At 66.2% G+C, this 54822-nt stretch carries 58 protein-coding genes and 1 tRNA gene (1 of these 59 cut by a window edge); 39 read left to right on the top strand and 20 right to left on the bottom strand.

Translation table 11 applies throughout. The annotated features are described in order from the left end of the window. The 6 genes from ACNKW1_RS14035 to ACNKW1_RS14010 all read left to right on the top strand — a co-directional run. Positions 1-71: the end of a cell division ATP-binding protein FtsE gene (locus ACNKW1_RS14035; protein WP_418365217.1), read on the top strand. Its footprint begins 625 nt before the window's first position; only the last 71 of its 696 coding nucleotides appear in the window; its start codon lies beyond the left edge, outside the window; the stop codon is at positions 69-71. Then, positions 68-964, top strand: a complete 897-nt coding sequence (gene ftsX / locus ACNKW1_RS14030; RefSeq protein ID WP_418365216.1) for a permease-like cell division protein FtsX — start codon at positions 68-70, stop codon at positions 962-964. The genes ACNKW1_RS14035 and ftsX overlap by 4 nt, the downstream gene beginning before the upstream one ends. Before the next feature lie 233 nt (positions 965-1197). Continuing rightward, complete coding sequence (gene ahpC / locus ACNKW1_RS14025; RefSeq protein WP_418365215.1) at positions 1198-1761, top strand: alkyl hydroperoxide reductase subunit C; 564 nt, start codon at positions 1198-1200, stop codon at positions 1759-1761. Positions 1762-1892: 131 nt separating this feature from the next. Next, positions 1893-3452 carry an alkyl hydroperoxide reductase subunit F gene (gene ahpF, locus ACNKW1_RS14020; protein ID WP_418365214.1) on the top strand — a complete coding sequence of 520 codons (1560 nt, stop codon included), beginning with the start codon at positions 1893-1895 and terminating at the stop codon, positions 3450-3452. Positions 3453-3564: 112 nt separating this feature from the next. After that, complete coding sequence (locus ACNKW1_RS14015) at positions 3565-5466, top strand: ABC transporter ATP-binding protein (RefSeq protein ID WP_418365213.1); 1902 nt, start codon at positions 3565-3567, stop codon at positions 5464-5466. A gap of 27 nt (positions 5467-5493) precedes the next feature. Beyond that, positions 5494-7260 carry a diguanylate cyclase domain-containing protein gene (locus tag ACNKW1_RS14010; protein WP_418365212.1) on the top strand — a complete coding sequence of 589 codons (1767 nt, stop codon included), beginning with the start codon at positions 5494-5496 and terminating at the stop codon, positions 7258-7260. Between the two features lie 51 nt (positions 7261-7311). Here the strand turns inward: ACNKW1_RS14010 and ACNKW1_RS14005 are convergent, their stop codons facing one another. The 5 genes from ACNKW1_RS14005 to ACNKW1_RS13985 form a co-directional block, all read right to left on the bottom strand. Further along, on the bottom strand, positions 7312-7929 hold the full coding sequence (locus tag ACNKW1_RS14005) for a hypothetical protein (RefSeq protein ID WP_418365211.1): 618 nt from the start codon (positions 7927-7929) through the stop codon (positions 7312-7314). Between the two features lie 125 nt (positions 7930-8054). After that, complete coding sequence (locus tag ACNKW1_RS14000) at positions 8055-9254, bottom strand: CaiB/BaiF CoA transferase family protein (protein WP_418365210.1); 1200 nt, start codon at positions 9252-9254, stop codon at positions 8055-8057. A 251-nt stretch (positions 9255-9505) separates the two neighbouring features. Beyond that, positions 9506-10522 (bottom strand): nucleoid-associated protein, encoded by a 1017-nt coding sequence (locus ACNKW1_RS13995; protein WP_418365209.1) that lies wholly within the window; start codon positions 10520-10522, stop codon positions 9506-9508. Between the two features lie 61 nt (positions 10523-10583). Continuing rightward, on the bottom strand, positions 10584-11018 hold the full coding sequence (locus ACNKW1_RS13990) for a DUF2141 domain-containing protein (RefSeq protein ID WP_418365208.1): 435 nt from the start codon (positions 11016-11018) through the stop codon (positions 10584-10586). Then, positions 11015-12439: a dihydrolipoyl dehydrogenase gene (locus ACNKW1_RS13985; RefSeq protein ID WP_418365207.1), complete on the bottom strand. Its 1425-nt coding sequence runs from the start codon at positions 12437-12439 to the stop codon at positions 11015-11017. The genes ACNKW1_RS13990 and ACNKW1_RS13985 overlap by 4 nt, the downstream gene beginning before the upstream one ends. A 285-nt stretch (positions 12440-12724) precedes the next feature. Here ACNKW1_RS13985 and ACNKW1_RS13980 point away from each other — a divergent pair, with 285 nt between their 5' ends. After that, positions 12725-13666 carry a diguanylate cyclase gene (locus tag ACNKW1_RS13980; protein ID WP_418365206.1) on the top strand — a complete coding sequence of 314 codons (942 nt, stop codon included), beginning with the start codon at positions 12725-12727 and terminating at the stop codon, positions 13664-13666. Between the two features lie 515 nt (positions 13667-14181). Here ACNKW1_RS13980 and ACNKW1_RS13975 read toward each other — a convergent pair. After that, positions 14182-14258 (bottom strand) — tRNA-Met (locus ACNKW1_RS13975). 238 nt (positions 14259-14496) lie between these two features. Here ACNKW1_RS13975 and ACNKW1_RS13970 point away from each other — a divergent pair. From ACNKW1_RS13970 to ACNKW1_RS13925, 10 genes are all read left to right on the top strand, one after another. Further along, positions 14497-14796 (top strand): hypothetical protein, encoded by a 300-nt coding sequence (locus ACNKW1_RS13970; RefSeq protein WP_418365205.1) that lies wholly within the window; start codon positions 14497-14499, stop codon positions 14794-14796. A gap of 58 nt (positions 14797-14854) precedes the next feature. Beyond that, on the top strand, positions 14855-16207 hold the full coding sequence (gene miaB, locus ACNKW1_RS13965) for a tRNA (N6-isopentenyl adenosine(37)-C2)-methylthiotransferase MiaB (protein WP_418365204.1): 1353 nt from the start codon (positions 14855-14857) through the stop codon (positions 16205-16207). Continuing rightward, positions 16208-17236: a PhoH family protein gene (locus tag ACNKW1_RS13960; protein WP_418365203.1), complete on the top strand. Its 1029-nt coding sequence runs from the start codon at positions 16208-16210 to the stop codon at positions 17234-17236. It abuts the gene before it with no gap. Next, a complete protein-coding gene (ybeY, locus tag ACNKW1_RS13955; protein WP_418365202.1) occupies positions 17226-18005 on the top strand; it encodes an rRNA maturation RNase YbeY in 780 nt (259 codons plus the stop codon). The genes ACNKW1_RS13960 and ybeY overlap by 11 nt, the downstream gene beginning before the upstream one ends. Positions 18006-18027: 22 nt before the next feature. Beyond that, a complete protein-coding gene (locus tag ACNKW1_RS13950) occupies positions 18028-18867 on the top strand; it encodes an HlyC/CorC family transporter (protein WP_418365201.1) in 840 nt (279 codons plus the stop codon). Continuing rightward, on the top strand, positions 18867-20420 hold the full coding sequence (gene lnt / locus ACNKW1_RS13945) for an apolipoprotein N-acyltransferase (protein ID WP_418365200.1): 1554 nt from the start codon (positions 18867-18869) through the stop codon (positions 20418-20420). The genes ACNKW1_RS13950 and lnt overlap by 1 nt, the downstream gene beginning before the upstream one ends. A gap of 76 nt (positions 20421-20496) precedes the next feature. Next, positions 20497-21423 carry a glycine--tRNA ligase subunit alpha gene (glyQ, locus tag ACNKW1_RS13940; RefSeq protein WP_418365199.1) on the top strand — a complete coding sequence of 309 codons (927 nt, stop codon included), beginning with the start codon at positions 20497-20499 and terminating at the stop codon, positions 21421-21423. Beyond that, a complete protein-coding gene (glyS, locus tag ACNKW1_RS13935) occupies positions 21423-23510 on the top strand; it encodes a glycine--tRNA ligase subunit beta (protein WP_418365198.1) in 2088 nt (695 codons plus the stop codon). The genes glyQ and glyS overlap by 1 nt, the downstream gene beginning before the upstream one ends. Before the next feature lie 54 nt (positions 23511-23564). Beyond that, a complete protein-coding gene (gene gmhB / locus ACNKW1_RS13930) occupies positions 23565-24098 on the top strand; it encodes a D-glycero-beta-D-manno-heptose 1,7-bisphosphate 7-phosphatase (RefSeq protein WP_418365197.1) in 534 nt (177 codons plus the stop codon). 17 nt (positions 24099-24115) lie between these two features. Then, the gene (locus tag ACNKW1_RS13925; protein WP_418365196.1) at positions 24116-24916 is read left to right on the top strand and encodes a lysophospholipid acyltransferase family protein; all 801 of its coding nucleotides are present in this window, start codon (positions 24116-24118) and stop codon (positions 24914-24916) included. A 182-nt stretch (positions 24917-25098) separates the two neighbouring features. On the opposite strand, the gene ACNKW1_RS13920 is transcribed toward ACNKW1_RS13925, so the two are convergent. The 12 genes from ACNKW1_RS13920 to ACNKW1_RS13865 form a co-directional block, all read right to left on the bottom strand. Further along, positions 25099-25668: a phasin family protein gene (locus tag ACNKW1_RS13920; protein ID WP_418365195.1), complete on the bottom strand. Its 570-nt coding sequence runs from the start codon at positions 25666-25668 to the stop codon at positions 25099-25101. Between the two features lie 360 nt (positions 25669-26028). Continuing rightward, entirely contained in the window at positions 26029-26805 is a 777-nt protein-coding gene (locus tag ACNKW1_RS13915; protein WP_418365194.1) for an enoyl-CoA hydratase, read from the bottom strand. 34 nt (positions 26806-26839) lie between these two features. Further along, positions 26840-27367 (bottom strand): lipopolysaccharide transport periplasmic protein LptA, encoded by a 528-nt coding sequence (lptA, locus tag ACNKW1_RS13910; protein ID WP_418365193.1) that lies wholly within the window; start codon positions 27365-27367, stop codon positions 26840-26842. After that, entirely contained in the window at positions 27364-27945 is a 582-nt protein-coding gene (lptC, locus tag ACNKW1_RS13905; RefSeq protein WP_418365192.1) for an LPS export ABC transporter periplasmic protein LptC, read from the bottom strand. Before lptC ends, lptA begins: the two co-directional genes overlap by 4 nt. 3 nt (positions 27946-27948) lie before the next feature. Beyond that, positions 27949-28938 carry a KpsF/GutQ family sugar-phosphate isomerase gene (locus ACNKW1_RS13900; RefSeq protein ID WP_418365191.1) on the bottom strand — a complete coding sequence of 330 codons (990 nt, stop codon included), beginning with the start codon at positions 28936-28938 and terminating at the stop codon, positions 27949-27951. 256 nt (positions 28939-29194) lie between these two features. Further along, positions 29195-29827: a prepilin-type N-terminal cleavage/methylation domain-containing protein gene (locus ACNKW1_RS13895; protein ID WP_418365190.1), complete on the bottom strand. Its 633-nt coding sequence runs from the start codon at positions 29825-29827 to the stop codon at positions 29195-29197. 40 nt (positions 29828-29867) lie between these two features. Then, a complete protein-coding gene (locus ACNKW1_RS13890) occupies positions 29868-30557 on the bottom strand; it encodes a type II secretion system protein (protein ID WP_418365189.1) in 690 nt (229 codons plus the stop codon). 38 nt (positions 30558-30595) lie between these two features. Continuing rightward, entirely contained in the window at positions 30596-31825 is a 1230-nt protein-coding gene (locus tag ACNKW1_RS13885) for a hypothetical protein (RefSeq protein ID WP_418365188.1), read from the bottom strand. Beyond that, positions 31822-33285, bottom strand: coding sequence for a hypothetical protein (locus ACNKW1_RS13880; protein ID WP_418365187.1), 1464 nt, complete (start codon positions 33283-33285; stop codon positions 31822-31824). The genes ACNKW1_RS13885 and ACNKW1_RS13880 overlap by 4 nt, the downstream gene beginning before the upstream one ends. 4 nt (positions 33286-33289) lie before the next feature. Then, positions 33290-34489, bottom strand: coding sequence for a type II secretion system F family protein (locus ACNKW1_RS13875; protein WP_418365186.1), 1200 nt, complete (start codon positions 34487-34489; stop codon positions 33290-33292). Continuing rightward, the gene (locus ACNKW1_RS13870; protein ID WP_418365185.1) at positions 34486-36189 is read right to left on the bottom strand and encodes a GspE/PulE family protein; all 1704 of its coding nucleotides are present in this window, start codon (positions 36187-36189) and stop codon (positions 34486-34488) included. Before ACNKW1_RS13870 ends, ACNKW1_RS13875 begins: the two co-directional genes overlap by 4 nt. Then, complete coding sequence (locus tag ACNKW1_RS13865) at positions 36186-37634, bottom strand: secretin N-terminal domain-containing protein (RefSeq protein WP_418365239.1); 1449 nt, start codon at positions 37632-37634, stop codon at positions 36186-36188. Before ACNKW1_RS13865 ends, ACNKW1_RS13870 begins: the two co-directional genes overlap by 4 nt. Before the next feature lie 456 nt (positions 37635-38090). On the opposite strand from ACNKW1_RS13865, the gene ACNKW1_RS13860 reads away from it, so the two are divergent. The 10 genes from ACNKW1_RS13860 to murA are packed head-to-tail and all read left to right on the top strand — an operon-like array spanning position 38091 to position 45251. Next, the gene (locus ACNKW1_RS13860; RefSeq protein WP_418365184.1) at positions 38091-38912 is read left to right on the top strand and encodes an ABC transporter ATP-binding protein; all 822 of its coding nucleotides are present in this window, start codon (positions 38091-38093) and stop codon (positions 38910-38912) included. After that, on the top strand, positions 38909-39697 hold the full coding sequence (gene mlaE, locus ACNKW1_RS13855; protein WP_418365183.1) for a lipid asymmetry maintenance ABC transporter permease subunit MlaE: 789 nt from the start codon (positions 38909-38911) through the stop codon (positions 39695-39697). Before ACNKW1_RS13860 ends, mlaE begins: the two co-directional genes overlap by 4 nt. A gap of 2 nt (positions 39698-39699) precedes the next feature. After that, complete coding sequence (gene mlaD / locus ACNKW1_RS13850) at positions 39700-40167, top strand: outer membrane lipid asymmetry maintenance protein MlaD (RefSeq protein WP_418365238.1); 468 nt, start codon at positions 39700-39702, stop codon at positions 40165-40167. A 31-nt stretch (positions 40168-40198) separates the two neighbouring features. After that, the gene (locus tag ACNKW1_RS13845) at positions 40199-41041 is read left to right on the top strand and encodes a VacJ family lipoprotein (protein WP_418365182.1); all 843 of its coding nucleotides are present in this window, start codon (positions 40199-40201) and stop codon (positions 41039-41041) included. Positions 41042-41056: 15 nt separating this feature from the next. Then, complete coding sequence (locus ACNKW1_RS13840) at positions 41057-41722, top strand: MlaC/ttg2D family ABC transporter substrate-binding protein (protein ID WP_418365181.1); 666 nt, start codon at positions 41057-41059, stop codon at positions 41720-41722. Beyond that, a complete protein-coding gene (locus tag ACNKW1_RS13835) occupies positions 41719-42012 on the top strand; it encodes an STAS domain-containing protein (protein ID WP_418365180.1) in 294 nt (97 codons plus the stop codon). The genes ACNKW1_RS13840 and ACNKW1_RS13835 overlap by 4 nt, the downstream gene beginning before the upstream one ends. Continuing rightward, a complete protein-coding gene (locus ACNKW1_RS13830) occupies positions 42009-42905 on the top strand; it encodes an ABC transporter ATP-binding protein (RefSeq protein WP_418365179.1) in 897 nt (298 codons plus the stop codon). Before ACNKW1_RS13835 ends, ACNKW1_RS13830 begins: the two co-directional genes overlap by 4 nt. Positions 42906-42927: 22 nt before the next feature. Then, positions 42928-43725 (top strand): ABC transporter permease, encoded by a 798-nt coding sequence (locus ACNKW1_RS13825; RefSeq protein WP_418365178.1) that lies wholly within the window; start codon positions 42928-42930, stop codon positions 43723-43725. Positions 43726-43735: 10 nt separating this feature from the next. Beyond that, the gene (locus ACNKW1_RS13820) at positions 43736-43993 is read left to right on the top strand and encodes a BolA family protein (protein ID WP_418365177.1); all 258 of its coding nucleotides are present in this window, start codon (positions 43736-43738) and stop codon (positions 43991-43993) included. A gap of 7 nt (positions 43994-44000) precedes the next feature. After that, complete coding sequence (gene murA / locus ACNKW1_RS13815; RefSeq protein ID WP_418365176.1) at positions 44001-45251, top strand: UDP-N-acetylglucosamine 1-carboxyvinyltransferase; 1251 nt, start codon at positions 44001-44003, stop codon at positions 45249-45251. Between the two features lie 145 nt (positions 45252-45396). On the opposite strand, the gene rnk is transcribed toward murA, so the two are convergent. Next, positions 45397-45804 (bottom strand): nucleoside diphosphate kinase regulator, encoded by a 408-nt coding sequence (rnk, locus tag ACNKW1_RS13810; protein WP_418365175.1) that lies wholly within the window; start codon positions 45802-45804, stop codon positions 45397-45399. A gap of 151 nt (positions 45805-45955) precedes the next feature. Here rnk and hisG point away from each other — a divergent pair, with 151 nt between their 5' ends. Both hisG and hisD read left to right on the top strand, forming a co-directional pair. Then, positions 45956-46600 (top strand): ATP phosphoribosyltransferase, encoded by a 645-nt coding sequence (gene hisG / locus ACNKW1_RS13805; RefSeq protein ID WP_418365174.1) that lies wholly within the window; start codon positions 45956-45958, stop codon positions 46598-46600. A 10-nt stretch (positions 46601-46610) separates the two neighbouring features. Further along, positions 46611-47918: a histidinol dehydrogenase gene (gene hisD, locus ACNKW1_RS13800; RefSeq protein WP_418365173.1), complete on the top strand. Its 1308-nt coding sequence runs from the start codon at positions 46611-46613 to the stop codon at positions 47916-47918. Between the two features lie 55 nt (positions 47919-47973). Here the strand turns inward: hisD and hisC are convergent, their stop codons facing one another. Then, complete coding sequence (gene hisC / locus ACNKW1_RS13795; protein WP_418365172.1) at positions 47974-49047, bottom strand: histidinol-phosphate transaminase; 1074 nt, start codon at positions 49045-49047, stop codon at positions 47974-47976. Positions 49048-49215: 168 nt separating this feature from the next. Here hisC and hisB point away from each other — a divergent pair, with 168 nt between their 5' ends. The 10 genes from hisB (at position 49216) to tatC (ending at position 54793) form a co-directional block, all read left to right on the top strand. Beyond that, on the top strand, positions 49216-49803 hold the full coding sequence (gene hisB / locus ACNKW1_RS13790) for an imidazoleglycerol-phosphate dehydratase HisB (RefSeq protein WP_418365171.1): 588 nt from the start codon (positions 49216-49218) through the stop codon (positions 49801-49803). 61 nt (positions 49804-49864) lie between these two features. Next, positions 49865-50503, top strand: a complete 639-nt coding sequence (gene hisH, locus ACNKW1_RS13785) for an imidazole glycerol phosphate synthase subunit HisH (protein WP_418365170.1) — start codon at positions 49865-49867, stop codon at positions 50501-50503. A 44-nt stretch (positions 50504-50547) separates the two neighbouring features. Further along, positions 50548-51297, top strand: a complete 750-nt coding sequence (hisA, locus tag ACNKW1_RS13780; protein WP_418365169.1) for a 1-(5-phosphoribosyl)-5-[(5-phosphoribosylamino)methylideneamino]imidazole-4-carboxamide isomerase — start codon at positions 50548-50550, stop codon at positions 51295-51297. 19 nt (positions 51298-51316) lie between these two features. Beyond that, positions 51317-52078: an imidazole glycerol phosphate synthase subunit HisF gene (hisF, locus tag ACNKW1_RS13775; protein ID WP_418365237.1), complete on the top strand. Its 762-nt coding sequence runs from the start codon at positions 51317-51319 to the stop codon at positions 52076-52078. Beyond that, on the top strand, positions 52075-52470 hold the full coding sequence (gene hisI, locus ACNKW1_RS13770; protein ID WP_418365168.1) for a phosphoribosyl-AMP cyclohydrolase: 396 nt from the start codon (positions 52075-52077) through the stop codon (positions 52468-52470). The genes hisF and hisI overlap by 4 nt, the downstream gene beginning before the upstream one ends. Then, entirely contained in the window at positions 52467-52805 is a 339-nt protein-coding gene (locus ACNKW1_RS13765) for a phosphoribosyl-ATP diphosphatase (RefSeq protein ID WP_418365167.1), read from the top strand. The genes hisI and ACNKW1_RS13765 overlap by 4 nt, the downstream gene beginning before the upstream one ends. Next, on the top strand, positions 52802-53149 hold the full coding sequence (locus tag ACNKW1_RS13760) for a histidine triad nucleotide-binding protein (protein WP_418365166.1): 348 nt from the start codon (positions 52802-52804) through the stop codon (positions 53147-53149). The genes ACNKW1_RS13765 and ACNKW1_RS13760 overlap by 4 nt, the downstream gene beginning before the upstream one ends. A 10-nt stretch (positions 53150-53159) precedes the next feature. Beyond that, complete coding sequence (gene tatA, locus ACNKW1_RS13755; RefSeq protein WP_418365165.1) at positions 53160-53390, top strand: Sec-independent protein translocase subunit TatA; 231 nt, start codon at positions 53160-53162, stop codon at positions 53388-53390. 93 nt (positions 53391-53483) lie between these two features. Then, positions 53484-53975: a Sec-independent protein translocase protein TatB gene (tatB, locus tag ACNKW1_RS13750; RefSeq protein ID WP_418365164.1), complete on the top strand. Its 492-nt coding sequence runs from the start codon at positions 53484-53486 to the stop codon at positions 53973-53975. Then, positions 53972-54793: a twin-arginine translocase subunit TatC gene (gene tatC / locus ACNKW1_RS13745; RefSeq protein ID WP_418365163.1), complete on the top strand. Its 822-nt coding sequence runs from the start codon at positions 53972-53974 to the stop codon at positions 54791-54793. Before tatB ends, tatC begins: the two co-directional genes overlap by 4 nt. The last annotated feature ends 29 nt before the right edge of the window (positions 54794-54822 follow it).

Genomic DNA, 54822 nt, shown 5'->3' with positions numbered 1-54822 from the left:
TGCTCGCCAAGGGGCAACTGGTCGAGGATACGCGCCCGACCGGGCGTCCCGCGATGGAGGCGTACGCATGACGAGCTGGCTGTATCTGCATCTGCGCGCGATCGGCCATGCCCTGAGCAGGCTTGCCGCCCAACCACTGGGCACACTGCTGTCCGCGCTGGTGGTGGGCATTGCGCTCTCGCTGCCCGGCGGCGGGTATCTGCTGCTGGACAACGTCGCCTCGCTCGTGCGTGGCGTATCGGGCAGTCCGGAGATCAGCGTCTTTCTGGAGGTGGGTGCGAGCGAGGCGGAGGTGGCGGCGATCGAACGCCGGATCAAGGCTGAGTCCGAGGTGGCGAGCTATCGTTACGTGGCGCGCGAAGAGGGGCTGCGCCAGTTGGAGGCGGCAGGATTGGGCGACGTGCTGGGCGGCCTGCAGGCCAACCCGCTCCCCGACGCGTTCGTGATCTCGCCGCGGGGCGAGGCGCCCGAATTGTTCGATCGCCTTGCGCAGGACATGCAGGCCTGGCCCAGGGTTGCGCATGTGCAGCTCGACTCTGCCTGGGTGCAGCGCCTGCACGCGCTGATTGGCCTTGGGCGCTCGGCGGTGCTGATGCTCGCTGGCCTGCTTGGCTTCGCGCTCGTCATCGTCACCTTCAACACCATCCGCCTGCAGATCCTCACGCAGCGCCAGGAGATCGCGGTGAGCCGCCTGCTCGGCGCGACCGACCCCTTCATCCGCCGCCCCTTCTACTGGTTCGGCGGTTTGCAGGGGGCGCTTGGCGGGCTTGTGGCGCTGGGCACGATCTGGGCTGGTGTAACGGGGCTCGCGCAGCCGGTGGCGCGGCTTGCGGAAACCTACGGGGCGATATTCCTGCTCAGCGGGCCAGACTGGCGGGTTTCGGTCGCCATCGTGGTGTTCGCTGCTTTCCTCGGCTGGCTCGGCGCCGTGATTTCGGTGCGCAGGCATCTTGCCGGCGCTTGATTTCTTTTAATCCGTCCAAATGTAGGCTGAGTTGCCGGGTGCTGCAGATTGGTTTCGGATGGCCTGGCGCGAAGATGGGGGTGCGGCGGCTTGGACATCGCGCTGGATGATCATAGTGAATTTCAATCGAAGGCATCTCCATAATCAATTAGAGCAATGTGTGGAACAGGTCTAAAATTCATTCCATCGAGTTTTCACACACCGCTTCACCGCAACTCACCGGAGGATTACAGATGTCGCTGATCAACACCCAGGTCCAACCGTTCAAAGCCCAAGCCTACAAGAACGGCAAGTTCATCGAAGTGACCGACGCCGACCTGAAGGGCAAGTGGTCCGTGCTGATCTTCATGCCGGCTGCCTTCACCTTCAACTGCCCGACCGAGATCGAGGACGCGGCCGATCACTACGCCGAGTTCCAGAAGGTTGGCGCCGAGGTGTACATCGTCACCACCGATACGCACTTCTCGCACAAGGTGTGGCACGAGACCTCCGCCGCCGTCGGCAAGGCCCAGTTCGCCCTGGTCGGCGACCCGACGCATCAGCTGACCCGCGCCTTCGATGTGCATATTGATGAGGAAGGCCTGGCGCTGCGCGGCACCTTCGTGATCAACCCCGAAGGCGTGATCAAGACGATGGAAGTGCACGACAACGCCATCGCCCGTGACGTGACCGAGACCGTTCGCAAGCTCAAGGCTGCCCAGTACGTGGCCGCCCACCCGAACGAAGTCTGCCCCGCCAAGTGGAAGGAAGGCGAGCAGACCCTGGCTCCGTCGATCGACCTGGTCGGCAAGATCTAAGACGATCGCTGCAGTTCCCCCGGGCCGATCCGGCCTGGGTTGCAAGCCCACGCAGCCGGCTACACGCCGGCTGCGTCATATCCGCAGCGCTGAAAACACCAGCGTTCAAAAAATAATCAAGGAAGCCTGTCATGCTCGACGCCAATATCAAGACTCAACTGAAAGCCTACCTGGAGCGGGTGACGCAGCCGATCGAGATCGTGGCGTCGCTGGACGACAGCCCGAAGTCCAAGGAAATGCTCGAGCTGCTGCACGATGTCGTGGAGCAGTCGACGCATATCACGCTCGTCGAGCGCCGCGACGACGACGAGCGCAAGCCCTCGTTCTCGGTCGGCCCGCGCGGCGGCGAAGCCCGCGTGCGCTTTGCCGGCCTGCCGATGGGCCATGAGTTCACCTCCCTGATCCTTGCGCTGCTGCAGGCCGGTGGCTACCCGCCCAAGGTGGAGGCCGATGTGATCGAGCAGATCAAGGCCCTCGACGTCGAGCTCAACTTCGAGACCTATATCTCGCTGTCCTGCCACAACTGCCCGGACGTGGTGCAGGCGCTCAACCTGATGGCGGTGCTGAACCCGAAGATCCGCCACACCATGATCGACGGCGCGCTGTTCCAGAAGGAAGTCGAGGCGCGCCAGATCATGGCGGTGCCCACGGTGTTCCTCAACGGTGAAGAGTTCGACCAGGGCCGTCTTGAGCTCGGCCAGATCCTCGCCAAGGTCGACACCGGCGCCGCGGCGCGCGACGCGAAGAAACTGTCCGAGAAGTCGGCATTCGACGTGCTCGTCGTGGGCGGCGGCCCGGCCGGCGCGGCGGCGGCGATCTACGCCGCACGCAAGGGCATCCGCACTGGCGTGGTGGCCGAACGCTTCGGTGGCCAGGTCATGGACACGATGGCGATCGAGAACTTCATCTCGGTGAAGTACACCGAAGGCCCGAAGCTGGTCGCCAGCCTGGAAGAGCACGTCAAGGAATACGAGGTCGACGTGATGAACCTGCAACGTGTCGCCGCCGTGCTGCCGGGCGAGAACCTGCACGAAGTGAAGATGGAGAACGGTGCCAGCCTCAAGGCCAAGACCGTGATCGTCGCCACCGGCGCGCGCTGGCGCGAAATGAACGTGCCGGGTGAGAGAGAGTTCCGCGGCAAGGGTGTGGCCTACTGCCCGCACTGCGATGGCCCGCTGTTCAAGGGCAAGCGCGTGGCGGTGATCGGCGGTGGCAACTCCGGTGTCGAGGCTGCGATCGACCTCGCGGGCATCGTGGCCCATGTCACGCTGCTCGAGTTCGCCGAGGACTTGCGGGCCGACGCCGTGCTGCAAAAGAAGCTCTACAGCCTGCCCAACGTCACCGTGATCAAGTCGGCGCAGACCACCGAAGTGACCGGCAGCGAGAAGGTTGACGGGTTGAACTACAAGGACCGTGTTTCGGGTACGGAGCACCGCGTCGAGCTCGAGGGTATCTTCGTGCAGATCGGCCTGCTGCCCAATACCGACTTCCTCAAGGGCACGGTCGAGCTGTCGCGCTTCGGCGAGGTGGTTGTTGACGCCAAGGGACAGACCTCGGTGCCGGGCATTTATGCCGCGGGCGACTGCACCACGGTGCCGTACAAGCAGATCATCATCGCCATGGGCGAAGGGGCCAAGGCCTCGCTGTCGGCCTTCGACCACCTGATCCGCAGCACCTCGCCGGCGGCCTGATCCACACCGCAAAGCATGCACGGCCCCGCCTCGCGCGGGGCCTTTTGCATTGGCGCAGGCACTCGCGGCACACTCCACTTGTCACAGCCTGCACTGCTCCCGGAGAACACCCTTGCCTTTCAGCTGGTTCGAGCGTCGCGTCGACCCCTATCCCGAAGCCGCTCCCGGCCCCGCGCCGCGCGGCTTCTTCGCCTTCCTGTGGGCAGGCACCGAGGGGATGCGGCCCTTCATCCTCGGCATGATGCTGCTGACCGCGACCATCGGCGCCTTCGAGGCCCTGCTGTTCGCGATGCTCGGTCGTGTGGTCGACTGGCTGGCCGAGGTCGAGCCGGCGCACTTGTGGGCGGACGAGGGCGGTACGCTGTTGCTGCTCGCCGCCATCATCCTCGGCAGTATCGTGCTCGTGGCGGTGCAGACCATGCTCAAGCACCAGAGCCTGGCGGGCAACTTCCCGATGCGCCTGCGCTGGAACTTTCACCGCCTGATGCTAGGCCAGAGCATGAGCTTCTACCAGGACGAGTTCGCAGGCCGCGTGTCGGCCAAGGTCATGCAGACCGCGCTCGCAGTGCGCGACACCTGCCTGATCCTCACCGACATCCTGGTCTTCGTGAGCATCTACTTCGTCACCATGGTGCTGGTGGTCGGGAGCTTTGACGCCTGGTTGCTGGCGCCTTTTCTCGGCTGGCTCGTGCTCTACGGCTTCGCGCTGCGCTGGTTCGTGCCGCGACTGTCGAAGGTTTCGCGTGCGCAGGCCGATGCGCGGGCGCTGATGACCGGACGCATCACCGATGCCTACACCAACATCGCGACGGTGAAGCTGTTCTCGCACGCGGGGCGCGAAGCGGCCTATGCGCGCGGCGCGATGCAGGAGTTCATGCACACCGTGCACGCACAGATGCGTCTGGTCAGCGGCATCGAGATCATCAACCATAGCCTTTCTATGCTGCTGATCCTTGCCACGAGCGGGGTTGCGCTTTGGTTGTGGAGCCAGGGCCAGGTGGGCATCGGTGCGGTCGCGGCGGCCAGCGCGATGGCGCTGCGCCTCAATGGCATGTCGCACTGGGTGATGTGGGAGATGGCTGCGCTGTTCGAGAATGTGGGCACTGTACAGGACGGCATCAACACCTTGTCGCGCCCGCATGCAGTCGTCGATTGCGCGGAGGCGAAGCCCTTGGAAGTGCGCCGCGGCGAAATCCGCTTCGAGCAGCTGGGTTTCGCCTACGGTGCAACCGGCCCGCAGGCCAGGAAGGTGATTGACGATTTCACGCTCACCATTCGCCCGGGCGAGAAGATCGGCGTGGTCGGGCGCTCGGGCGCGGGCAAGTCGACGCTGGTGAACCTGCTGCTGCGCTTCTACGACCTCGAACAGGGTCGCATCCTGATCGATGGCCAGGACATCGCCGGGGTTACCCAGAACAGCTTGCGTGCGCAGATCGGCATGGTGACGCAGGATACCTCGCTGTTGCACCGCTCGGTGCGCGACAACATTCTCTACGGCCGCCCTGATGCGACCGATGAGGACATGATCGCTGCGGCGCAACGTGCCGAAGCGCACGACTTCATCCTGGGCCTCTCCGATCCGCATGGCCGGAGCGGCTATGATGCCCATGTCGGCGAGCGCGGCGTCAAGCTCTCCGGTGGCCAGCGGCAGCGTATCGCGATCGCGCGCGTGATGCTGAAGGATGCCCCCATCCTGCTGCTCGACGAGGCCACCAGTGCGCTCGACTCCGAGGTCGAGGCCGCCATCCAGCAGAGCCTCTACCGCCTGATGGAAGGCAAGACGGTAGTCGCGATTGCGCACCGGCTATCGACGATCGCGGCCATGGATCGCCTGGTGGTGATGGACAAGGGGCGCATCGTCGAGGAGGGTGACCACCGCAGCCTGCTCGCCCGGGGGGGACTCTATGCACGCCTGTGGGCGCACCAGAGTGGGGGGTTTCTGGGTGAGGAGGTGGAAGAGGCCGAGGAGAGGGGTGGGGCGGCTGCGCGCGCGCAGGCGCTGTTGCGCGCCTGATGCTGCAACTGCCGTTAGAATCTCGCCATGAATGCTCCGGCACGCGTCATGGACCCCGTCCAGGCGAGCGGCGATGGCCACTTGCCGGGCAGCATATGGCTCGTCTATCTGTGTGGTGCCGTGTTGTTCGGAGCGCTTTTTGCGCTTGAGCGGCGGCTGATCGACGACACCGTCTTCGCGATCGCGCGTGAGCGTGGGGCGGCACTGTTCTCGCTGGTCCAGACGACGCGCGAATGGAATGCGCAACACGGTGGCGTCTATGTGCCGGTCGGCGACAAGGCTCAGCCCAATCCCTATCTCGATCACCCGGGACGTGACCTCGAGACGGTGGACGGCAAGCGCCTGACCATGATCAACCCTGCCTTCATGACGCGCCAGATCGCGGAGCTCGCGTCGCGCGGCGATGGCATTCGCTTGCATATCACAAGCCTGACCCCCATTCGCCCGGGAAACCAGCCCGACCTGTGGGAGAAGAACGCACTGCAGCGTTTCGAAGCCGGGGAGCCGGAGGTCCTGGAACTGGTGCGTGAGCAGGCCGATGCGCCGGTGCATCGCTACATGGCACCGCTGCGCGTGCAGGAGCCCTGCATGCAGTGCCATGCCGCGCAGGGCTATGAGGTTGGCGACATCCGCGGCGGTATTTCGGTGAGCATGCCCGCCGGGGTGCTGGTCGCCCGCCGCGACGAGTTGTTGCAACGCGCGGCCGCGCTCTACCTGGTCGCCTTCCTGCTCACTGCCGGACTGATCCATGGTCTGTTGCGGGCCAACGTTCGCCACCTGCGCTTCGTGCGCGGCATCAATGCCGAACAGGAAAAGCTGATTGTCGCGCGCACGGGCGAACTCGCCGAAGCCAACCGCTGCCTCGCCGCCGAGGTGGAGATGCACCAGCGCAGCGAGCGCAGCCTGGCCGCAAGCAAGGCACGTTACCGGGCGATCTTCGACAGCACGGCGGAAGGCATCATGGTGACCGACCCCGCGGGCCGCGTTGTCCAGGTCAATCCTGCTTTTTCGGAGATCACCGGCTACGGTGCCGACGAAGTGATCGGCCGCAATCCCGTGATGCTCGGCTCCGGTCGCCACGATGCAGGATTTTTCGAGCGCATGTTTGCAGCGCTGGGGCGCGACGGCGTGTGGCAGGGCGAGATCTGGAATCGGCGCAAGGATGGCGATCTCTACGTGCAGTGGATGTCGGTGACGCGCATCCTCGGGCCCGACGGGCTTGAAGGCTATGTGGCCACGATGACCGACATCACCTCGCGCAAGAAGGCCGAGGAGAAGCTGCGCTTCCGTGCCGACCACGATGCCCTGACCGGACTGCCCAACCGCAGTCTGTTCAGCGACCGCTTGCAGACGGCGATGGCCAAGGCGCATCGGCATGGCGACCGCTTTGCACTGATGCTGGTGGATCTCGACCGCTTCAAGGGTGTCAATGACCGTTTCGGTCACCTGGCGGGCGATGCGCTGCTGGTCGAGGTGGCGCGCCGCCTGCGCGACTGCGTACGTGGCTCGGACACGGTCGCCCGATTGGGGGGCGACGAGTTCGCAGTGGTGCTCGACGAGGTCGACGGCTTCGATGATGCGAGGGAAGTCGCGGAGCGCATCTGTGTCGACATGGCGCGCCCCTTCGAGCTACCCGAAGGGACGGCAGAGATCGGCGCATCGGTTGGGATCGCGCTCGGGCCGGATGGCTCGGCGGACGCGGAGGAGTTGATCCGCCGTGCCGATGCTGCGCTGTATAGCGTCAAGCGCGGCACGCGGGGCACCTTCCGCTTCTTCGAAGCAGAGCCGGCGTAGTTCAGCGGGGAACGGGGCGGCCCGGCAGGCAGGCGTGCCGGGCCCGCCACATCAGGCCAGGAAGTGGAACACCTCGGGGTCGTTCCAGTGCTCGAGCAGCACCCGCTCCACGCGTGCCTGCCAGAGTTCGCCGAAGCGTCTTGCCTGGGCCGCATCGGGCGCACCGCGCATGCATACCTGCATCAGCGCAGCCATGTCGGGGTGCGGCGGCACTTTCGAGAGTTCTGCTGCGGCGTCCAGCGTTGCACCGTTGTCGCTGCGCGTGAAGCGCAGGGCCAGCGGTTGCGCATGCGCGCCGAAGGCTTGCAGGTTGCGGCGCACGAAGCGTCCGCCGATTCCCTTGAAACCCCCGTCCTGTGCGCTGCCGGTAAGCAGGCCGACTACCGCTGCGATGACGCCCGTCACCCCTTCGTCGAGTGGATGCTGGAAGCTCACCCGGACCGTCCCGCGCACGGGGACCTCGTCCGGAAACAGACGGGTCATCGCGTGGTGGGCGAGCGCATAGGCGGACGCTACGGTGGGGCAGGAGTGGCCCGCGAGGCGTACTGCGTCGGCATATCCATACTCGAGCACGCCGCCCTCGGCAGCACCGAGAAAGTCGGCCAGTGGATCGCGCACGACGATGCGAGGGACGCGGTCGAAAAAGGCGGGGAAGCGTTCGCTGGACATGGCGGCTCCGAGGGTGGGGAAGCGGCGATTGTCCGCCTCCGCCTGCGATGTGCCTTGATGTGGCTCAGCCGCCTATCGGCAGTTTGGGGTAGAAGCCGATACGCGCTTGCGGGATTGGGTCCCGTTCAGATCGCGCCAGCCTGGTGCAGGGCTCCGATCTGGGCGGGCGTATACCCCAGCGCCTCCAGCACCGCGTCGGTGTGCTGGCCGAGCGCCGGGCCGATCCACTCGGTTCCCCCCGGCGTTGTCGATAGCTTGGGGATCACGCCTGGCATGCGGCAGTCGCGCCCGTCGGGCAGCTTCACGGTCTGCAGCATGTCGCGCGCAAGGAATTGCGGATCGGTGAACATGTCCGCGACCGAGTAGATGCGCGAGGCCGGCACCTCTGCGGTGGCGAGCGTGTCGAGCGCCTCGGCCTCGTCCCGCCCTGCGACCCAGGTGTCGATCGCGGCGTAGAGTTCATCACGGCGGGCATCGCGCCCTGCGTTGTCAGCCAGCGTCGGGTCCGCGGCGAGGTCGTCGCGTCCCATCGCCTTCATCAGCCTGCGGAAGATTGCGTCGCCATTGGCGCCGATGGTGATGTGACGGCCATCCTTCGTGGTGTGGGTATTGGAGGGGGTGATGCCGGGCATGATGTTGCCGGTGCGTTCGCGCACGAAGCCGACCACGTCGAACTCCGGCACCAGCGATTCCATCATCGCGAACACGGCCTCGTACAGCGCTACGTCCACCACCTGACCCTGACCGCCGTTCACCTCCCGGTGGCGCAACGCCATCATTGCGCCGAGCGCCCCCCACAGTGCGGCGATCGAATCGCCGATCGAGATCCCGGTCTTGACCGGCGGGCGGTCGGGAAAGCCGGTCACATAGCGCAACCCGCCCATCGACTCACCGATGGCGCCGAAGCCGGGCTGTTGCGCCATCGGCCCGGTCTGGCCGAAGCCCGACAGGCGCAGCATGACCAGCCCGGGGTTCAGGGACGACAGGGTTTCCCAGCCCAGACCGAGCTTCTCGAGCACGCCGGGGCGGAAGTTTTCCACCACGATGTCGGCCTCGGTTGCCAGCCTGCGCACCACCTCCACCCCGTCGGGATGTTTCAGGTTTACCGTCACCGACTTCTTGTTGCGTGCCTGCAGGTACCACCACAGCGAGGTGCCCTCGTAGCGCTTGCGCCATGTTCGCAGTGGATCGCCACCGTCAGGGGACTCGATCTTGATCACCTCGGCGCCAAACTCGGCGAGGATACGGGCGGCGAAGGGGCCTGCGATCAGGGTGCCGAGCTCAAGAACCTTCAGGCCGGCGAGCGGTTTTGCGGGTGTGGTCATGGCGGGGCGGCGAATACGGTGGGCCACATTATGTCAGGCTCAGCTGGCAGCACGCTGCGTCCGTTGAGCGCGGGCTGCTCGCCAACCTCGGCGTCATCGCAGCCGGCGCGCTGGTGGCGTGGAGTGGGCGAGCGTGGCCGGACTGGGTGGTCGGTGGCGTGATCGGCGTGCTGGTGCTGGCAGGCGTGGTGCGCATCCTGCGCTTGAAGCAAGCCCACTCGCCATTCGTGCGCTGGCGTGCCGCAACTGCCTCAGTCCGAGGCTGCCTCGTCCAGCATGCGCTTGAGGTAATCCGGCACCCCCGACAGGACCAGGGTGTCGGTCGCGGAGTCATAATGCACCGCGCCGGAGTGCAGGCCGCTGCGCTCGAATTCCAGCTTCCAGTTTTCGCCGCTGGCACTGAAGCGCACCAATGGGCGGATGGCACGGCGGTTGGGGACAAAGCCGGGGGCGATCTTCGTCTCCGCCGCGCGCAGCAGCGCGTCGAGGCGCTCCGGACGCTCGGGGAAGACCTCGCGTGCGAGCTCTTCGAAGACGACCGGAGCGCCGGCTTCGCCCAAGGTGTCGAGGTAGTCGTGGGCGCGTTCGAGCACGGCGTCGCGGGTGGCCGGGGCGAGCTGTTCGGTGTCAACGAAACGGTCGAGCGTGGCGACCAGCTTCTTGGTCTCCTGCAGCGCCACCATCACGTCGCTGCAGCCGAGCACGCGCTTGAACCACGCACCGCCCTTGCCGCGTCCGCGCAGGAAACCGAGATAGCGCTCGTCGCCCCGCCGCCAGCCCGACAGGTCGATGCGACCGGCGGCGTGTAGCGCGGAGAAGTCGAGATGGGTGCAGTCGAGCAGGTCGAGCGTACCAACGACGCGCACGCCCTCGGCCGTGCCGAGCAGCGCCACCCATAGCGCGTCGGTGTCGCCTTCGCGCACGCGCATCACGATCAGGTGGCCCCCGTCCTCGAGTTCTTCCTCGTCGGCGATCGCCTGCACGCGCTCGGCAAGCTGGCGTGACAGGGTGGTGAAGTCGAGCGTCTCGTCGATCACGTGCGCGTGCAGCCAGCGTGCGAGCGGGAAGGCTTCCTCGTCTTCCTCGAAGCGGCCGAAGCCCTTGGCGCTGCGGCTGTCGTATTGCGTGCGCAGTCGCTCGGCAAGCCGCAGCGCCGCAGCGTCTGGCGCACAGGGCATATCGCGCAGCACCAGCCGCGAGGGCGCGCCGGGCTCGCACACCAGTGCGTGGACGATCAGGTGGGTGAGGAGGTGCTCGATGGTGCGCATGTGGTGGGCTTGCGGTGGGGAGTGGGGCGGGATTCTGCCATGCGCACTGCCGGGATGCGCTTCAGTAACGCAGCTCGATCGTGATCGTGTGCGCCTTTTCTCCGGCTTCGAAGGCGCTGTCCGCAAAGGCGGGCGGACCAACGACCTGCGGGTTGTTCGACAGACCGTAGCCCTCGGTCGGGAACATGCCGAAGCGACGGTTCATCTCGCCGTTACCGTCCTCGTCGTGGTAAGCCATGATCGCGTAGCGGCCGGGGGCGAGATCGTCGAAGCGCACCACGACATTGCCGGGCGTGGCCGGCACCTGCTGCAGGGCCAGCGCCTGGGCTTCCTTGCGGAAGGTCTTGTCGTCGGCGTAGAGGCCGACCCGGATTGCGCCGCGCGCGTGCTGGACGCCGGTGAGCCGGACTTCGAGCGGGGCGGCGGCCTGTGCGGTGTTGCTGCCGAGGGCGGCGGCAAGCGCCAAAACGGCAAGGCGGGTAGGGCTGTGCTTCATGCTTCGGTTTCCTGTGCAAGTCCGATGGGGAGGGGACTGTCATCCCCAAGGCTGCGGACGATGTCCTGTAGCGCTGTTTGCAGCATCTCTTCCACCACCGGGTGATAGAAGGGCTGTTCGAGCAGGCTGCGCGCGGTTTCGCCACGCTGGATCGCCCACGCGAGCAGGTGGGCGATGTGCTCGCCGCCGGCCATCATCATGGATGCACCCAACAGGCGGCCGTCCTTGCGGTCGGCGTACACGTGCAGCAGGCTGGACTGGGCCTCAAGGATGCGGGCGCGTCCGTTGGCTGCGCCGGTCGCTTTGCCGACCACGATCTGTCCCGGGTCGAGCTGGTCGAAGCGTGCGCCCACGCTGGCGATGTCCGGATCGGTGAAGGCGATGCCGAGCGCGACCTTGCGCGCGAAGCGCACCGGGATGCCGCGTGCGGCGTTGAAGCCGGCGATTGCACCCTCGTCGGCGGCCTCGTGCATCAGCGGGCGGTCCGCGTTGGCGTCGCCGGCGATGAAGACCGGCAGATCGCCGACCTGCAGGGTCGTGGGGTCGAACCTGGGCATGCCGCGTTCATCGAGCGGGAAACCGGCCTCGGCCATCCCGAGCCCGTCGACGTTCGGGCGGCGGCCGAGCGCGGCCAGCAGCAATTCGACGTCGGCCTCGCGGTCGCCCGCCCGCATGCGCACGCCCCGCCCAACCGGGGTGACCGTCGTCTGGGCACCCAGCCACATCTCCATCTCCTCGCCGAAGTGGGCGATCGCACGCTCGCCCACTTCCGGGTCGGCGATGCCGGCGATCGTCGGTGCGAGGTCTGCCGCGACCACGCCCACGCCGAGCCGGGACAGCGCGAGGCCCATCTCCAGGCCGATCGCGCCCAGGCCAAGAATGCCTACCGAGTGCGGCAGGGTCTCGAGCTCGAAGAGTTCATCGGTGCTCACGGTGTGTTCCCGTACCGGGTCGAGCCAGGCCGGCATCACCGGCCGTGACCCGGTGGCGATGACGACTGCCCGCGCGCGGATGCGTCGCACGCCAGCTGGGCCTTCGACTTCGATCAGCGTTGGTTCGATGAAGCGCGCGCTGCCCTCGATCAGATGCTTGCCCGCTGCCTCCCGCGCCTTGCCGGACGCGCTCGCGGTGAACTGGTCGCGCTTGCTGCGCACATGGGCCCACGTGCGGCTCAGATCGATCTCCAGCTTCTCTGCTCCACGGATGCCGGCCTCGGCGAACTGGCTGCGTGCAGCCCATTGCGCACCGGCGTGCAACGCCACCTTGGAGGGCATGCAGCCTACGCGCGCGCAGGTCGTCCCCAGTGGGCCGCGGTCGATCAGGAGGAAGTCGCGGCCGGCGCGGCGCACCTCGCGCAGGGCATACAGTCCTGCGCTGCCGGCGCCGATGATCGCGATGTCGGTGTGAATCTCCTCATTCATGGGTGAACTCCGTGTCGGTTGTCCGGAAAACATAAACGAGTGCTTATATTCTGGCTAATTGATCGTTCGACGTTGATGCATAGATTTCAACTATAAACCGGACACAACTTCATTCCTGGTGCTTCCGGGAAGAATCATGTCTGTGGGGATAAAAGGATAAAAACATAATAAATTGTGTATGTGTGACAAAAATTACGGTTTTTGCGTCTTGAGTCGCGCAAGCTATTGGTCAGATGGTTCCGTGCTCAGGCGGGCCGTCCCTCACAAGCTGTCGATCCGGCCCAAATGAATGCCAGTCACGATCCCCTGAAGCAGGAAGCGCCTGCTGAAGACCCCGAAGCGGGGTACTTCGAGCGCGAAACCGTGGAGCAACTTCTCCGCGACCGGGACTCCCTGTGGCACACCCTGTTTGCGCAGTCACGTGACGGAGTGGTCGTGCTCGACCAGAACGGTCGGGTCTATGAGGCGAACCCGCGCTTCGCGGAGACGCTCGGCTACACGATGGAAGAGATCTATCAGCTCCACGTGTGGGACTGGGCCTACGAGTACACGGCGGATGACCTGCTCGAGATGATTCACTGCATCGATGCGGATGGACACCACTTCGAAACCCGTCAGATGCGCAAGGACGGTAGCGTCGTCGAGATCGAGCTCAGTAACAGCCGCACGATCTTTCGCGGGCAGAAGCTCATCTTCTGCATCTGCCGTGACATCACCGAGCGCAAGGAGGTCGAGCGGCGCATCCGCATCCTGGCCACCACCGACACCCTGACCGGCGCGGCCAATCGGGCCGAGTTCTCTCGCAGGCTCAACGATGCGATCGCACGCGCCCATGCCACTGGCACGCCGCTGGGGCTGGTGATGTTCGATCTCGACCTGTTCAAGCAGATCAACGACACCCACGGCCATGACGCTGGCGACGCCGTGTTGCGCGGCGTGATCGAAGTGGTGCGCGAGCAGGTGCGCGAGGAAGATGTGGTCGGGCGCTGGGGGGGCGAGGAGTTCCTGTTGCTGCTCTCCGGTGCTGACCTGAGCGAAACCCTTCGCGCCGCGGAGCGCCTGCGTGCGGGCATCGAGGCCAGACACTTCGACGCGGCGGGCTCTGTCACCGCCAGTTTCGGGGCCGTCGTGCTTGCCGCCGACGAGGGCTTCGATGCGCTGATCAAGCGTGCCGATATGGCGCTCTATCGGGCCAAGCTCGCAGGGCGGAACTGCGTCGAATCGTAGGCCGCTGACTGAGGCAACCCACCGTCGGCGTCGTCCGCTCCTGATTGCGCCTGCTTTGCGACCCTCGCACTGGGTTGTCCCCAGTCCGTGGGGAAAGAGCTGTTGGCAGAGCTGTGGATAAGTGTGGCGAAGCCTTGTTTGCCATAAGCTTGCATGGGTTGCTCAAAAGGGAGGCAAGTGGGTGCGGCGTAGGCCGGATGCCGTTTTCTGGTGTCCAGTAACACATGCCAACGGCTCGGTTTCATCCTCTGTGCCGGCGGCAAATGCGTTGAGCTTCCGGTTCGCAGGGGGCGGATAGACGGCTTTCGACCGCATCTTGATCGAAGGCGTCAGGAGGGCGGGTGGGTTTGAGAGTGCGCGGTCGCTGCGGGTCAGGACCTTGAAGCTCACATAGTCGTGTCGCTGCCGGACGGCGAGCGCGCCCTAGGGTGCAGGACGTGTCGGAGCAGGCATCCCGTGCCACTTGCAGAAGCAAAAAGCCGCTGATCCTTTCGAATCAGCGGCTTTGTGTTTGGTGGTGGTGATGGGCGGAATCGAACCGCCGACCTATGGGTTATGAATCCATCGCTCTAACCGTCTGAGCTACATCACCAACAGAGCGCGCGAATATAGCGGGTCGGGCCGGGATGCGTCAACAGTCGGCCGGCCGAAAGCCGAAAGGCGAGGGCTTGGGCGAGCGGCTACGGGTGGTGCGCGGTCTGCCTCGGAAGTCTTGATTTATAAGGCTTTTGCATTGACATCAGGCGGGCGATCGGGGATGATCGCCGCCTGTTCCTACCATTCCGGATCTGTCCGGTCTGCCCTTGCGCCCGCATTTTGTTTCCGTTCTCATGGTCAGCGTGCTTGGCATGGCGTCCTCGCTGGCGGTTGCGGCGCTGCCGCGGCCGATTCCCGATGATGCCGTGAAGGCGACGGCCGGGTTCTCGCAACCCGGCGTGGTTCGGGTGAAGGACTTGGCGCTGCGCCTGAGTCCCGGTGCGCAGATCCGTGACACCCACAACCGCATCGTGCTGCCATCCCACATTCGTGGAAGCCATACGGTGCGCATGCTGCTCGACAGCAATGGCGAGGTGCACCGGGTGTGGATCCTCACCCCGAAAGAAGCGGCCATGCCCGAGCCCAAGCGCTGATGGCTGCCGCGATACTCGCCCGAACGGCCGCAAGGCTCAGCCTGGTGTTTTCCTGAACATGAAGAAACTCTACATCCGCACCTTCGGGTGCCAGATGAACGAGTACGACTCCGAGAAGATGGCGGACGTGCTCGGTGCCCACGAAGAACTGGTCAAGACCGACGACCCGGAAGAGGCCGACGTGATCCTCTTCAACACCTGTTCGGTGCGCGAGAAGGCGCAGGAGCGGGTGTTTCACGATCTCGGGCGTGCGCGCCTGCTCAAGCAGGCCAAGCCCGGGCTGATCATCGGCGTCGGCGGCTGCGTGGCCAGTCAGGAGGGCGAGGCCATCGTCAAGCGCGCGCCCTATGTGGACGTCGTGTTCGGCCCGCAGACCCTGCACCGCCTGCCCGGCCTGATCGAGGCGCGCAAGCAGACCGGGCGCTCGCAAGTGGATATCTCCTTCCCCGAGATCGAGAAGTTCGACGCCATGCCGCCGGCGCGCGTCGAGGGCGCGAGCGCCTTCGTGTCGATCATGGAGGGCTGCTCGAAGTACTGCACCTTCTGCGTCGTGCCCTACACCCGCGGCGACGAGGTGTCGCGCCCGCTCGAGGACGTGCTCGCCGAGGTCGCCGGCCTGGCGGCGCAGGGCGTCAAGGAAGTGACGCTGCTGGGCCAGAACGTCAACGCCTGGCGCGGCGAATTGGTGCGCGAGGACGGAGAGCAGGGGGACTTCGCCTTCCTGCTGGAGTGCGTGGCCGAGATCCCCGGCATCGAACGCATCCGCTACACCACCTCGCACCCGCGCGAGATGACGCAGCGCCTGATCGACTGCTACGCGAAGATCCCCAAGCTCGTCTCGCAGTTGCACCTGCCGGTGCAGTCGGGTTCGGACCGCGTGCTGGCGGCGATGAAGCGCGGCTACTCGGTGCTCGAGTTCAAGTCGGTGGTGCGAAAGCTGCGCGCGGCGCGCGCGGATCTGTCGCTGACCTCGGACTTCATTGTCGGCTTTCCCGGCGAGACCGAGGACGACTTCGAGAAGACCATGAAGCTGATCGAGGACATCGGCTTCGACGGCTCCTTCAGCTTCGTATACAGCTCGCGTCCTGGCACGCCGGCGGCCGACCTCGAAGACCCTGTGCCGCAGGACACCAAGCTCGCCTGGCTCGCCCGCCTGCAAAAGCGCATCGACGCGCAGTACCAGGCCAACAGCGAGGCCATGGTCGGCTCGGTGCAGCGCATTCTGGTCGAGGGCGCGGCGAAGAAGAACGCCGAGGTCGAGATGATGGGGCGCACCGACAACAACCGCGTGGTCAACTTCCCTTCCGACTCGCCCGTGCGCGACCGCCTGATCGGGCAGTTCGTGGATGTGCGCATCACTGCCGCGCTGCCCCACAGCCTGCGCGGCGAAATCCTCACCCGGGAATCCTGAATGGCGAAGACCCTTGAAGTCTTCTTCGAACCGGTCGACAACGCCCGGCTCGCAAACCTTTGCGGCGTGCTCGACGAGAATCTGCGCCAGATCGAGAACGCCTTCGACATCACCGTGAGCCGGCGTGGCGAGCACTTCACGCTCACCGGTCATCCGGCGCAGGTGCTGCGCGGCGAGATGGCGCTCAAGCACTTCTACGAGCGCGCCGAGAGTGACCTCTCGCTCGACGACGTGCAGCTTGGCCTGATCGAGATCGCCAACAAGGGCGAATCGCAGCAGTCCGCACCGGTGCTGATGACGCGGCGTACCGAGCTGCACGGTCGTACGCCCCGCCAGGTGGAGTACCTGCGCAATATCCAGGAATTCGACATCACCTTCGGCATCGGCCCGGCCGGCACCGGCAAGACCTACCTTGCGGTGGCGAGTGCGGTGGACGCCTTCGAGCGCGACCTGGTCGAGCGCATCATCCTCACCCGCCCGGCGGTCGAGGCGGGCGAGCGTCTTGGCTTCCTGCCCGGCGACCTCGCGCAGAAGGTCGACCCCTATCTCCGCCCGCTGTACGACGCGCTCTACGACCTGATGGGCTTCGACCGCGTCGGCAAGCTCTTCGAGCGCAGCCTGATCGAGATTGCGCCGCTCGCCTTCATGCGCGGGCGCACGCTCAACAACGCCTTCATCATCCTCGATGAGGCGCAGAACACGACGCCCGAGCAGATGAAGATGTTCCTCACCCGCATCGGCTTCGGTGCCAAGGCTGTGGTCACCGGCGACTTGACCCAGGTCGACCTGGCACGCGGCCAGCGCAGTGGTTTGAGGGAAGCGCGCGAGGTGCTCTCCGAGGTGCGCGGCATCGCCATCACCGAATTCCGCAAGGGAGACGTGGTCCGTCATCCGCTTGTCGCACGCATCGTGGAAGCTTACGACCGCGAAGCTGCGCGCATCGAGCGCGAGAAGGCCGCCGCGCGCGCGAGGGCGACGCAGGCAATAGAAGAGACAGAGGAAGAGGAAGACTCCCGAAATGGCGAATGACACAGTCGTGAGCACGCCCCGAATCACCGCGATCGCCGCTGATGGCAAGGCGAGCCGGGTGAAGGCCGAGCGCCTCGAGATCGACTTCGGAAACGGCCGCCGGCTGCTGCTGGCCTTCCCCGAGTCCGCCCGGGGCGATCTCGAGATCGAGGCCGATTGTGAGGACGAGAGCGCGGTGCCGATGCTTTCGCTGCAGCCGGGTGCCTGCAATCTGCTCACCCTGCGCGTAGACGTCCATCACGACATGCGCTTTGTCGATCCGCTGGAGTTGCCCGAAGGCGGACACGAGCCGGTGCTCAAGCTCTCGGTGCAGAAGGCGCTGGAAGGCGAGGACAAGGCCAACGCGCCCAAGAAGAATCACATCCGCCGCTGGGTCCGGGCCGCGGCGCGCCGGGACGCGGAGGTCACCGTGCGTCTGGTGGGCGAGGCCGAAGGGCGTGAGCTCAATCGCGACTACCGGGGCAAGGACTACGCCACCAACGTCCTGACTTTCGTTTATGCAGAAAACGAGGCGCTGCCCGGCGCGCCCGATGCCGGGGGCGATGTGCTCGCCGGTGACCTGGTGCTGTGCGTGCCGGTCGTGGTGCGCGAGGCGGCCGCCCAGGGCAAGACCCTGGAGGCGCACTTTGCGCATCTGGTCGTGCATGGCATGCTGCACCTGCAGGGCTACGATCACGAAACCGAAGCGGAAGCCGCCGAGATGGAGTCGCTCGAGACCGCCATCCTGCGCGAGCTGGGCTACGCCGACCCATACGCCTTGAGCGCCTGAAGCGGAGACTTCGACACCCAAAATGGACAGTTCCCCTAAACCTTCCTTACTTGAGCGACTTTCGGCCTTTCTCTCGCGCGAACCGGAAGATCGCGAAGAACTCCTCGCGCAACTGCACTCGGCCTTCGATCGCAACCTGATCGACGCCGATGCGCTCTCCATCATCGAAGGCGCCCTGCAGATGTCCGACATGCAGGTGCGCGACGTGATGATCCCGCGCGCGCAGATGGACTGCGTGCACCTGGACGATCCGATCGATGCGATCGTCAATTTCGCCATCGACACCGCGCACTCGCGCTTCCCCGCGATCGGGGACGGCAAGGACGACGTCGCCGGCATCCTGCTCGCAAAGGATCTGCTGCGCTACTTCGCCGGGCGCGAGTTCGATCTGCGCGACATGCTCCGCCCCGCGGTGTTCGTGCCCGAATCCAAGCGCCTCAACGTGCTGCTGCGCGAGTTCCGCGTATCGCGCAACCACATGGCGATCGTGGTTGATGAATACGGCGGCGTGGCCGGGCTGGTCACCATCGAGGACGTGCTCGAGCAGATCGTCGGCGACATCGAGGACGAATACGACTTCGACGAGGCTGGCGACAGCATCCGTCTCGATCAGAACGGACGCTACCGCGTCAAGGCGACGACCGAGATCGAGGACTTCAACGAGGCTTTCGCGACCCACTTCAGCGACGAGGAGTACGACACCGTCGGTGGTCTCGTCATCCGCCATTTCGGGCGCCTGCCCAAGCGTGGCGAGGCACTGGAGGTGGAAGGGCTGAAGATTCAGGTTCTGCGCGCCGACAGTCGCCGGGTGCATACCCTGGTGGTGGAGCGTCTGCCCCAGCCCGAGCCCGTGGAAGAGTGATGCGGCGTCGCGCCTTGCTCGCGCTGCTTGCGGGCGGCGCGTCGGTGTGCGGCTACGCGCCCTTCGAGTGGTATCCGCTCGCGCTGATTTCGCTGGGGGTGCTCGCCTGGCTGCTCGTCGGTGTGACCCGCCTGCGTGACGGTTTTGCGCTCGGGTTCGTCTGGGGGTTTGGCGCTTTTGCCGGCGGGGTGTCCTGGCTGTACGTGGCTCTCGAGCGTTATGGTGGCATGCCTGCACCGCTGGCCGTGCTTGCCATCGCCCTGTTCTGTGGCTACCTCGCACTTTTCCCGGGACTTGCCGGCGCTGGCTTTGCGGGCCTGCATCGTCGACGCCCGCCGCGTTCCGCGCAAAGGGTCGGAGCCGCGCCCCCACGACGAGCGCCTTCTGCGGCGCCCGTGCGTTCAGCCGCCCTCTTTGCCGCGCTCTGGCTGCTCGCCGAGTGGCTGCGCGGCGTGGTGTTTACCGGTTTTCCCTGGCTGGGCGTCGGTTACTCGCAGACGCCACCCAGTCCGCTCGCCGGCTATCTGCCGCTGATCGGCGCCTACGGCGTCGGCGGGCTTGCCGCGTTCGTCGCTGCTCTGGTGGTCTTCCTGCCCATGGGGCGTGGTGCCCCCGTGCGGCGCTGGGCGCCGGTGGCGGTGGTGGGCGTCGTGCTCGCAGTCGGCATGGGGCTGGCTGGCCGGGGATGGACCGTGCCGAGCGGTGCGCCGGTCACCGTGGCGCTGGTGCAGACGAATTTCGAGCAGAGCCTGAAGTGGGATCCGGAGCGCTTTGCCGACGTGCTCCAGGCAAACCTGGACCTGGTGCGCGAAGCTTTTGCTGGGCCGCAGCCGCCTGCGCTCGTGGTGCTACCCGAGACCACCGTGCCGACACTGCTCGATCGCCTGCCTGAAGGCTACCTGGAATGGCTGGCACAATCGGCACGTGAAGGTGGCGGAGACCTCGTGATGGGCGTGTTCCGCCGCGATGAGGCCGGGCACATCTACAACGCGGCGATCAGCCTCGGCACCGCGCCTGTGCAGTACTACGCCAAGCAGCACCTGGTGCCCTTCGGCGAGTATTCGCCGCCGCTCTTCGGCTGGTTCTACCGGCTGGCGCAGATTCCGATGTCCGACCAGACGCGCGGCGCCCCCGACCAGCCGCCGATGCGCTTCGGCGCGCAACGCGTGGCGCTCAACATCTGCTACGAGGATCTCTTCGGCGCAGAACTCGCACGCGCGCTGCCGGAGGCCACCTTGATGCTCAATATTTCCAATCTCGCCTGGTACGGCGACTCGCTCGCTCAGCCCCAGCACCTGCAGGTCGCCCGTGTGCGTGCGCTCGAGACCGGGCGCCCGATGCTGCGCTCGACCAACACCGGCATGACCGCGCTGGTGCAGCCGGATGGCAGCGTCGCCGCGCTGCTACCCGCGTTCGAGCGTGGCGTGCTGCGCGTTGAGGCGCAGGGCTACGCGGGGCTTACGCCGTATGCGCGCGGGGGCGACTGGCTCGCGATTGGCGTGGCCCTGCTGATCGTGACTGCGGCGGTGATGGGTCGCCGTGCGCACGTCTGACGCCCCCTTGCAGCCCGAAGCCCGTTAAAATCATCGCCTTTGCGTGCGCTGCGCAGCCCGGAGGCTGCCCGAGACCATGACCACCGAATCCAGACTCGTGAAACCGACCTTCCAGCAAGTCATCCTCACACTCCAGCACTTCTGGGGCGAGCGCGGCTGCGTACTGCTGCAGCCCTACGACCTCGAGGTGGGCGCCGGCACCAGCCACACCCACACCTTCCTGCGTGCGATCGGCCCCGAGCCCTGGAACGCCGCCTACGTGCAGCCCTCGCGCCGCCCCAAGGACGGCCGCTACGGCGAGAACCCCAACCGCCTGCAGCACTACTACCAGTTCCAGGTAGTGCTCAAGCCCTCGCCGCTGAACATCCAGGAGCTCTACCTCGACAGCCTGCGTGCGCTCGGCATCGACCCGATGGTGCACGACATCCGCTTCGTCGAGGACGACTGGGAGAATCCCACCCTAGGCGCCTGGGGCCTGGGCTGGGAAGTGTGGCTGGACGGTATGGAGGTCACCCAGTTCACTTATTTCCAGCAGGTCGGCGGTCTCGATTGCAAGCCGGTGCTGGGCGAGATCACCTACGGCATCGAGCGCCTGGCGATGTACCTGCAGGGCGTGGAAAACGTCTATGACCTGGTGTGGTCGGTTGGCCCCGACGGGCGCGCGGTCACCTACGGCGATGTCTATCACCAGAACGAGGTCGAGCAATCGACCTACAACTTCGAGCACAGCAACGTCGACTTCCTGTTCTCGCTGTTCGCCAACTACGAGTCCGAGGCCAAGCGCGTGATGGAGGTCGGCCTGCCGCTGCCGGCCTACGAGATGGTGCTGAAGGCCGCGCACACCTTCAATCTGCTCGACGCCCGCGGCGCCATCTCGGTGACCGAGCGTGCCGCCTACATCGGCCGCATCCGCAACCTGTCGCGCGCCGTCGCCCAGGCTTATTTCGAATCCCGCGAAGCCCTCGGCTTCCCGATGCTGAACACCACCAAGGAGGCCGCGTGATGACCAGCGCGACCCTGCTCGTTGAACTGCTCACCGAAGAACTGCCGCCCAAGGCCCTGCCGCGCCTGGGCGAGACTTTCGCCACGAAGATCGCCGAGGGCCTCAAGGCCAGGGGGCTGGCGCCCACTGACGCGGCTTTTCGCACTTTCGCCAGCCCGCGCCGGCTGGCGGTGACGGTGGCGCAGGTGGCCTCCGAAGCCGCAGCCAAGGAAGTCACCGAGAAGCTGATGCCGGTGTCCGTGGCGCTCGACGCCGAGGGCAAGCCGACCTCGGCGCTGCTGAAGAAGATGGAAGCGAAGGGCATTGCCGCCGACGCCTTCGTCGGCTTCGAACGTCGTATGGACGGCAAGGCCGAGGCCCTGTTCCACACCGCCATGGTGCCGGGTGCGAAGCTCGCCGACGTCCTCGCGGGCATCGTGCAGGACGCGATCAAGGCGCTGCCCATCCCCAAGGTCATGCGCTGGGGCGACGGCGATGCCACCTTCGTGCGTCCGGTGCACAAGCTCACCCTGCTGCACGGTGCTGACGTGGTGCCGGGCCGCGTGCTCGACCTGGACTCGGGCCGCACGACGCGCGGCCACCGCTTCATGAGCCGCGGCGACATCGACATTGCGACTGCGGACGCCTACGAGCCCACGCTGCTCGCCGAGGGCAAGGTCATCCCCAGCTTCGCCGAGCGCCGCGCCGACATCGAGCGCCAGCTGCTCGCCGAGGCCGCGAAGCAGGGCGCACTGCTCGACGAATACGCCGACCTGCTCGATGAGGTCGCCGCGCTGGTCGAGCACCCGACGGTGTACGTGGGCGAGTTCGAGGCCGAATTCCTCGCCGTGCCCCAGGAGTGCCTGATCCTGACCATGCGCGCCAACCAGAAGTACTTCCCGCTTTTCGATGGTGCCGGCAAGCTGCTCAACCGCTTCCTGATCGTCTCCAACATGCGGGTGGCCGATCCGAGCAACATCGTCGCCGGCAACGCCCGCGTGGTCCGCCCGCGCCTGTCGGACGCGCGCTTCTTCTTCGAGCAGGACAAGAAGCTGAAGCTGGAAGCCCGCCTGCCGCGCCTGGCGCCGGTGGTCTATCACAACAAGCTCGGCAGCCAGCTCGAGCGCGTCGAGCGCGTCGAGGCGCTGGCAGGCGCGATCGCCGCCCAACTGCACGGCGACGTCGCCGCGGCGAAGCGCGCCGCGCGCCTGGCCAAGGCCGACCTCGTCACCGACATGGTGGGCGAGTTCCCCGAGCTGCAGGGCATCATGGGCCGCTACTACGCGCTCGCCGACGGCGAAGGGCAGGTCGTCGCCGATGCCATCCAGGCCCACTACCAGCCGCGCTTCGCCGGCGACGCGCTGCCCGCGGGCAACGTCGCCGCCGCCGTGGCGCTGGCCGACAAGCTCGACGCTCTGGTCGGCTTCTTCGGCATCGGCATGGTGCCGACCGGTGACAAGGACCCGTTCGCGCTGCGCCGCGCCGCGCTCGGCGTGCTGCGCATCCTCATCGAGGCGCCGCTTCCGCTCGAGTTGCCGAAGCTCATCGACACCGCTGCAGGCGGTTTCAAGCCCGGCTTGCTGACCACCGAAGGCTTCTCCGCACAGCTTCAGGACTTCATGTTCGAGCGCTTGAAGAACCTGCTCCGCGAGACGGGCCGCGACGGCGCCGTGATCGACGCCGTGCTGGCGCTGAAGCCCGCGCGCATCGATCTGGTGCCGGCCAAGCTCGCCGCGGTGGAAGCCTTCCGCGCGTTGCCCGAGGCCGAGGCCCTGGCCGCCGCCAACAAGCGCATCGTCAACATCCTGAAGAAGGCCGAGGGCACGCCGGGCGAGCCGGACTTCGCGCTGCTGCAGGAGGAAGCCGAGAAGGCGCTCTTCCGTCAGGTGGTCGAGGTCGCGCCGCTGGTGCGCTCGCACGTCGCCAACGAGGACTACACCGACGCGCTGTGTGCGCTCGCTGGGCTGCGCGCGGCGGTGGACCAGTTCTTCGAGGACGTCATGGTGATGGCCGAAGAGCCGTTGACGCGCCAGAACCGCTTCGCGCTGCTGGCGCAGCTTGCCGGCCTGATGAACCAGGTGGCGGACATCTCGCGCCTGTCGGCCTGATCACCCCGCGGCCGCATGGGGCGTGGGGGTCGCTGCGACGCAAGGAGCAAGACGATGAAGCTCATCATTCTGGATCGCGACGGGGTCATCAACCTCGATTCCGATCAGTTCATCAAGTCGCCGGATGAGTGGAAGCCGATCCCTGGCGCGCTGGAAGCGATCGCTCGCCTGAACCAGTGGGGCTGGCGGGTGGTGGTGGCGTCGAACCAGTCGGGCGTCGGGCGCGGGCTGTTCGGCATGGATACGCTCAACGCGATCAACGAGAAGATGGTCAAGAGTCTCGCGCAGGTCGGCGGTCGTCTCGATGCGATCTTCTTCTGCCCGCATCCGGCCGACTCCACCTGCGACTGCCGCAAGCCGAAGCCTGGCATGCTGGAGCAGATCGGCGCACGCTTCAACGTGGAATTGACTGGCGTGCCGGTCGTGGGGGACAGCCTGCGCGACCTGCAGGCTGCGGTAGCGGTGGGCGCAAAGCCCTATCTGGTGCTCACCGGCAAGGGCGAGAAGACGCGCGAGAACCCGGAACTGCCGCCCGGCACCGAGGTGTTCCCCGACCTGGCCACTCTTGCGGCCGAACTGACATCCTGAACCCTTCGAGTACTGAAGTGCATCTGATCCGCTCCATCCTCTTCGCCATCGCGCTCGCCGTCGTCACGGTGCCTTATGTGGTCTTCCCGACCTTGTTCTTCTGGCTGCCGCCGATGACGCGCCACCGGCTGATCACCAGCTGGGTGCCGATCATGATGTGGGTGATCCGCCACGTGCTCGGCATTCGCTACCGCGTGCTCGGTCGTGAGAACATCCCTGCGGGGCCGGCCGTGGTGCTGTCCAAGCATCAGTCGGCGTGGGAGACGATCGCCTTGCAGGTGATCTTTCCGCCGCTGTGCTACGTGCTCAAGCGCGAACTGCTGCGCGTCCCCTTCTTCGGCTGGGCGCTCGCCATGATCCCGGGCATCGCGATCGACCGCTCCGCGGGCAAGGATGCGCTCGCGCAGGTGGTCGAGCAGGGGCGCGAGCGCCTCAAGGAAGGTCTGTGGGTGGTGGTTTTTCCGGAGGGGACCCGGGTTGCGCCCGGAACGACCCGGCGCTACAAGCCGGGCGGTGCGATCCTGGCCAGGCGTGCGGGGGTTCCGGTGGTGCCGGTGGCGCACAATGCGGGTGAGTTCTGGCAGCGCAATGCCTTCATCAAGCGCCCGGGGGAGATCATCGTCAGCATCGGTCCTGCGATTGACACCAAAGGCGCAAAGGCGGGTGACGTCAGCGAGCGGGCCGAGGCCTGGATCGAGGCCGAGATGCATCGGCTGTTTCCGCACCACTATGGGAACGCCGAGGTGGCAGCCAGTCCGGCAGGTACGCCCGAAGAAGATGCGGGCGGCGCCGAGCGAAAGAGCGCGCAGGACGTCTGAGGCAGCAGCTGCAGAGCGGTAATCGGACCAGGTTGCGGCGGCCGGAGTGCTGGAGGGGGCGGTGTTTCCGCCGCCTTTCGATGTCCGCCGGATTCAGTTCTCACGCGGCCACGTTCCAGCGTACGTGGACGCAGAAAGGCCCCGCAATGCGGGGCCTTTCTGTTCAGCGGTACCGAAGAGGCTTAGGCAGCCTTCTTGGGGGCGGCCGTCTTGGCGGTGGTGCTCACGGCCTTGACGGTGGCGTTGGTCGCGGCAGCCACGTTGGCTTCAGCGATCTCGGCGACCTGCTTGGCGGCCTTGCTCATGCTGTCGTAGGCGCTGTTGGCGGCGGCGATGGCCGACTTGACGGCGGCGACGGCAACGTCCGAACCGGCGGGTGCCGACTTGGCAGCCTTGTCGAGTGCGGTGGCGACGCCCTTGTTCACTTCGGCCATCTGGCCTTCGAAGACCTTGGAGACTTCTTCCTGGGTCTGCGAGGTGATTTCGTACACGCTACGGGTGTAGGCGACGGCCTTCTCGACGACCGGCTGGGCCAGCGAGATCTGGAGGTTGGTCAGCTCCTGCACGTCCTTGGCAGCCAGCAGGGCCTTGGTGTTGGCCACGCCGTCTTCCAGCAGCGAACGGGCGGTGTTCAGGTTCAGGGCAGCCAGGCGCTCGACGGTGGCGAAGGCGGTGTTGGCCAGGGTCAGCATGGTTTCGATGCTGGTCTTGTTGGCGGCGACGAACTGCTCGGGGGTGACGTAGTTGCTCATGTGAATCTCCTTGAGTATGGGTGTTTGCATCCGCATCGCTTGCTCATGCCGCGATGGTGCGTTGCAGCATGGGTCGGATTATACGGACCCCGGGGAGTGTGTCAAGCGCGTTTTTGTGCATCGCACAATGGCAGATTGATTATGAAACCCAATCGCCTGCGCGTTTCCGGAGCTAGTTTTAGACCTTGCTGCTGCGCTGCATCGACAAGCTTGTCCCGATTCTGGAGATCTGGTGTTTCGACATTGTGACCGCACCGCAACATCCGCGTGGGGCGGTCCGTGCGCCCTACGGCCAGACGCCCCGCGGACGCTGCCCGGGCGGGCGTCGCGGGGCGCTGGTGTTGCGGCAGGGGATGGAAATCAGTCGTGGCGGAAGTCCGGCTTGCGCTTCTCGACAAAGGCGGCCATGCCTTCCTTCTGGTCGTTGAGCGCGAAGGCGGAGTGGAACACGCGGCGCTCGAACAGCAGGCCTTCGTTGAGGCTGCTCTCGAAGGCGCGATTCACGGATTCCTTGATCATCATGATCACCGGCAACGAGTAGCCTGCGATGGTTTCGGCCGCGCCGAGCGCTTCGTCGAGCAGTTTGTCGGCCGGGACCACGCGGGAAACCAGCCCGGCACGCTCGGCCTCGGAGGCGTCCATGAAGCGCGCGGTCAGGCACATGTCCATGGCCTTTGCCTTGCCCACTGCGCGGGGCAGGCGCTGGGTGCCGCCAGCGCCGGGCAGGATGCCGAGCTTGATCTCGGGCTGACCGAACTTCGCGCTGTCGGCCGCGATGATGATGTCGCACATCATCGCCAGTTCGCAGCCGCCGCCGAGCGCGAAGCCTGCGACCGCGGCGATGACCGGCTTGCGGCAGGTCTTTACGCGTTCCCAGTTGCGGGTGATGTAGTCGCCCTTGTAGGCGTCCATGTACGAGAAACTCGCCATCGCGCCGATATCGGCGCCGGCTGCGAAGGCCTTCTCCGACCCGGTGATGACGATCGCGCCGATGTTCTCGTCCGCTTCGAAGTCATCCAGCGCGGCGCCGATCTCGTCGACAACCTGGTCGTTGAGGGCGTTCAGCGCCTTCGGGCGGTTGAGGGTGATGAGGCCAACGCGGCCGCGCTTCTCGGCAATGATCATCTCGAAGCTCATGGGGTCTCCTTACGTTCAACAGGGGTGGCAGCGCTCACTGCGCGCCGTCGGATTTCGGCTGGATCACGGCACGCACGCGGGCTGGTGCGGTGCCGGGCTTGCTGCCGGGGGCATTGGTGGCGAGATAGTTCTCGGTGATGGCGTCGTATTCGATGTAGTGGCCGGTGACCTGGTCGCCGCCGCTGGTGACCTTGGCGCGGTTGAACAGCTTCGCCTTCTCGCTGCGGCTGTCGTATTCGATGCGCTCGGCCTCGCCTTCCACGTAGTCGCTCGTGCCCTCGCGGCGCTGGCGGAAGGTGGCGAGCCCCTTGCTGGCGGTCGCCACGCCATTCTGGAAGCCGGCCGCATCCTGGGTGACGACCAGCCGGTCGCCCCGGATCTCGAGCGAACCCTGGGTAAGGATGACGTTTCCTTCGAAGACATGGACCTTGTTGCGGTCATCTACCGTCAGGTTGTCCGCCTCGATGTTGACCGGCTGCTCGCGGTCGGCCTTTTCGGCGAAGACGGGGGGCGCAAGACCTGCGAACAGTGCGCAGGCAGCAGTGATGATCCAGTGCTTCATGATGGCGATCCTTGGCGGCGGCGCGGCAAATGAGTCCTGACCTCGCCGATGAGTTCGAGCGTGCCGAACAGGTCGTCGGCGTGCATGCCTTGTGCGGTGGTTCGCCCGTCGCCGCGCGTGAGCAGCACGGGTGAGTGCGTCAGGGCGCGGTGCGCGTCGGGCCACACGGTGAGGGTTTCGGATTCTAGCGTGAGCGGCGGAGCGTCGTTGGTGGCTGGACGACGTACGCGCACCTCGCCCGTGAGGTCGACCTGATCCCCGCCGGGCGAAACGTTTGCGCTGTTGGCGGTGACGAAGGTTTCGCTGTCCTCGCCCAGCATATGCAGGCGTGGCAGGTGGAGGCGGGTGGTGTCGTCGACAGGGAAGTGTTCGAGCCGATCGGCGACGAGTTCGTAGCGCTGGCGGCCGTCGTCGCCGAAGCTGGTCACGCGGGTGAATTCGGCGGCGAAGTCCGGACCGGTCTGCTCGGCCCAGACGACCGGTTCGTCCGTGCGGGTGGCGCGCTCGAGCCAGATCGAGCCGCCCGCAAGCGCCGCGAGTGCAATGACGGGATAAAGGCGCCAGGCGTCGACGAGCATGATTCAGATGACCTTGGCCTGCATCAGGTCGTGCGTCGTAAGCGCGCCTGCGAGCCCTCCGTGCGGGTCGAGCACCAGCAGCTGGCTGATGCGGTGGCGCTCCATGAGTTCGGCGGCCTCGACTGCAAGCGCGGCAGGGCCGATGCTGCGTGGATTGCGTGTCATCACGTCCGCAAGGTTTGCGCTGCGCACGTCGATGCCCTTCTCCAGTGCGCGGCGCAGATCGCCGTCGGTGAAGATGCCTTCGGGACGCCCCTGGGGGCCGACGATTGCAGTCATCCCCATGCCGCCCGCGGTCATTGCCAGCAGGGCCTGAGCGAGTGGCACATCGGCACCGACCTGTGGCACCGCGCTGGCCGGGCGCATCACGTCTGAGACGTGGGTGAGCAGACGTCGCCCGAGTGCTCCGCCCGGGTGCGAACGTGCAAAATCCTCAGCTGCGAAGCCACGTGCATCGAGCAGCGCCACGGCCAGCGCGTCGCCAAGCGCCAGCGCAGCGGTGGTGCTCGCGGTAGGAGCGAGGTTGAGCGGGCAGGCCTCTTCCGCCACGGCGGCCTCGAGGTGCGCGTCGGCCTCGCGCGCAAGCGGCGAATCGGCCTTTCCGGTCATCGCGATCAGGCGCGCGCCCTGGCGCTTGACCAGCGGCACGATGGTGAGCACTTCCTCGCTAGACCCCGAGTTCGACAGCGCAATGACGACATCCTGTGCGGTGATCATGCCGAGATCGCCGTGCGCCGCTTCGGCCGCGTGCACGAAGTAGGCCGGCGTGCCGGTGCTGGCGAGCGTGGCCGCGATCTTGCGTGCGATGTGGCCTGATTTACCGATGCCGGTGACGATCACGCGCCCGTGGCGCTTGAGGATGATGTCCACCGCGCGTTCGAATTCGACGCCGATGCGTTCGGCGAGGGCGGCCACGGCCTCGGCCTCGATGCGCAGCACGCGGCGTGCCATTGCGACCGCGCGACTTTCGCTGGAAGCGGGAATTGGGTCCATGGAGTGGATGCGATCAGGTTCGCTGCAAGGCGTGGTCAAATGCGTTGCCGGACGCGGAGTCCCGGCGGCAGGCACGGTGAGGGTCGGCAAGATTGTATACCAAACCCCCGTTGCTGCCCCCAGACGCCAACACAGACGCCAACAGAGACGGTAACGGTGAGAGACGGCAGCCCGGTATGGCAGACACCGGGCCTTGTCTGCCGGGCTGCTCTGCGCCCCTGTCTTGCTCCCGCTCCCCAGGGATGGAGAGCTGGGCTCAGAGGCTTGCGCACACGGTGTACAGGCTTGCATCGACGAGGGGGTTCGCGCTGGAGACCGGGATGATCCCGCTCGTACCCTGCGTCCCGGTGCGAAGCGATCCCGTGCTGGGCTCGCCGTCGTCGAGTGCAATGTCGAGTGCGCGTGCCATGGAGCCGGGAATTGCGCCGGAGCACACTGCTAGGGTGCCGGGCAGTCCGAGTATGCCGCCGCGCTGCACGCCCAGGCGCCCGCCGAGTGCGTTGCGCGGCAGATACCCCGGGGATGAGAGATCGGTGCTGCCGGTGGTGATTCCGGCCAGGCGCAGGTGCTGCCAGAAGCGCACGGATTCCAGATCGGTGCTTGCGTCCCAGTCCCCATCCACGGAGCCGTTGCCATTGCCGGCGCGGGTGCACGCCGGTGTGCTGCCGCACAGGTGGAGCACGGCGCCGGGGTCGTCTCCCGGCAGGGCGCGGTATGTGTCCTGGTAGGCATGGGCCAGCGCGGGGACGGTGCGCAGATCCTGGGCGAGATTCTTCACCCGCGCGCTGTCGATCAAGGCCTGTCCTTTCAGTACGCCACCCAGCAGCAGGCCGATGACGAGGAGCACGATGGAAAGTTCGACCAGGGTGAAGCCATGTTGGGTGCGCATGATGGGTGTCTCCTCTGCGAGTGGGTCATGGGGCGGCGGCTCAAAGACGACCGGCTTGGGCGAGGCGTGCGATCAGCAGCGGGCGACCGATCCACACCAGCTGGTCGTCGAAGTCGGGGGTCGGTTCACCGGCCTGATAGGACGGGGCACCAGGCGAGAAGCTCGCATTGCGCCCGTCGGCGCGCCGGTTCGGCCCAGTCGAGTGCACCAGGGCGATCGCCTGCGAATCGAGTGTGGTGATGCGGCTGCCGTCGTGGGCATGGATCTGCAGGTTTGCCGCAGGAACCGTGTCGGCGCGGATGGGGCCGCTCGCGAATGCTGGGTCGACGCGATAGTGCCAGTACCCTGCCCAGCTATCGCCTACATGCGTGCGGGGGCGGCCCCAGGCGTCCGTCGCCGACAGTGCCAGCGAGCGCCACGGCAGCCGCCCGGCGATGCCGTGACGGCAGGGGGGTGGATCCTCGATGCCGTATTGCGGGCTCGCCGGGTCGGCTTCGGTACTGGGGCAGGGCAGACGGCCATGAATGATCGCGAAGCCGGTCAGCGCATGATCGATCTCGCGCAACTGCGTCAGCGTGGCCGTGCGCTCGCGTGCTTCGATACGGACTCTCAGGGGCATGAGCAGGCTACCGCCGAGCAGGGTGAGGATCACCAGTACCATGGCCACTTCGACCAGGGTGAAGCCGCGCGCGCGGGCGCTGGTGACGCTGGGCGTACGAAGCTCTTGCATTGGGCCGGGGGATGCCTGCAGGCCAGGCATGCGGAGATTCATGGCAGGCACAGGATGACGTCGTCTGTGCCGGGGTGATTGTCGCGGCGGTGGGGGACGGTCGCCACGCCCTCGAACGCGGGAATGCCCTGCGCGAAGCCGGGTGCGTTGACGCCCTCGAAGTACTGCGCAGGATCGGCCCGTTGCGTTGCGGTGCTGCGCCGCTGGGCGGCGGGTCCGCTGGGCACGCGTTCGCCCGCGAATCCGAGGACAGCGCTGCAGGGTTCGGTACCGTGAGTGCGCGTGACGGTGATGCAGGTGTCGCCCGCCGGGCAGGCGGCGAAGTGCATCTGGTCGCGCCATTGATCGACCTCGCCGCGCTCGGGAGCGGGAAGTCCCAGTGCGGCGGCGGGGGGCAGCGGTGCGGCGTGGAGCATGCCGATGCGTGTTGCGTGCGCATCGAGCCAGGCGTCCCGGTCAGCGCGAGCGAGCCGAGCGGTCAGCGCGCCGGCAGCGCGGGTGAGGAGGTTGTCGAGGTAGGCCGCGTGATCGCTGCGCCGCCGCCAGGCTGCGAAGATCTCGTCGACACCGATCCACGCCAGGAGGTCGTTCGAGTCTCCCGCCGCGTCTGCGGGTTCTCCCCCCTGCATGACCGTGAATGGCGTTGCGCCGCCAAGTGGGTACGGGTGGTCCAGGTACTGGGGCAGATCGGAGGCGTCGGTGCCGCTGCACGTGCCTGGGCGGCGTCCGGCGCGAGCCTGTCCTCGGCGCGCCGGACCGGGGGCGAAGAGCACGGCGACTGCACGCCCGTCGGCGGTCTGCAGGCGCAGGGGCTCCCGGTTTGCGCCCTGTGGTTCGAACTGCCCGGGGCTGTCCCAATTCAGACTGAGCGGCTTGGGGTTGTGCTTGATGCTGCCCGCGACCGCGTACCACAGGCATTCGCCCCATCCGTCGCGGAGTTCGGGCAGGCCGAGTGTGCGCCAGGGCAGGCGTCCGAGGGTGAAGTGGCCTCGCGCGCCACAGGCGCCGAGGTCGGTGGAGCCGTCGTTGTCCCTGTCCGGACAGGGCAGGAATCCATACCCTGCGTCGGGGTGGCGCTCGGCATAGCTGATCGCGTAGCCGATCAGGGCGCTGCGCGCTTCGGCGAGCGCGGCGATGGATCGGGCATGCGCCTGAGCCTCGGCGCGTGCGCGCAGGGCACCGCTCGCGAGCAGGCTGCCGGTGCCCAGCACCAGCCCGAGAAGCAGGAGGGTGAGGAGGACCTGGCCTCCCTGACGTCGCGGTTTCATTGGGCTCCACCCTCGTGGAGGGGGGGCTCCCCGGGACGATCTTCGGGCGGTGGCGGCGGGAGTGGCCACGTGTCGCCCACGCGCAGCCGGATCCGTGGTTGCTCGAGCGGTGACAGCATGGTCGGACTGAGGGTGCGCAGCCCGGCGCTGTCGGCTTCGAGCAGGCGGTCATCCGCCCAGATCCGGGTGCGCCCGCCGTGATGATGGATGATGCCCTCGATCGTTCTTGGGACCCGCTGCGGAGGGGCGGTCGTTGGTGGCGACTCGGTCGCTTCCTTGGGCTGCGGTGGCGCTTCGGGATGTGCGGCAGGCTCGGAAATGGCGGCTTCGTCACCGTGGGCGGGGAGGTCGGGCGGCAGGGTGGCCAGGGAGGCAGGTTCAATCACGGGAGTCGGTGCGGCGGTTCCGTGCGCGAACCAGGCTCCGCCCGTGATGCTTGCGGCGGCAAAAAGCCCGCCGACGGCCAGCCGGGTGCGTGAGAGCCTGAGCGGGGCCGTCGCTCCGCCGGTGCTGCGGGCTGGCCAGCCCTCCGCGGCTCGCACCCGGATGAGCGCGGTGAGAAGCAGCGTGTCGAAGTCTTCCAGTGCTGCGCGGCCGCTGTCGGCGTGCGGCGGCGAGGGTTGAGGGGGCGCCACCGCGACTTGACGACCGGGTGGCGCGGGGGCGAGGACCCAGCGCGGTCCCGTGGTACCCGAGTGCCCTTCGGGCGCGGCCTGCCGTGCGAGTGTGGCCGGCGCGGCGAGAAGATGCACGCACAGGGGCGTGTCGGCCGCCAGCAGCGGTTGCGCCTGGAGGTAGGCACAGGTGCGCTCGATCTCTTCCTCCCATGACGGACTCCCGGGCGTGAACTGCACGGTGCAGTGGGGGATCAGCCGAGAGAAGAGCAGCTTCTGGCCACGTATCAGACTCAGACGCAGCCCGCTACGGGTGAAGCCTGCAACCAGGGCCGCACTGGCGTCGGGGGCCGTGCCGGTATCGGGCTTGTTGCGGCGATGGGGATGGAGTGAGGGTAGCGTTGGAACGAGACTGGCAGCCGGGATCAGGTGGCTGACCCGGACCTGGCTGCGCTGCAGCACCGCAAGCCACGCCTGGAGCGGTGCGGGGCGCTCGAGACCGGCGAAAACGAAGCGTTCCGCACCGCTGCGCAGGTTTGGCGCGGGGCCGGCGGCCCAGGCATGGACGAAAGGCGTGTGCGGAAACCATGCGGCGCAGCGGCGCGCGATCAGGGCGCGGCGGTCACGACCACGGGTGCGCGGCAGATCCTCGTATTCATAGTCTTCGTCCGGCAGGTTGACCAGCACGCGGCAGGAAGGCCGCTGCTGCAGCCCTGCGAGCCAGTTCGAGAAGGCCTCGTGCCCGTGGGCGTCGAAGCCGGCGCGCGCTTGCAGCAGGCCGTCGGTGTGCTGCCACACTTCCAGTCCGTGCGGGTCGATCAGGAGCAGGAGCGGTTTGCGGAGCATGGGGTCAGAGCGGGAGACGGGTGATGAGTGCATGAATCGGGTCGAGCACTGCGCTTGCGATCCACAGCAGCAGACCACCCATCAGTACCGTGAGCGCAGGCTCGATGGCCGCCTGCAGGCGGGCAATCGCATCGCCGGCCTCGTGGCTGTAGAGCGTGGCGATCCTGTCCAGGGTCTGGTCGATTGCCCCCGTTTGTTCGCCTAGGCGGAGCATGCGCACCACGAGCGGGGGAAAGTCACCTGCCGTTTCGAAGGCGCTGGAGATGGGTTGCCCTTGCTCGATACCTTGCCGCGCGGAGCGCAGGCTGGCTCGAAGAGAGAGGTTTGCGCAGGCTGCCTCGCTTGTGCGCAGTGCTTCGACGATGCTGATTCCGGCGCTGTAGAGGGCGCCGAACAGCGAGGCGAAGCGTGCGAGGGCGAGCTTGTGCAGGATCGGACCGAGCAGCGGCAGGCGTAGCTGCAGGGCGTGCATTCGGGTGCGCAGGGCCTTGAAGCGGGCCAGCGCAGCGACGGTTGCAGCTACGAGCAGTGCCGAACCCAGCGCGAGTGCCAGTCCCCAGTCACGCACCGCCTGCGACAGGCTGAGCAGCATGCGCGTCGGCAGGGGGAGTGCCTGTCCGGTGCTGCGCAGCAGCTTTTCGAGCTCGGGCACGACGTGGGTGAGTGCGACCACCGCCGCGACCAGCAGGATGCTGGCGACGATGGCGGGGTAGATCGCGATACGGCGGGCGTGCGCGGCGATCGCCTCCTCCTGTGCAAGCACGGTGCCGATGTCGTGAATCGCCATCGGCAGCCGGCCGGCTTGCTCGCCGGCACGCAGCAGGCTGGTCGCGACCGGCGAGAAGGCCTCGGGGCGAGACGCCGCAGCATCCGAAAGCGGCCGTCCCCGCTCCACGGCGGCGAGCAGCGCGGAGGCTGTTTCGCGCAGGCGCGTGCCCGTGCTGCTCTCGTGCAGGGTGGCGAGGCTCTCGTGCGGCGGAATGCCCGCGCCGAGCAGGTGCTCGAGTTGGAAGAGGAAGGGGATCAACTCGCGGCGCGGGATGCGTCGCGCGGGGAACCAGTGCTGCCGGGTTTCGCGCGCGCTGATGAGGAGCAACGCCTGCGCGCGCAGCGCACGCTCGAGCTCGTCGATGCCGGAGGCCTCCAGGGTGCCGCGTTTGCGGCGGCCGTCCGCATCGAGGGCGCGGTAGCGGAACCTGCTCATGCGGTGTGCCCGGAGGCGCGACTGCGCAGGTTCTCGAGGTTCACGACACGACCGAGTTCTTCCAGGCTGGTGCTTCCGTCGATGACGCGGCGCAGGCCATCATCGGCGAGCGTCGGTAGGCCCATGCGGCGCACCGCTCGGTGCAACTCGATGATTCCGCTGCTGCGCGCGAGCATGTCATGGAGCTCGGTGTCGAAAGGCAGGATCTCCATGATCGCGAAGCGGCCGCGGTAGCCGCGGAAGTCGCAGGCGGGGCAGCCTCGGGCCCGATGCACCACCGTGCCAGGAGGAAGGGGCGCAAGGGTGCCTTGCCAGGGTGCCGGATCTGCGGGTCCGGACGCCTTGCAGGCCGGACACAGTCTGCGCACCAGTCGCTGCGAGACGATGCCGGCGAGATTCTCGGCGAGCAGTTCCGTGTTCAGGCCGAGCTCGAGCAGGCGCGGGATCGCTCCGAGCACGGAGTTTGCGTGGAGTGTGGCGAACACCCGGTGGCCGGTGAGGGCGGCGCGCAGCGCCATGGTCGCGGTGTCCGCGTCGCGGATTTCCCCCACCAGGAGGATGTCCGGGTCCTGGCGAAGGAGGGCACGAACGCCATCGGCGAAACCGAGGCGCGAGGCTTCGCCTACCTGCGTCTGGCGGATCATCGACAGCGGGTATTCGACCGGGTCCTCGAGGGTCATGATGTTGACCGCTTCGGAGCTCAGATGCTGGAGCATCGAGTACAGCGTGGTGGTCTTGCCGCTGCCCGTGGGGCCGACGACGAGGATCAGCCCCTCGGGGCGCGCGAGGATGCGCTGTAGTGCGCGCGCTTGGCCGTCACCGAGCGCCAGTGCTGCGAGTGGCACGATGCCCTTGTCGCGATCGAGGATGCGCAGGACCAGATTTTCGCCATGCAGGGTGGGCTGCGTGGCGGCACGGAAGTCGATCGGTCGTCCGCCGATCGCAAGGCTGATGCGGCCGTCCTGCGGGGCACGTGATTCGGCGATGTCCATGCCGGCGAGCACCTTGAGCCGCACCGCGAGCTCGGGCCAGCACACGCGGTGCAGGGCGCGCGTCTGGTGCAGGATGCCGTCGATGCGGTGACGGATGCGCAGGAAGCCTGCCTCCGGCTCGAAATGCAGGTCGGAGGCGCCGCAGGACACCGCCTCGGCGAGCAGGGCGTCGACCAGTCGCACGACCAGCTGCGGGTCGTGGCCGTGGGTTTCGTCGCGGGCGTGTCGGCGCTCCAGCGCCTGCACCAGGTCTTCGATCGAGGCGCTTGCACCATAGTGCTGGGCGATTGCGCGCCCGAGCTCGGCATCCCCCGCGAGGCGGACCTCGATGTGTGCGTCGGGGCCGAGCTCCGCCCGCAGGCGATCGAGCGCCACGATGTCGTGCGCTTCCGCCATGGCGACCGTTAGCGCAGGACCGGTCGGGTCGTAGCGCAAGGGAAGCAGGCGGTGACGGCGTGCCAGCGTGTCCGGGATGCGACGGATGGCGGCCGGGTCGGGCAGCGTGGTGTCCAGGTCGACCTCACGCATGCCATTGCTGTTCGCAATGGATTCGCGCAGCGCTTGCTCGCTCACGAAGCCAAGCTCCACGAGAACATGCCCGAGCGGGCGCTGAAGCACGGACTGTTCGTGCAGGGCGATACGTAGCTGGTCGGAGCCGATCAATCCGGCGCGGAGCAGTCTCTGGCCTAGCGGGGGCGGCGTGTTCATGGCGGGGTCAGAGGGCTTTCGGTGGCGCTTGCGCTAGCCGGCGCGAGCAGTGGTCGCAGCGGCATGTGCGGAAAGTTGCGCTCCCCTGGGGAAGGGGTGTTGGTGAGGAAGCCTGCGTCGGGTAGCTGCGCAGCCCAGGGCGCGTAGCCGCCCTCGAGCCCGGGGTCGTCGATCAGGACCGGGCGCAGGAAGATCAGCAGTTCGGTTCGGCGCACGTTGTTGTCGCGCCGGGTGAAGATCTCGCCGATCAGCGGCAGGTCGCCGAGCAGCGGTATGCGACCGGTGTCGTGATCGATGCGGTCTTCCATCAGGCCGCCGAGCACCGCGATCTCGCCGCTGCGGAGGCGCAGCATGGATTCGATCTCGCGGGTGCGGATCTGCGGGACGCGGTTGGGGATGTTGCCGAGCGACGGGTTGGGATCGTCCTTGAAGCCGGAAATGCCGGAGATGGTCGGTCGCACGTTGAGCGTGATCTCGCCCCCGGCGCTGATCTGCGGCGTGACCGACATCACCATCCCCACCGAAACCGATTGCGGCGTGGTGGTGGCGGTGATGCGTGCCTGCTTGCGGTCGTCGTACTCGGTGGTGGTGCTGTCTACGAGGAAGTACACGACCTCTTCGACGACCTTGAGCATGGCGGTCTGGTTGTTGAGCACCGACAGGCGTGGGCTGGAGAGCACCTTCACGGTGCCGAAGGTTTCCAGCAGTTCGAGGCGCACGTCGCTGCGCGCGGAAAGATAGCTCACCGTGGGCTGGCCCGGCAGTGCGTCGCCGCTGCCGCGCGGTCGTACGCTCCATCCCGGGATGCCGATGCGGGTCCAGTCGATGCCCTGGCGATAACCGTCCGCGAGGGTGACCTCCACGATGGTGGCCTCGATCATGACCTGGCGGCGCGCGGCGTCCTGGATGCCCGTCAGGAAGGCATGAAGCTGCTCGTGCTGGCGCGCGGTGGCACGGATCATGAGGAGGCCGGCCTCGCGGTTGACCGTGAGGTCAGGATGGCGGCAGGGTTCGGCTGTACTTCCACAGGCGTGAGCCGGACCGCCCAGGAGCAGGGCGAGGCTGCCCTCGAGTGCGCCCCAGAAGTCGTTCGCCGCGCGTGTCTCGATCTGCGTGACCGAGGTGTTGCCGTGTTCCGTGCCGCGGCTCTGGCTGCCGCTGCTGGTGGCGATCTGGGTGCTGGTGGCGACCGTGCCGCGCATGTCGCGGCTCATGTTTACGTAGTCCACGGTGTAGCTGCGCAGCACCGGCAGGTCGGGGCGGACGATGAGGTGACGGCCGTCGAGCCGGTAGCGGATGTCCGCCTGCGTTGCGATGCGCGCCAGCAGTTCGTGCAGCGGCCGATTGCGTGCTTGCAGGGTGACGCTGCCTTCGATGCCGGGGTGCAGATCGAGGTCGAGTGCAGTGTCGCGTGCGAGGGCGAGGAGCAACTGCGTCACCGGCATGTCCTGCACGTCCAGGGAATAGGTGAGCCTGTCCGCTGTCCATGAGGCCGATGTTGCAGGGGTTGGCAGGGCAGGTGCAGCGTGCAGCGGGGGCGCGCCCGGGCGCGCTTCCGCGGCGTGTGGTGGACTGGTCGGCTCCGGGGGCGGCGGCGCGGGCGCACGCGTGTCTGCTGCGGAGAGATGGCCAATCGGATCGCGGGCTGGCTGGAGGGGCGCACAGCCCGTTGCGAGCGCCAGGGCGGTCAGGAGGGCGAGGCTCAGGCTTTGGCGAGCGTTCTCATTCGGCATGCGGCAATGCTAATGACATTATGCGTGGATGTGAACAGGCTTCTGGCATAATCTTGCGTCGGCTGCGAGGCGCCGATGTGATGTCTGCGTGCTGTTGCGTTGCAGCAACTGCCGGCCTGTGATGCATCGCTCTGATACACTTGCCGATTTTTCTGCCTCTCTCCTACCGTGTCGGCACCTACCGGACAATCTTCCCCGCTGGTCACTTTGCGCGACGTGCGCTTCGCCTATGGCGCGCGCGAGGTCCTGCGCGGCATCGATCTGAGCGTGCATCGCGGTCAGGTCGTCGCGATCATGGGTGGCAGTGGTTGCGGCAAGACCACCTTGCTGCGACTCATCGGCGGTCAGTTGCGCGCTACTGCAGGTACGGTCGAGGTCGAAGGGCGCAATGTGGCGCACCTGTCGGGCAGTGCGCTCTATGCGCTGCGCCGGCGCATGGGCATGCTGTTTCAGTTCGGTGCGCTGTTCACCGACATGAGCGTGTTCGACAACGTCGCCTTTCCACTGCGAGAACATACGAGCCTGCCGGCAGACATGGTCGAGGATCTGGTGCTGATGAAGCTGCAGGCGGTTGGCCTGCGCGGCGCGGCGCGACTGCAGCCGAGCGAGCTCTCCGGCGGCATGGCACGGCGCGTGGCGCTGGCGCGCGCAGTGGCGCTCGACCCCATGCTGATCCTGTACGACGAGCCTTTCGCCGGCCTCGATCCGATCTCGCTCGGCATCATCGGCCAGCTCATCCGCAAGCTCAACGACGCGCTCGGCGCGAGCTCGGTGATGGTCACGCATGACGTGCACGAGTCCCTCGAGATCGTCGACTACATCTATTTCGTCTCGGATGGACGTATCGTGGCCAAGGGGACGCCGGACGAGATCCGCGCCTCCACCGATCCCTTCGTGCATCAGTTCGTCAATGCCGAGGCAGACGGACCGGTGCCCTTCCATTATCCGGCGGAGCCGATCGACAGCCTGCTCGGCGGGGAGGGCGCATGAACGCCATTACAGCCGCACTGCGGCGCATCGGCGCGCTGACCATCGACGGCGTCTGGCGGCTGGGCTTTGCTACCCGCTTCCTGATTGCCGTGCTGATGCACTCCGGGCAGTCGTTGCGCCGCATCCATCTTACCATCCGTGAGCTCTACTTCAGCGGCGTGCTGTCCCTGCTGATCATCGTGGTGTCCGGCCTGTTTGTCGGCCTGGTGCTCGGTCTGCAGGGCTACGACATCCTGCAGCGCTATGGTTCGGCCGATGCGGTCGGGGTGATGGTGGCGCTGTCGCTGCTGCGCGAGCTCGGGCCGGTGATCGCCGCGCTGCTCTTCGCCAGTCGTGCGGGTTCGGCCATCACCGCCGAAATCGGACTGATGAAGACCACCGAGCAGCTGAAGGCGATGGACATGATGGCGGTGAATCCGATCGCGCGCGTGGTCGCGCCGCGCTTCTGGGGGGGCGTGCTGTCGATGCCGCTGCTGGCGGCGCTATTCTCCGCCATGGGTATCTTCGGTGGCTGGTTGATCACGGTGGTGGTCATCGGCGTCGACGACGGCGCGTTCTGGTCGCAGATGCAGGCGGCCGTAGAATTCGAGTACGACGTGATGAACGGTGTGATCAAGTCTGCGGTCTTCGGTACGGTGGTGTCGCTGATCGCGGTGTTCGAAGGCTACGATTGCCATCCGACTGCCGAAGGCGTGTCGCGCGCGATCACCCGCACTGTCGTCACATCCGCGCTGGCCATCCTGGCGCTGGATTTCGTGCTTACCTCTTTCATGTTCCGGGGTTGATGATGAGTCGTACCGCGCTCGACCTGTGGGTCGGCATTTTTGTTGCGATCGGTTTCGCCGCGCTCGTGTTTCTGGCGATGAAGGTCGGCAATTTCTCTGGGCTGAACGGCAGCGAGACGTACCGTGTGGAAGCGCCCTTCGACAACATCGGGGGGCTGAAGGTGCGCGCGCCGGTCAAGAGCTCGGGGGTGCTCGTCGGTCGTGTCGCCAGCATCCGCTTCGATGCGGAGATCTACCGCGCGGTGGTCGAACTCGAGATCGACAGGCGCTACGCGTTTCCTGCCGACACGACGGCCTCCATCCTGACCTCGGGCCTGCTCGGAGAGCAGTACGTGGGACTGGAGGCCGGCGCCGACATCGAGATGCTGCAGGGCGGCGACCGCGTGTTGATTACGCAGTCTGCCGTGGTGCTCGAGAAGCTCATCGGGCAGTTCATGTTCGACCGTGCCGCGGATGCGCCGGCGCAGTAAGGGGCGCACTGGATTTCCGGAGAAAACAACAATGCGAAACGTTTTCCGCTCTTCCCGCAAGGGGGTCGCCGTGGTCGTGCTTTCGGCAACGCTGGCGGCGGGCTGTGCCAGCACCGGCAACCCGAGCGACCCGCTCGAGGGCTACAACCGCGCGATGTTCAGCTTCAACGAGCAACTGGACAAGGCCGTCGTGAAGCCCGTCGCCCAGGTGTATGAGGCAGTCCTGCCACAGCCGGCACGCACCGGCGTGGGGAATGTCCTCAGCAACCTCGCCGACCCGTGGATTGCGCTCAACAACTTGCTCCAGGGAAAGGTCGCCGAGGGCATGAGCGACCTGATGCGCTTCGCGCTCAACTCCACGTGGGGGCTGCTCGGTCTGCTCGACATCGCGAGCGAAGCCGGGTTGGCCAAGCACGACGAGGATCTCGGCCAGACGCTTGGCCGCTGGGGCGTGGGTGAAGGCGCCTACATCGTCCTGCCCTTCTTCGGTCCGCGCACGGTGCGCGACGCGGTGGCGCTGCCCGCGGACATGATGGGCAACACGCCCTTCGGTATCGACCATGTGCCCACGCGTAACACCGTCACCGCAACGCGTATCGTGCATACCCGCTCGATGTTGCTGGGGGCCGATCGCACCCTGGAAGAGGCAGCACTCGACCGCTACGCTTTCGTGCGCGACTTCTATCTTGAACAACGTCGTTACAAGATCAACGACGGCCAGCAGGAGCGCGTGTACGAAGATTTCGACGAACAGCCCGCCGTACAGCCGGGGGCAGGGGTGGATGCTGCCGCGAGCGCTGCGGTGGAGCGTCTCGAACTCGTCGATGCCGGGCAATGGGCACCCAGCGCCGGGCGTGCATCGTCAAACCGCTGAAACTGAACCAAGACCATGAAAAGAATCCTAAATCGCCTGTTCCTGCCCCTGCTCTGCCTGACCCTGGTCGGCACCCTGCCCGCTTCCGCAAGCACGGACGCCAGGGCGCCGGACGTGCTGGTCCGCGATGTCACCAACGAGGTGCTCGAGATCGTGCGTGCCGACAAGGCCATTCAGTCGGGTGACACCAAGCGTGTCATCGAGCTCGTCGACGCCAAGGTCCTGCCGCATTTCGACTTTCGCCGCATGACGATGCTGGCCGTCGGCCGTGACTGGCGTCAGGCTTCGCCCGAGCAGCAGACAAGGCTCGTCGATGCCTTCCGTACCCTGCTGGTGCGCACCTACTCCAATGCGCTGACCCAGTACCGAGACCAGCGCATCGAGTTTCGCCCCTCGCGTTTCGGATCGGCGGATACACGCGTGCAGGTCCGTACTGAAGTCATTCAGGCCGGCGCGCAGCCGGTTGGCATCGACTACATGCTCGAGAAGAGCGAGCAGGGCTGGAAGGTGTTCGACGTCATCGTCGCGGGCGTGAGCCTGGTGACCAATTATCGCAGCAGCTTCGGTCAGGAGATCAGCCGGGGTGGCATCGATGGACTGATCCGGTCGCTGGAGGAGCGCAACCGCAGCCTTGCCGATCAGCACGGGCTGCAGCATGAAGCAGGCGGTCCGAGCGCATGAGCGTGCCTGCTCCCGTCACCGTGTTCGCCCCCGAGGGCGACCTGACCATGGCTTCGGCGCCCGAGGTGCTCGAGCAGGGGCGGCGGCTGGCGCGTGCAGGCAGTCTCGTGGTCGATTTCAAGGCCGTCGAGGCGGCTGATTCGGCTGCGCTGGCGCTGCTGCTCGACTGGATGCGCTGCGCGCGTGCCGCCGGCAACCGCCTCACCGTGCGCGGCCTGCCTGCGGGCATGGTGAGCCTTTCCGCGCTCTACGACATCGACACGCTGCTGCCGCTGGAACCGGCTGAATGACGCTGCCTGCGATCAGCATCCAGGGCGTCAGCAAGCGTTATGGTTCGCTGCAGGCGCTGGGCGGGGTTGACCTCGAGATTTCACAGGGGGAGTTCTTCGGACTGCTTGGCCCCAACGGCGCAGGCAAGACGACGCTCATCTCGGCGCTGTCCGGGCTGGTTCGGGCCGACGCCGGCACGCTCGCTATCATGGGACACGACGTTGTCGCCGACTATCGCAACGCCCGCCGCAAGCTTGGCGTGGTGCCGCAGGAGTTGGTGTTCGATCCCTTCTTTTCGGTGCGTGAGCTTCTTCGCATTCAGTCCGGATACTTCGGCATACGCCATAACGACGCCTGGATCGACGAGATCCTCGCCAGCCTGGATCTCACGCACAAGGCCAATGCCAACATGCGGATGCTCTCGGGCGGGATGAAGCGGCGCGTACTGGTGGCGCAGGCGCTGGTGCATCGGCCGCCGGTGATCGTGCTCGACGAGCCCACTGCGGGGGTGGATGTCGAACTCCGCCAGGGGCTCTGGCAGTTCATACGCAAGCTCAACCGGGACGGCCATACCATCGTGCTCACGACCCACTATCTGGAAGAGGCAGAAACCTTGTGCGGACGCATCGCCATGCTCAAGGCCGGAAAGGTCGTGGCGCTCGATACCACCGAGAACCTGTTGCGCCGCTTCGCGACCCACAGCCTGCGCGTGCGGCTCGACCATCCGGAGCGGGCAGTCGTGCTCGGTGGTGTTTCGGGTGAAGGTGGCTGGGTCGAGTTCGGTTTCGACAGTTTTGCCGATGTCGAGGCGTTGCTGGCCCGCCTGCGTGAGGCCCAGGCCGGCCTCACCGAGATGCAACTTGGCGAGCCGGATCTCGAGCGCGTATTCGTCGAGGTGATGCACCGTGCCTGACCGCTCAACCGGGACCGAGCTCATGGCTTCGCCGCGTATCGAGCCCATGGCCGCCGAATCGCCGCTTACAGGTTTTCGCACCTTGCTGTACAAGGAAACCTTGCGTTTCTGGAAGGTCAGCTTTCAAACTGTCGCCGCGCCGGTGCTCAATGCGCTCCTGTTCCTGCTCATCTTCTCGCATGTGCTCGACCGCCACGTCACGGTCTATGGGGAGGTCGCCTACATCAGCTTCCTGGTGCCCGGGCTGGTGATGATGTCGGTGCTGCAGAACGCCTTCGCCAACAGCTCGTCCTCGCTGATCCAGAGCAAGATCACCGGTAACATCATCTTCGTGCTGTTGCCGCCCTTGTCCTACCGCGAGTTCTATGCTGCCTACGTGATCGCCTCCACGCTGCGCGGCCTGATGGTCGGCGCTGGCGTTCTGGCGGTGTCAGCGGCGTTCGTCGAGGTGCCGATGGCCAATCCGCTGTGGGTGCTGAGCTTCGCGGTCCTGGGTGGGGTGATTCTCGGATCCTTCGGGGTCATCGCCGGGATCTGGGCGGACAAGTTCGACCAGCTTGCCGCCTTCCAGAACTTCCTGATCCTGCCGCTCACGATGCTGTCGGGGGTCTTTTACTCCATCCACTCGTTGCCGCAGTTCTGGCAGGATGTATCGCATTTCAACCCGTTCTTCTTCATGATCGACGGGTTCCGCTACGGCTTTTTCGGTCAATCGGACACTTCGCCCTGGCTTTCGCTTGGCGTGGTGGGCCTTTGTTTCGTGGTACTCGCGGCGCTCACCCTGGGGATGCTCGCGCGGGGCTACAAGCTGCGTTCGTAAAGGATTACAGATGTTTGAAGCAAGCGAGATCAAGCGCCTGATCGAGCAGGGTCTGCCCTGCGAGATGGTGTTCATCGAGGGCGAGGATGGCGTGCATTTTCGCGGCATCGTGGTCAGCTCGACCTTCGAGGGCAAGATGAAGGTTCGTCAGCACCAGGCCGTCTACGCCACCCTCGGCAGGCTGATGGGCAACGAGATCCACGCCCTGCAACTGCAGACCTTCACGCCCGCGCAGTGGGAGGAAGGGCGCGGCGAGTTGGGTATGTGAGGCGGCAATGGATAAGCTGCTGATCGAAGGCGGCGCCCGCCTGTCGGGCGAGGTCGCCATTTCTGGTGCCAAGAATGCAGCGCTGCCCATCCTGTGTGCGGCGCTGCTGACCTCCGAGCCGGTCACGTTCACCAACGTGCCGCAGCTGAAGGACATCGGCACTCTGCTCGCCCTGCTCGGGCAGATGGGGGTGAAGGTCGAGCGCAGCGGTGACACCGTGATGGTGGACGCCTCGGGCCTGAACAACCCCGTGGCGCCCTACGAGATGGTCAAGACCATGCGCGCCTCCATCCTCGTGCTTGGGCCGTTGGTGGCGCGCTGCGGCGAGGCAAGGGTGTCGCTGCCCGGTGGCTGCGCGATCGGTGCGCGTCCGGTCGATCAGCACATCAAGGGGCTGCAGGCGATGGGTGCGGAGGTACGGGTCGAGCATGGCTACGTCCATGCCACCGTGCCGCGTCTCAAGGGCGCGCGCCTGTTCACCGACATGGTAACGGTGACGGGAACGGAGAATCTGATGATGGCGGCCACCCTCGCCGACGGCGAGACGGTGATCGAGAATGCTGCACGCGAGCCCGAGGTGGTCGATCTCGCTCGCTGCCTGGTGGAGATGGGGGCGCAGATCTCCGGTGCTGGAACCGACGTGATCCGTATCCGCGGTGTCGAGCGTCTGCACGGCGCGACGCACCGGATCATGCCTGACCGCATCGAGACCGGCACCTACCTGTGCGCGGCTGCGGCCAGCGGCGGTTCGATACGCCTGACGGGCACCAGTTCGAGCTATCTGGATGCGGTGATCGACAAGCTGATGGACGCAGGTTGCGAGATCGTCTGCGAGCGTGATGCGATTCGCCTGGCTGCACCGCCCCGGCTCCATGCGGTGAGCCTGCGTACCGCGCCCTATCCTGCGTTTCCGACCGACATGCAGGCGCAGTTCATGGCGATCAACAGTGTCGCCAGCGGTGTGGCGATGATTCGCGAAACCATTTTCGAGAACCGCTTCATGCACGCGGTCGAACTCCAGCGCCTGGGGGCCGACATTCGCATCGACGGCAACACTGCTGTGGTTCAGGGCGTGGAGAGGCTGGAGGGGGCTACCGTGATGGCGACTGACCTGCGCGCTTCGGCGTCGCTCGTGGTGGCGGGTCTGGTGGCCGAGGGCGAAACGGTGATCGAGCGCATCTATCACCTTGACCGGGGCTATGAGCGCCTCGAGGAAAAGCTCGCCGCGCTTGGTGCGAAGGTCAGGCGACTGGCCTGAAGGCGGGCGAACCGCAAGTAGGCGGGCCCTGACGACGCGATGTTGTCCGCTTCGTCAGGGCCTTGCCTTCGTCACGCGTGGTGCCGAATGCGCGCAGCGCAGTGCGTAGATCTCAGAGGCCGCTCAGAGGCCGCTCAGAGGCCGCTCAGAGGTCGAATTGTCCGTGGGCTTCCGGCTGCCAGGTGACTTCGATCACTTTCAGATGGATCTCTTTCCCGTCGGCCGCCTTCCAGTCGATCGACTGTCCGGCCGACAGACCCAGCAGGGCGCTGCCCGCAGGCGAGAAGATCGATACCCGGTGTGCTTCGGCGTTGGCGTCCTTGGGATAGGCAAGGGTCAGTTCATACTCGCGTCCGGTGCCTTCCTCGACGAAGCGTGCGCGGCTGTTCATGGTGATGACGTCGGACGGCATGTCCTCGGGTTCGCGAACGTCCGCACGCTCGAGCTCCTCGCGCAGGCCGTCCAGGTCGCTGCGGCTGCGGAAGGCGGGGAGGGTCAGCAGGCCCTCGAGGCGCTCGAGGTCGCTGCTGGAGACGATGATCGACGGTTTCATGGTGCGGGTTTCCTGCCTGAAGTGCGCGCCGACGCAGCGGCAAAACAAAAGAAAAGGCCGAACCGCCACCTGCGGTTCAGCCAGTTGCGCGAAGGTTAACAGAAGCGGCGCCGGGTTACAATGCGCCGTCCGTCAGATCAAGGTCTTCCACGTGTCCAGCATCACGCTCGCCCTGTCCAAGGGGCGCATCTTCGAAGAAACCCTGCCGCTGCTCGCCGCCGCGGGCATCGTGCCCACCGACAATCCCGAATCCTCGCGCAAGCTCATCATCGGCACCAACCGGCCCGATGTGCGCTTGGTGATCGTGCGTGCGACCGATACGCCCACCTACGTCCAGTATGGCGCGGCGGATCTGGGCATTGCCGGCAAGGACGTGCTGATCGAGCATGGTGGAGCGGGCCTGTATCAGCCGCTTGACCTCAACATCGCGAAGTGTCGGTTGTGCGTCGCGGTGCAGAAGGGTTTCGACTACGCCGCTGCGACCCGCCCTGGCGGAAGGATCCGCATCGCGACCAAGTACATCAACGCCGCCAAGGCGCATTTCGCCGGCAAGGGCATGCATGCGGACCTTATCAAACTCTACGGCTCGATGGAGCTCGCCCCGCTGGTCGGACTGGCCGATGCCATCGTCGACCTGGTCTCCACCGGCGGTACGCTGCGTGCGAACAACCTCGAGGAGGTCGAGGACATCATGCCCATCAGTTCGCGGCTGATCGTCAACCAGGCCTCGCTCAAGCTCAAGCGCGAACTCATCCAGCCGCTGCTCGACGCCTTCGCCGGCGCGATCAAACCGTAAGGACTGCTTCATGAGCCAGACGCCCATCCGCCGCCTTGCCGCGCGCGAACCCGAGTTTCTGTCCACGCTGGATGCGTTGCTCGCCTTCGAGTCCGAAGCAGACGAGCGTATCGACACCGCCGTCACCGAGATCCTGCGCGCGGTGCGCACCACTGGAGACGCCGCGGTGGTGGGGTACACCCGCCGCTTCGATGGCCTGGACGTGGATTCGATGGCGGCGCTGGAACTGCCGAAGTCCGAGCTGCATGCGGCGCTCAGTAGTTTGTCATCCGCGCAGCGCGAGGCGCTGACGATCGCCGCTGACCGTGTGCGCGTCTATCATGAGCGCCAGAAGGGCGAGTCGTGGGAATTCGCCGAGGCCGACGGCACCCGCCTGGGGCAGAAGGTCACGCCGCTCGACCGCGTCGGCCTCTACGTGCCGGGCGGACGCGCATCCTATCCGAGCTCGGTACTGATGAACGCGATCCCGGCCAAGGTCGCCGGCGTCGGCGAGCTGATCATGGTCGTGCCCACGCCACGCGGCGACAAGAATCCGCTCGTGCTGGCGGCCGCCGCGATCACCGGCGTCGACCGCGTGTTCACCATCGGCGGCGCGCAGGCGGTGGCGGCGCTGGCCTACGGCACGCAGACCATCCCGCAGGTGGACAAGATCGTCGGCCCGGGCAACGCCTATGTGGCCGAGGCCAAGCGCCGGGTGTTCGGCACAGTAGGCATCGACATGGTCGCCGGTCCTTCCGAGGTGCTGATCATCTCCGACGGTTCCGGTCACGCCGACTGGGTGGCGATGGATCTTTTCGCCCAGGCCGAGCACGACGAGCTTGCGCAGTCCATCCTGCTGTGCACTGACGTGGCCTTCATCGACGCGGTGCACGAGGCGATCGACCGCCTGCTGCCCACCATGCCGCGCCGCGACACGATCGCCAGGTCGCTCGCCAACCGCGGTGCGCTGATCCATGTCGACAGTCTGGAGCAGGCCTGCGCGATCGCCAACCGCATCGCGCCCGAGCACCTCGAGCTGTCGATGGACGATGCCGAGGCCTGGATCGATCATATCCGCCACGCCGGCGCGATCTTCGTCGGCCACTGGGCGGTGGAGGCGCTCGGCGACTACTGCGCCGGCCCCAACCACGTGCTGCCGACCATGCGCAGCGCGCGCTTCTCGTCGCCGCTCGGCACCTACGACTTCCAGAAGCGCACCAGCATCGTGAACATCTCGCAGGCCGGCGCGCAGCACTTGGGCAGGGTGGCGTCCATCCTTGCCCATGGCGAAGGCCTGCAGGCGCACGCGCGCTCGGCGGAAATGCGGCTGAAGGGTTGAGCCGGCGCAGCGTTGGCGGAGTGCGGCCACCCGCCGGCCGCGCCCCAGCGCTGCTTCAGCGGTTGAGAATGTCCTTCAGCGCATCGACCAGCGTGGCGCACTGTTCATCCGTCCCCACCGTGATGCGCATGAACTGGTCGATGCGTGGTGCCTTGAAGTGGCGGACGATGATCGCGCGTTTGCGCAGTTCGGAGGTGAGCTCGGCGCCGTCGCGTGCCGGATGGCGGGCGAAGATGAAGTTGGCTGCCGAGGGCAGTACCTCGAAGCCGAGCGCCTGCATGGCGGCGGTGAGGTTTTCGCGTGTCGCGACCACGCGTGCGCAATTGGCGCGGAAGTGTTCGCCGTCATCGACCGAGGCTACGGCGCCGGCAAGCGCGAGGCGATCCAGCGGGTAGGAGTTGAAGCTGTTCTTCACCCGCTCCAGGCCCTCGATCAGCTCGGCATGGCCCACCGCGTAGCCCACGCGCAGGCCGGCCAGCGAGCGGCTCTTGGAGAAGGTGTGGGTGACGAGCAGGTTGGGGTGGCGGTCGACCAGCGCGACTGCGCTCTCGCCCCCGAAATCGACATAGGCTTCGTCCACCAGCACCACCGCCTCCGGGTTTGCGGCGACGATGTGCTCGACGTCCATGAGGTCGAGCAGGCGGCCGGTGGGGGCGTTGGGGTTCGGGAAGATGATCGCGCCGGCGTAGTCGTCGCCTTTCGGCAGATAGTCCTCTACCCGGATCGAGTAGTCGTCGGCGAGAGGGACCGTGCGGTAGTCGATGCCGTACAACTCGCAATACACCGGGTAGAAGCTGTAGGTGATGTCGGGAAACCACAGCGGGCGCTCGTGCTTGAGCAGCCCCATGAAGGCGTGAGCAAGCACCTCGTCCGAACCGTTGCCAACGAAGACCTGCTGTGGCTGCACGCCATGGTGGCGTGCGAGCGCGGCCTTCAGCGCATCGGCGTTGGGGTCGGGATAGAGGCGCAGACCGTCGCCGGCTGCGGCACGGATCGCCTCGAGTACCCGCGGCGAAGGCCCGTAGGGGTGCTCGTTGGTGTTGAGCTTGACCAGGTTGTCGAGCTTGGGTTGCTCGCCCGGCACATAGGGGGTCAGGCCGTGGGTCACGGCGCTCCAGAAGCGGCTCATGCGGATGTCTGCGGTTCGAGGTGGGACGGGATCGGCGCGCAAGCACGTAAATGCCCGCGGGGCATCGCGATAGCCGGCGCCATTGTGGACAATAGCCCGCACTTTGCTGCGGGTTTGCCGCGCGATGGTATCATGGCCCCGACCTTAACCCTTTGGCCAGAAGCCCCCATGCGGCAAGCAGAAGTCACACGTAACACCCTCGAAACGAAGATCACCGTGCGCATCGACCTGGACGGCTGCGGCCAGGGCAAGCTGGATACCGGCGTGCCGTTCTTCGATCACATGCTCGATCAGATCGTGCGCCACGGCCTGATCGACCTGGACATCCATTGCGAGGGCGACACGCACATCGACGATCATCACACCGTCGAGGACGTGGGAATCACGCTCGGCCAGGCATTCGCCAAGGCGCTTGGCGACAAGAAGGGCCTGCGCCGCTACGGTCACGCCTATGTGCCGCTCGACGAGGCCTTGTCGCGCGTGGTGGTCGATTTCTCCGGCCGCCCTGGGCTGCACTACTTCGTGAACTACACCCGCGCACGCATCGGCAATTTCGACGTGGATCTGGCGCGCGAGTTTTTCCAGGGCTTCGTCAATCACGCGGGCGTCACGCTGCATATCGACAACCTGCGCGGCGAGAACGCTCACCATCAGTGCGAAACCGTGTTCAAGGCCTTTGCCCGTGCGCTACGCATGGCGGCTGAGCATGACGAGCGGGCCGCGGGCACCATTCCCTCGACCAAGGGCGCGCTCTGATTCTTCCCATCCCGCGGCGGCCGGGTGCCGCCGCCGTTTCGTCCAATAGCGAGTCAAGCCGATGACCACCGTGGCCATCATCGATTACGGCATGGGCAACCTGCGCTCGGTCGCCAAGGCGATCGAGCACGTCGCGCCCGGGCACGATGTCTTCATCACCTCGGATCCGGCCCGCGTCACCGCGGCCGAGCGCGTCGTATTCCCCGGTCAGGGCGCCATGCCCGACTGCATGCGCGAACTGGATGCGCGCGGTCTGCGCCCGGCTGTACTCGCCGCGGCGGCCGAGAAGCCCTTTCTCGGTATTTGCATCGGCCAGCAGATGCTGTTCGAGCATAGCGCCGAGGGTGATGTGCCGGGGCTGGGCGTACTGCCGGGTGAGGTGGTGCGCTTTCCTGATGCGAAGATGCTCGCGGCGGACGGTAGCCGGCTTAAGGTGCCGCACATGGGCTGGAACGAGGTCCGGCAGTGCGGCCCGCATCCGCTGTGGGAAGGCATTCCCGACGGCGAGCGCTTCTACTTCGTGCATAGCTACTACGTGGTGCCTGCCGCGCCCGGCCTGGCCGCGGCGGAGACCGACTATGGTGTTCGCTTTACCAGTGCGGTAGCGCGGGCTAATATCTTCGCGGCCCAGTTCCACCCCGAAAAGAGTGCTGCGGCTGGCTTGCGCCTGCTGGGCAATTTCATTCGCTGGCAGCCCTGAGCGGCCAGCGCCCTTCATCCGATCCATCATTGCTGACCCCCCGTATGCTGCTCATTCCCGCCATCGACCTCAAGGACGGTCAATGTGTTCGCCTGAAACAGGGCGAGATGGACGACGCCACGGTGTTCTCCGAAGATCCCGGTGCCATGGCTCGCCACTGGCTCGATGCCGGGGCGCGGCGCCTGCATCTGGTAGACCTCAACGGCGCCTTCGCCGGCAAGCCCAAGAATGGCGCTGCGATCCGCGCGATCACCGACGAGGTGGGCGACGACATTCCGGTCCAGCTTGGCGGCGGGATCCGCGACCTCGACACGATCGAGCACTATCTCGACAACGGCATCACCTACGTCATCATCGGCACCGCCGCGGTGAAGAACCCCGGCTTTCTGCATGATGCCTGCACTGCCTTCCCCGGCCACATCATCGTGGGCCTGGATGCCAAGGACGGCAAGGTGGCGGTGGACGGCTGGTCCAAACTCACCGGCCACGACGTCGTTGACCTGGCGAAGAAGTTCGAGGACTACGGCGTGGAGTCGGTGATCTATACCGACATCGGCCGCGACGGCATGCTCTCGGGAGTCAATGTCGAGGCCACTGTGCGCTTGGCACGCGCGCTGCGTATTCCCGTCATCGCCAGCGGGGGCATCACCGACCTGCGCGACATCGACGCGCTGTGCGCGGTAGAGGACGAAGGCATCATGGGCGCGATCACCGGCCGTGCGATCTACGAAGGCTCGCTCGATTTCGCCGCCGCACAGGCGCGCGCCGACGAGCTGCGCGGTGCCGCCGAATGACCTTCTCCGCTGAGTGCCGCTGATGCTCGCCAAACGCATCATTCCCTGCCTGGACGTGAAGTCCGGGCGTGTGGTCAAGGGCGTCAATTTCGTCGAGCTACGCGACGCCGGTGATCCGGTCGAGATCGCCCGCCGTTACGACGAGCAGGGCGCTGACGAGATCACCTTCCTCGACATCACCGCGAGTTCGGACGACCGCGACATCATCCTGCATGTGGTCGAGCAGGTCGCCGAGCAGGTCTTCATTCCGCTCACCGTCGGTGGCGGCGTGCGTGTGGTCGAGGATGTGCGCCGCCTGCTCAATGCCGGCGCCGACAAGGTCAGCATGAACACCGCGGCGGTCAACAACCCGCAACTGGTGAATGACGCCTCGAGCAAGGTCGGCAGCCAGTGCATCGTGGTGGCGATCGACGCCAAGCAGACCGCACCCGGCAAGTGGGAGGTGTTCACCCACGGCGGGCGCAACAACACCGGCCTGGACGCCATCGAGTGGGCGCGCAAGGTCGAGTCGCTGGGCGCGGGCGAGATCCTGCTCACCAGCATGGACCGCGATGGCACCAAGAGCGGCTTCGATCTCGCGCTCACGCGCGCGGTTTCCGATGCGGTCCGCATCCCGGTGATCGCCAGCGGCGGTGTCGGTACTCTGGAGCACCTCGCCGAGGGCGTCTCGGAAGGCCGTGCAGACGCGGTGCTGGCGGCGAGCATCTTTCATTTCGGACAGCACACCGTGCGCGAGGCCAAGGAGTTGATGCGCGCGCGAGGGATCGAGGTACGGCTGTGAGCGAGAACACGCGCTGGTTGAACGAGGTCAAGTGGGATGAGCATGGCCTGGTGCCGGTGATCGCGCAGGAGGCTTCCACCGGCGACGTGCTGATGTTCGCCTGGATGAACCGCGAGGCCCTGCAGCGCACCGCCGAGACCGGCGAAGCCATCTACTGGTCACGTTCGCGCCGTAAGCTGTGGCACAAGGGTGAAGAGTCCGGTCATGTGCAGAAGGTGCTCGATATCCGCATCGACTGTGACAACGACGTGGTGTTGCTGAAGATCGAGCAGGTTGGCGGCATCGCTTGCCACACCGGGCGCCATAGCTGTTTCTTCCAGAAGTATTTCGATGACGGTCACTGGCAGGCCGTCGAACCGGTTTTGAAAGACCCGCAGGAGATCTACAAATGATCGATATCGAAGTGCTGCATCGCGTGGCCGAAACCCTGGCTGCGCGCAAGAAGGCCGATCCGGATTCCTCCTACGTCTCCAGCCTTTACCAGAAGGGCACCGACACGATCTGCAAGAAGGTCGCGGAGGAAGCCGCCGAGACCATCATGGCCGCCAAGGACAAGGACATGTTGCACCTGGTGTGGGAGGTCACCGACCTCTGGTTCCACTCCATGGTGCTGCTCGCCCATCACGGCCTTTCGGTGGACGACGTACTCGCCGAGTTCCGTCGCCGCGAGGGCGTGTCGGGTATCGATGAGAAGAAGTCGCGTACCGCGCAGGGGGCGGGTGCATGAGCGACTGTATCTTTTGTCGCATCGTGCGCGGCGAGATTCCGTCGAAGAAGGTCTATGAGGACGAGCACGTCTACGCCTTCCACGACATCAATCCGGTCGCGCCGGTACATGTGCTGGTCGTGCCGAAAGTGCACGTCGACTCGATGGCGCACCTGTCCGAGGAACACGAGGCGGCAATGGGGCGTCTGATGGTTGCAGCCGGGCGCATCGCGCGCGAGCAGGGCTGCACCGAGGGCTTCCGCACCATCGTCAATACCGGAAGAGTCGGTTTGCAGGAGGTGTATCATCTGCACCTCCACATTCTGGGCGGGCCGAATCCCCTGCCGCCCATGTTGAAGCGTTAAGGAGAGCGGTATGGGTTCTTTCAGCATCTGGCACTGGCTCATCGTGCTGGTCATTGTCCTGCTGGTGTTCGGTACCAAGAAGCTGCGCAACATCGGCTCCGATCTCGGTGGGGCGGTGAAGGGCTTCAAGGAAGGCATGAAGGAGGGCGATGCGAATGCCTCCGGCACGCAGCAGAAGATTGCCGAGGACCAGACCATCGAGGGCGAGGCGCGCGAAAAGGTAGACCAGAACCGGTCCTGAGCGACGCGTCTCGCAATCCGAGGGGCGCCCTGAACGGAGCGCCCCTTCGTTTTCCTGCGGACCCGCTCGGGTCCGTGTCTCGAGCGAGCACACATGTTCGACTTCGGCTTTTCGGAACTCATGGTGATCGGCGTCGTGATGCTGATCGTGGTCGGGCCCGAGCGCCTGCCCAAGGTCGCGCGCACGGCGGGGCATCTGCTCGGGCGCGTGCAGCGCTACGTAACGGACGTGAAATCCGACATCCAGCGTGAGATGCAGCTCGAAGAGCTCAAGAAGCTTCAGGAGCAGGTCAAGCAGCAGGCGCAAGAGCTCGAGTCCACCGTGCGTCAGGGTGTGGCGAGCGTCGAGTCCGAAGTGGGGCAGGCCGCGGAAGAGGTGCGCTCGATCCTGCCCAACGGCGCGCGCGCCAGCGAGACTGCGCCGGTCAAGGGCGAGGGCGGCAGTGCGGAAGCGGCCGCAGACCCCGGACCGGTCCGGGGCGGTGCGCTGCTTGCGAGCGGTACGGAACACCGGCCACAGCTCGAGCTCGGTCTTGACGGGGCCGCCCCGGCTTCGGCTCCCACCCCGGACAAGGGCAAGGCATGAGCACACAACAGGAAACCTTCATCTCGCACCTCGTTGAACTGCGAGACCGGCTGATCCGCGCGCTGCTTGCGGTTGTCATCGTCTTCGTGGTGCTGATGCCCTGGGCGGGAGACATTTACGACATCCTCGCCAAGCCGATGATGGACACCTTGCCCGCGGGCACTAACATGATCGCCACCGGGGTGGTCACGCCCTTTTTCGTGCCGGTGAAGGTAACCATGATGGTCGCCTTCGTGTTTGCGCTGCCCTGGGTGCTCTATCAGGCTTGGGCCTTCATCGCGCCCGGGCTTTATGCACATGAGAAGCGCATGGCGCTGCCCCTGGTACTCGGCAGTACCCTGCTGTTCCTGATCGGCATGGCGTTCTGCTACTTCTTCGTGTTCGGCATGGTATTCAGCTTCATCGCCGAGTTCGCCCCCAAGAGCATCGTGCCTGCGCCGGACATCGAGCAGTACTTGTCCTTCGTGATGTCGATGTTCATCGCCTTCGGGATCACCTTCGAGGTTCCGGTGGCCGTGATCTTGATGGTCAAGGCTGGCATCGTCGATGTGGCCAAGCTCAAGGAGATGCGCCCCTACGTGATCGTGGGGGCGTTCGTGATCGCCGCGATCGTCACCCCGCCCGACGTGGTCTCGCAGTTCATGCTCGCCGTGCCGATGTGTCTGCTCTATGAGTTGGGCATCGTGCTCGCACGCATGATTACGAAACCCTCGCCGCAGAAAGAGGCTGCTGCCGGTTATGAGCCGCCCTCGATCGAAGACATGGATCGCGAGCTCGATCGTATCGAGGCCGAAGAGGGCAAGGGCGGGAAGTCCTGACAACTCTCCGGGCCGCGCGCCGGAATGCG

The organism is Thauera sp. WH-2 (genome assembly GCF_048321015.1).
Lineage (GTDB): Bacteria > Pseudomonadota > Gammaproteobacteria > Burkholderiales > Rhodocyclaceae > Thauera.
This window is presented reverse-complemented; position numbering and strand designations above follow the sequence as displayed.

Coding starts and splice junctions, on each gene's coding strand:
- ACNKW1_RS14000 (WP_418365210.1), bottom strand. CDS start 9,254: ATGACCACACCCGCAAAACCGCTCGCCGGCCTGAAGGTTCTTGAGCTC.
- lptC (WP_418365192.1), bottom strand. CDS start 27,945: ATGCTCGTCGACGCCTGGCGCCTTTATCCCGTCATTGCACTCGCGGCG.
- ACNKW1_RS13765 (WP_418365167.1), top strand. CDS start 52,467: ATGATCGATATCGAAGTGCTGCATCGCGTGGCCGAAACCCTGGCTGCG.
- ACNKW1_RS13980 (WP_418365206.1), top strand. CDS start 12,725: ATGAATGCCAGTCACGATCCCCTGAAGCAGGAAGCGCCTGCTGAAGAC.
- ACNKW1_RS13830 (WP_418365179.1), top strand. CDS start 42,009: ATGACGCTGCCTGCGATCAGCATCCAGGGCGTCAGCAAGCGTTATGGT.
- ACNKW1_RS14005 (WP_418365211.1), bottom strand. CDS start 7,929: ATGTCCAGCGAACGCTTCCCCGCCTTTTTCGACCGCGTCCCTCGCATC.
- ACNKW1_RS13950 (WP_418365201.1), top strand. CDS start 18,028: ATGGACAGTTCCCCTAAACCTTCCTTACTTGAGCGACTTTCGGCCTTT.
- ACNKW1_RS13895 (WP_418365190.1), bottom strand. CDS start 29,827: ATGCGCACCCAACATGGCTTCACCCTGGTCGAACTTTCCATCGTGCTC.
- rnk (WP_418365175.1), bottom strand. CDS start 45,804: ATGAAACCGTCGATCATCGTCTCCAGCAGCGACCTCGAGCGCCTCGAG.
- ACNKW1_RS13840 (WP_418365181.1), top strand. CDS start 41,057: ATGAAAAGAATCCTAAATCGCCTGTTCCTGCCCCTGCTCTGCCTGACC.
- ACNKW1_RS13985 (WP_418365207.1), bottom strand. CDS start 12,439: ATGAATGAGGAGATTCACACCGACATCGCGATCATCGGCGCCGGCAGC.
- hisB (WP_418365171.1), top strand. CDS start 49,216: ATGCGGCAAGCAGAAGTCACACGTAACACCCTCGAAACGAAGATCACC.
- ftsX (WP_418365216.1), top strand. CDS start 68: ATGACGAGCTGGCTGTATCTGCATCTGCGCGCGATCGGCCATGCCCTG.
- ACNKW1_RS13995 (WP_418365209.1), bottom strand. CDS start 10,522: ATGCGCACCATCGAGCACCTCCTCACCCACCTGATCGTCCACGCACTG.
- ACNKW1_RS13845 (WP_418365182.1), top strand. CDS start 40,199: ATGCGAAACGTTTTCCGCTCTTCCCGCAAGGGGGTCGCCGTGGTCGTG.
- ACNKW1_RS13915 (WP_418365194.1), bottom strand. CDS start 26,805: ATGAGCTTCGAGATGATCATTGCCGAGAAGCGCGGCCGCGTTGGCCTC.
- ACNKW1_RS14010 (WP_418365212.1), top strand. CDS start 5,494: ATGAATGCTCCGGCACGCGTCATGGACCCCGTCCAGGCGAGCGGCGAT.
- glyQ (WP_418365199.1), top strand. CDS start 20,497: ATGACCACCGAATCCAGACTCGTGAAACCGACCTTCCAGCAAGTCATC.
- ahpC (WP_418365215.1), top strand. CDS start 1,198: ATGTCGCTGATCAACACCCAGGTCCAACCGTTCAAAGCCCAAGCCTAC.
- ACNKW1_RS13875 (WP_418365186.1), bottom strand. CDS start 34,489: ATGAGCAGGTTCCGCTACCGCGCCCTCGATGCGGACGGCCGCCGCAAA.
- lptA (WP_418365193.1), bottom strand. CDS start 27,367: ATGAAGCACTGGATCATCACTGCTGCCTGCGCACTGTTCGCAGGTCTT.
- ACNKW1_RS13885 (WP_418365188.1), bottom strand. CDS start 31,825: ATGAAACCGCGACGTCAGGGAGGCCAGGTCCTCCTCACCCTCCTGCTT.
- ACNKW1_RS13880 (WP_418365187.1), bottom strand. CDS start 33,285: ATGCTCCGCAAACCGCTCCTGCTCCTGATCGACCCGCACGGACTGGAA.
- ACNKW1_RS13835 (WP_418365180.1), top strand. CDS start 41,719: ATGAGCGTGCCTGCTCCCGTCACCGTGTTCGCCCCCGAGGGCGACCTG.
- ACNKW1_RS13870 (WP_418365185.1), bottom strand. CDS start 36,189: ATGAACACGCCGCCCCCGCTAGGCCAGAGACTGCTCCGCGCCGGATTG.
- ACNKW1_RS13900 (WP_418365191.1), bottom strand. CDS start 28,938: ATGGACCCAATTCCCGCTTCCAGCGAAAGTCGCGCGGTCGCAATGGCA.
- miaB (WP_418365204.1), top strand. CDS start 14,855: ATGAAGAAACTCTACATCCGCACCTTCGGGTGCCAGATGAACGAGTAC.
- tatA (WP_418365165.1), top strand. CDS start 53,160: ATGGGTTCTTTCAGCATCTGGCACTGGCTCATCGTGCTGGTCATTGTC.
- hisD (WP_418365173.1), top strand. CDS start 46,611: ATGAGCCAGACGCCCATCCGCCGCCTTGCCGCGCGCGAACCCGAGTTT.
- hisC (WP_418365172.1), bottom strand. CDS start 49,047: ATGAGCCGCTTCTGGAGCGCCGTGACCCACGGCCTGACCCCCTATGTG.
- ACNKW1_RS13890 (WP_418365189.1), bottom strand. CDS start 30,557: ATGCAAGAGCTTCGTACGCCCAGCGTCACCAGCGCCCGCGCGCGCGGC.
- gmhB (WP_418365197.1), top strand. CDS start 23,565: ATGAAGCTCATCATTCTGGATCGCGACGGGGTCATCAACCTCGATTCC.
- ACNKW1_RS13990 (WP_418365208.1), bottom strand. CDS start 11,018: ATGAAGCACAGCCCTACCCGCCTTGCCGTTTTGGCGCTTGCCGCCGCC.
- hisA (WP_418365169.1), top strand. CDS start 50,548: ATGCTGCTCATTCCCGCCATCGACCTCAAGGACGGTCAATGTGTTCGC.
- glyS (WP_418365198.1), top strand. CDS start 21,423: ATGACCAGCGCGACCCTGCTCGTTGAACTGCTCACCGAAGAACTGCCG.
- tatC (WP_418365163.1), top strand. CDS start 53,972: ATGAGCACACAACAGGAAACCTTCATCTCGCACCTCGTTGAACTGCGA.
- ACNKW1_RS13820 (WP_418365177.1), top strand. CDS start 43,736: ATGTTTGAAGCAAGCGAGATCAAGCGCCTGATCGAGCAGGGTCTGCCC.
- ACNKW1_RS13970 (WP_418365205.1), top strand. CDS start 14,497: ATGGTCAGCGTGCTTGGCATGGCGTCCTCGCTGGCGGTTGCGGCGCTG.
- ACNKW1_RS13920 (WP_418365195.1), bottom strand. CDS start 25,668: ATGAGCAACTACGTCACCCCCGAGCAGTTCGTCGCCGCCAACAAGACC.
- ACNKW1_RS13865 (WP_418365239.1), bottom strand. CDS start 37,634: ATGCCGGTGACGCAGTTGCTCCTCGCCCTCGCACGCGACACTGCACTC.
- ybeY (WP_418365202.1), top strand. CDS start 17,226: ATGGCGAATGACACAGTCGTGAGCACGCCCCGAATCACCGCGATCGCC.
- ACNKW1_RS13760 (WP_418365166.1), top strand. CDS start 52,802: ATGAGCGACTGTATCTTTTGTCGCATCGTGCGCGGCGAGATTCCGTCG.
- ACNKW1_RS13825 (WP_418365178.1), top strand. CDS start 42,928: ATGGCTTCGCCGCGTATCGAGCCCATGGCCGCCGAATCGCCGCTTACA.
- ACNKW1_RS13960 (WP_418365203.1), top strand. CDS start 16,208: ATGGCGAAGACCCTTGAAGTCTTCTTCGAACCGGTCGACAACGCCCGG.
- murA (WP_418365176.1), top strand. CDS start 44,001: ATGGATAAGCTGCTGATCGAAGGCGGCGCCCGCCTGTCGGGCGAGGTC.
- hisH (WP_418365170.1), top strand. CDS start 49,865: ATGACCACCGTGGCCATCATCGATTACGGCATGGGCAACCTGCGCTCG.
- mlaD (WP_418365238.1), top strand. CDS start 39,700: ATGAGTCGTACCGCGCTCGACCTGTGGGTCGGCATTTTTGTTGCGATC.
- ahpF (WP_418365214.1), top strand. CDS start 1,893: ATGCTCGACGCCAATATCAAGACTCAACTGAAAGCCTACCTGGAGCGG.
- lnt (WP_418365200.1), top strand. CDS start 18,867: ATGCGGCGTCGCGCCTTGCTCGCGCTGCTTGCGGGCGGCGCGTCGGTG.
- mlaE (WP_418365183.1), top strand. CDS start 38,909: ATGAACGCCATTACAGCCGCACTGCGGCGCATCGGCGCGCTGACCATC.
- tatB (WP_418365164.1), top strand. CDS start 53,484: ATGTTCGACTTCGGCTTTTCGGAACTCATGGTGATCGGCGTCGTGATG.